The 57,671-nt window shown below is 44.8% G+C and carries 40 protein-coding genes, 1 other RNA gene and 1 pseudogene (1 of these 42 running past the window's edge); 18 read left to right on the top strand and 24 right to left on the bottom strand.

The annotated features are described in order from the left end of the window. From DW917_RS02965 to DW917_RS02895, 15 genes and pseudogenes are all read right to left on the bottom strand, one after another. Window positions 1-364 carry the beginning of a glutamine synthetase III gene (locus tag DW917_RS02965; RefSeq protein WP_118116350.1) on the bottom strand. The gene continues 1,826 nt to the left of window position 1, outside the view, so 364 of the gene's 2,190 nt are visible here — the first part of the coding sequence; its start codon is at window positions 362-364; its stop codon lies beyond the left edge, outside the window. Window positions 365-416: 52 nt separating this feature from the next. Next, the gene (locus tag DW917_RS02960; RefSeq protein ID WP_118116348.1) at window positions 417-1,649 is read right to left on the bottom strand and encodes an LL-diaminopimelate aminotransferase; all 1,233 of its coding nucleotides are present in this window, start codon (window positions 1,647-1,649) and stop codon (window positions 417-419) included. Between the two features lie 169 nt (window positions 1,650-1,818). Then, window positions 1,819-2,661: a diaminopimelate epimerase gene (dapF, locus tag DW917_RS02955; protein ID WP_118116346.1), complete on the bottom strand. Its 843-nt coding sequence runs from the start codon at window positions 2,659-2,661 to the stop codon at window positions 1,819-1,821. A 494-nt stretch (window positions 2,662-3,155) separates the two neighbouring features. After that, window positions 3,156-3,553: a transfer-messenger RNA gene (gene ssrA / locus DW917_RS02950) on the bottom strand. A gap of 168 nt (window positions 3,554-3,721) precedes the next feature. Then, complete coding sequence (locus DW917_RS02945; RefSeq protein ID WP_118116344.1) at window positions 3,722-5,695, bottom strand: OPT family oligopeptide transporter; 1,974 nt, start codon at window positions 5,693-5,695, stop codon at window positions 3,722-3,724. Between the two features lie 40 nt (window positions 5,696-5,735). Further along, window positions 5,736-6,608 (bottom strand): aldose 1-epimerase family protein, encoded by an 873-nt coding sequence (locus DW917_RS02940; protein ID WP_118116341.1) that lies wholly within the window; start codon window positions 6,606-6,608, stop codon window positions 5,736-5,738. A 241-nt stretch (window positions 6,609-6,849) separates the two neighbouring features. Further along, complete coding sequence (locus tag DW917_RS02935; RefSeq protein WP_118116339.1) at window positions 6,850-8,580, bottom strand: lipid A phosphoethanolamine transferase; 1,731 nt, start codon at window positions 8,578-8,580, stop codon at window positions 6,850-6,852. Window positions 8,581-8,590: 10 nt separating this feature from the next. Further along, window positions 8,591-9,688: a BamA/TamA family outer membrane protein gene (locus tag DW917_RS02930; RefSeq protein WP_233524620.1), complete on the bottom strand. Its 1,098-nt coding sequence runs from the start codon at window positions 9,686-9,688 to the stop codon at window positions 8,591-8,593. A 163-nt stretch (window positions 9,689-9,851) separates the two neighbouring features. Next, a complete protein-coding gene (locus tag DW917_RS02925) occupies window positions 9,852-10,814 on the bottom strand; it encodes a PCMD domain-containing protein (protein ID WP_118116335.1) in 963 nt (320 codons plus the stop codon). A 161-nt stretch (window positions 10,815-10,975) separates the two neighbouring features. After that, window positions 10,976-11,797: a 1,4-dihydroxy-2-naphthoyl-CoA synthase gene (gene menB / locus DW917_RS02920; protein ID WP_118116333.1), complete on the bottom strand. Its 822-nt coding sequence runs from the start codon at window positions 11,795-11,797 to the stop codon at window positions 10,976-10,978. A 53-nt stretch (window positions 11,798-11,850) separates the two neighbouring features. Beyond that, complete coding sequence (menD, locus tag DW917_RS02915; RefSeq protein WP_118116331.1) at window positions 11,851-13,689, bottom strand: 2-succinyl-5-enolpyruvyl-6-hydroxy-3-cyclohexene-1-carboxylic-acid synthase; 1,839 nt, start codon at window positions 13,687-13,689, stop codon at window positions 11,851-11,853. 24 nt (window positions 13,690-13,713) lie between these two features. Then, window positions 13,714-14,736 carry a chorismate-binding protein gene (locus DW917_RS02910; protein WP_118116329.1) on the bottom strand — a complete coding sequence of 341 codons (1,023 nt, stop codon included), beginning with the start codon at window positions 14,734-14,736 and terminating at the stop codon, window positions 13,714-13,716. Window positions 14,737-14,847: 111 nt separating this feature from the next. Continuing rightward, window positions 14,848-15,261, bottom strand: a pseudogene (locus tag DW917_RS02905) (PaaI family thioesterase); the annotation flags it as partial. A 466-nt stretch (window positions 15,262-15,727) separates the two neighbouring features. After that, window positions 15,728-17,125, bottom strand: coding sequence for a threonine/serine exporter ThrE family protein (locus DW917_RS02900; RefSeq protein WP_118116476.1), 1,398 nt, complete (start codon window positions 17,123-17,125; stop codon window positions 15,728-15,730). A 142-nt stretch (window positions 17,126-17,267) separates the two neighbouring features. Further along, a complete protein-coding gene (locus tag DW917_RS02895) occupies window positions 17,268-18,956 on the bottom strand; it encodes a putative transporter (protein ID WP_118116327.1) in 1,689 nt (562 codons plus the stop codon). A gap of 115 nt (window positions 18,957-19,071) precedes the next feature. On the opposite strand from DW917_RS02895, the gene mnmA reads away from it, so the two are divergent. The 3 genes from mnmA to DW917_RS02880 all read left to right on the top strand — a co-directional run bounded on the left by mnmA (window position 19,072) and on the right by DW917_RS02880 (window position 22,699). After that, on the top strand, window positions 19,072-20,148 hold the full coding sequence (mnmA, locus tag DW917_RS02890) for a tRNA 2-thiouridine(34) synthase MnmA (RefSeq protein WP_118116325.1): 1,077 nt from the start codon (window positions 19,072-19,074) through the stop codon (window positions 20,146-20,148). An 86-nt stretch (window positions 20,149-20,234) separates the two neighbouring features. Then, on the top strand, window positions 20,235-22,028 hold the full coding sequence (gene lepA, locus DW917_RS02885; RefSeq protein ID WP_118116323.1) for a translation elongation factor 4: 1,794 nt from the start codon (window positions 20,235-20,237) through the stop codon (window positions 22,026-22,028). 89 nt (window positions 22,029-22,117) lie between these two features. After that, the gene (locus DW917_RS02880) at window positions 22,118-22,699 is read left to right on the top strand and encodes a Crp/Fnr family transcriptional regulator (protein ID WP_370453506.1); all 582 of its coding nucleotides are present in this window, start codon (window positions 22,118-22,120) and stop codon (window positions 22,697-22,699) included. 129 nt (window positions 22,700-22,828) lie between these two features. Here DW917_RS02880 and DW917_RS02875 read toward each other — a convergent pair whose 3' ends face one another. The 4 genes from DW917_RS02875 to DW917_RS02860 form a co-directional block, all read right to left on the bottom strand. Next, window positions 22,829-24,493 carry an AMP-binding protein gene (locus DW917_RS02875; protein ID WP_118116319.1) on the bottom strand — a complete coding sequence of 555 codons (1,665 nt, stop codon included), beginning with the start codon at window positions 24,491-24,493 and terminating at the stop codon, window positions 22,829-22,831. Window positions 24,494-24,553: 60 nt separating this feature from the next. After that, a complete protein-coding gene (locus tag DW917_RS02870) occupies window positions 24,554-26,221 on the bottom strand; it encodes an AMP-binding protein (RefSeq protein ID WP_118116317.1) in 1,668 nt (555 codons plus the stop codon). Between the two features lie 175 nt (window positions 26,222-26,396). Next, window positions 26,397-27,644, bottom strand: a complete 1,248-nt coding sequence (locus DW917_RS02865) for an FtsX-like permease family protein (RefSeq protein WP_118116314.1) — start codon at window positions 27,642-27,644, stop codon at window positions 26,397-26,399. A 92-nt stretch (window positions 27,645-27,736) separates the two neighbouring features. Then, on the bottom strand, window positions 27,737-28,948 hold the full coding sequence (locus tag DW917_RS02860) for a pyridoxal phosphate-dependent aminotransferase (protein WP_022110017.1): 1,212 nt from the start codon (window positions 28,946-28,948) through the stop codon (window positions 27,737-27,739). Window positions 28,949-29,201: 253 nt separating this feature from the next. Between DW917_RS02860 and DW917_RS02855 the strand changes: the two genes are divergently transcribed. Both DW917_RS02855 and DW917_RS02850 read left to right on the top strand, forming a co-directional pair. Next, complete coding sequence (locus tag DW917_RS02855) at window positions 29,202-29,705, top strand: DUF4494 domain-containing protein (protein WP_118116312.1); 504 nt, start codon at window positions 29,202-29,204, stop codon at window positions 29,703-29,705. Beyond that, window positions 29,706-30,380 carry a YggS family pyridoxal phosphate-dependent enzyme gene (locus DW917_RS02850; RefSeq protein ID WP_118116310.1) on the top strand — a complete coding sequence of 225 codons (675 nt, stop codon included), beginning with the start codon at window positions 29,706-29,708 and terminating at the stop codon, window positions 30,378-30,380. It begins immediately after the preceding gene. A 207-nt stretch (window positions 30,381-30,587) separates the two neighbouring features. On the opposite strand, the gene DW917_RS02845 is transcribed toward DW917_RS02850, so the two are convergent. Beyond that, window positions 30,588-33,920, bottom strand: coding sequence for a TonB-dependent receptor domain-containing protein (locus tag DW917_RS02845; protein ID WP_118116308.1), 3,333 nt, complete (start codon window positions 33,918-33,920; stop codon window positions 30,588-30,590). 396 nt (window positions 33,921-34,316) lie between these two features. Here DW917_RS02845 and DW917_RS02840 point away from each other — a divergent pair, with 396 nt between their 5' ends. The 3 genes from DW917_RS02840 to DW917_RS02830 all read left to right on the top strand — a co-directional run bounded on the left by DW917_RS02840 (window position 34,317) and on the right by DW917_RS02830 (window position 39,493). Next, entirely contained in the window at window positions 34,317-36,575 is a 2,259-nt protein-coding gene (locus DW917_RS02840) for an aconitate hydratase (RefSeq protein ID WP_118116306.1), read from the top strand. 19 nt (window positions 36,576-36,594) lie between these two features. Next, window positions 36,595-37,941 carry a citrate/2-methylcitrate synthase gene (locus DW917_RS02835; protein ID WP_118116304.1) on the top strand — a complete coding sequence of 449 codons (1,347 nt, stop codon included), beginning with the start codon at window positions 36,595-36,597 and terminating at the stop codon, window positions 37,939-37,941. Window positions 37,942-38,053: 112 nt separating this feature from the next. Beyond that, window positions 38,054-39,493: an amidophosphoribosyltransferase gene (locus DW917_RS02830; protein ID WP_118116302.1), complete on the top strand. Its 1,440-nt coding sequence runs from the start codon at window positions 38,054-38,056 to the stop codon at window positions 39,491-39,493. 53 nt (window positions 39,494-39,546) lie between these two features. Here DW917_RS02830 and DW917_RS02825 read toward each other — a convergent pair whose 3' ends face one another. Next, on the bottom strand, window positions 39,547-40,425 hold the full coding sequence (locus DW917_RS02825) for a DMT family transporter (protein WP_118116300.1): 879 nt from the start codon (window positions 40,423-40,425) through the stop codon (window positions 39,547-39,549). A gap of 197 nt (window positions 40,426-40,622) precedes the next feature. Between DW917_RS02825 and DW917_RS02820 the strand changes: the two genes are divergently transcribed. The 10 genes from DW917_RS02820 to DW917_RS02780 all read left to right on the top strand — a co-directional run bounded on the left by DW917_RS02820 (window position 40,623) and on the right by DW917_RS02780 (window position 53,291). Then, entirely contained in the window at window positions 40,623-42,152 is a 1,530-nt protein-coding gene (locus DW917_RS02820) for a carbon-nitrogen hydrolase family protein (RefSeq protein WP_118116298.1), read from the top strand. Next, complete coding sequence (locus DW917_RS02815) at window positions 42,152-43,270, top strand: o-succinylbenzoate synthase (protein ID WP_118116296.1); 1,119 nt, start codon at window positions 42,152-42,154, stop codon at window positions 43,268-43,270. The genes DW917_RS02820 and DW917_RS02815 overlap by 1 nt, the downstream gene beginning before the upstream one ends. A gap of 40 nt (window positions 43,271-43,310) precedes the next feature. Beyond that, a complete protein-coding gene (locus DW917_RS02810; protein ID WP_118116294.1) occupies window positions 43,311-44,369 on the top strand; it encodes an AMP-binding protein in 1,059 nt (352 codons plus the stop codon). A 131-nt stretch (window positions 44,370-44,500) separates the two neighbouring features. Continuing rightward, window positions 44,501-46,867, top strand: a complete 2,367-nt coding sequence (locus DW917_RS02805) for a beta-galactosidase (protein WP_118116292.1) — start codon at window positions 44,501-44,503, stop codon at window positions 46,865-46,867. Between the two features lie 219 nt (window positions 46,868-47,086). After that, the gene (locus DW917_RS17150) at window positions 47,087-47,224 is read left to right on the top strand and encodes a hypothetical protein (RefSeq protein ID WP_158570061.1); all 138 of its coding nucleotides are present in this window, start codon (window positions 47,087-47,089) and stop codon (window positions 47,222-47,224) included. A 96-nt stretch (window positions 47,225-47,320) separates the two neighbouring features. Next, on the top strand, window positions 47,321-49,567 hold the full coding sequence (gene pflB / locus DW917_RS02800; protein ID WP_118116290.1) for a formate C-acetyltransferase: 2,247 nt from the start codon (window positions 47,321-47,323) through the stop codon (window positions 49,565-49,567). A gap of 161 nt (window positions 49,568-49,728) precedes the next feature. Continuing rightward, window positions 49,729-49,947 carry a DUF6722 family protein gene (locus DW917_RS02795; protein ID WP_118062908.1) on the top strand — a complete coding sequence of 73 codons (219 nt, stop codon included), beginning with the start codon at window positions 49,729-49,731 and terminating at the stop codon, window positions 49,945-49,947. Window positions 49,948-50,050: 103 nt separating this feature from the next. After that, on the top strand, window positions 50,051-50,782 hold the full coding sequence (gene pflA, locus DW917_RS02790; RefSeq protein ID WP_118116288.1) for a pyruvate formate-lyase-activating protein: 732 nt from the start codon (window positions 50,051-50,053) through the stop codon (window positions 50,780-50,782). A 214-nt stretch (window positions 50,783-50,996) separates the two neighbouring features. Continuing rightward, on the top strand, window positions 50,997-51,728 hold the full coding sequence (locus DW917_RS02785) for a GIN domain-containing protein (RefSeq protein WP_158570060.1): 732 nt from the start codon (window positions 50,997-50,999) through the stop codon (window positions 51,726-51,728). Between the two features lie 414 nt (window positions 51,729-52,142). Next, on the top strand, window positions 52,143-53,291 hold the full coding sequence (locus tag DW917_RS02780) for a hypothetical protein (RefSeq protein WP_147344105.1): 1,149 nt from the start codon (window positions 52,143-52,145) through the stop codon (window positions 53,289-53,291). A 1,224-nt stretch (window positions 53,292-54,515) separates the two neighbouring features. Here DW917_RS02780 and DW917_RS17505 read toward each other — a convergent pair. The 3 genes from DW917_RS17505 to DW917_RS02755 all read right to left on the bottom strand — a co-directional run bounded on the left by DW917_RS17505 (window position 54,516) and on the right by DW917_RS02755 (window position 57,487). Further along, entirely contained in the window at window positions 54,516-54,740 is a 225-nt protein-coding gene (locus DW917_RS17505) for an ORF6N domain-containing protein (protein WP_233524614.1), read from the bottom strand. 502 nt (window positions 54,741-55,242) lie between these two features. After that, window positions 55,243-55,968 carry a hypothetical protein gene (locus DW917_RS02760; RefSeq protein WP_147344104.1) on the bottom strand — a complete coding sequence of 242 codons (726 nt, stop codon included), beginning with the start codon at window positions 55,966-55,968 and terminating at the stop codon, window positions 55,243-55,245. A gap of 64 nt (window positions 55,969-56,032) precedes the next feature. Beyond that, window positions 56,033-57,487 carry a C10 family peptidase gene (locus DW917_RS02755; protein WP_118116277.1) on the bottom strand — a complete coding sequence of 485 codons (1,455 nt, stop codon included), beginning with the start codon at window positions 57,485-57,487 and terminating at the stop codon, window positions 56,033-56,035. Window positions 57,488-57,671: the final 184 nt, after the last annotated feature.

Genomic DNA, 57,671 nt, shown 5'->3' with positions numbered 1-57,671 from the left:
ACTTGCCTGAAAATTCCTCGATCATACCACCCTTGCCATCGTGCTCGATGAAGGCATCGTGCTTCTCGGCAGTACCTTCTGTCAATGGCTGGAACCAGTGGGTGTAGTGGGTTACGCCATTCTCGTCAGCCCACTGCTTGATGCCTTTGGCTACGGCGTTGGCGATGTTACGGTCGAGACGAGCTCCGTTGTCGATGACATCTACCAGTTTCTCATAGACATCTGCAGGGAGATACTTGTACATCTTCTGTCGGTTGAATACCTTCTTTCCGAAGAATTCACTTGGTCGCTCACTCGGAGCGGTTACCTCAACAGGCTTTCTCTTGGAAGCCTCTGAAACAGCTTCAAATCTTAAGTTGCTCATACCTTATATAATTTAAAATTTCTGATATTCAATTTTTTATCTGTTGGAATGTTTATTTTCCCAGCCACTTTGCTATTCTCTCCATGGCTTCCTTGCAATCCTCATGCTCGCCGAAGGCAGTAAGTCGGATGTAACCTTCACCTGAAGGACCGAAACCTACACCTGGTGTGCAGACTACGCTGGCACCATAGAGCATTTCCTCGAAGAATTTCCAACTTGGTGTATCGTTAGGAGTCTTTACCCAGAGATAAGGTGCATTTTCACCACCATAAACTTTCAATCCGAGTTCCTGAAGTTTCTCTCTCATATAGTGAGCATTCTCCATATAGTAGTTGATGGTAGCCTTTACCTGCTCTTTGCCCTCTGGGGTGTAGATAGCTTCAGCAGCTCGTTGTGAGATGTAGCTGGTACCATTGAACTTGGTACATTGGCGACGGTCCCAGATAGGATTCAATGCCACTTCCTCTCCAGATAGTGTTTTGGCTTTCAGGTCTTTTGGTACGATGGTGTAACCACAACGCACTCCTGTGAAACCTGCAGTCTTCGAATAGCTGTGGAATTCAATAGCTACCTTTCTTGCTCCACGTATTTCGTAGATAGAATGAGGAATCTCCGGATCTGTAATATATGCTTCGTAGGCAGCGTCATAGAGGATGATGCTTTCATTCTTGATGGCGTAGTTTACCCACTTGCGGAGTTCATCTTTCGTGATGACGGTTCCTGTAGGGTTGTTCGGATAACAGAGATAAATCATATCTACACGATGATCCGGTATTTGTGGAGTGAAATCATTTCCGTCGTTGCAAGGCATGTAAGTTACGTTACTCCATCTGCCATTCTCGAATACTCCTGCTCTGCCTATCATCACATTAGAGTCGATATATACAGGGTAAATCGGGTCTGTCACACCGATGTTGTTATCCCATCTCAAAATCTCCTGTATATTTCCGGTATCGCTTTTGGCTCCATCGTTTACGAAAACCTCATTTACGTCGAGATGAATGCCACGAGGTAAGAAATCGTTCTTGATAATGGCCTCACGGAGGAAATCATAACCTCTTTCCGGTCCATAACCTCTGAAAGACGCCTGTACTGCCATCTCATCCACCGCCTTGTGCATTGCCTTGATGACGGCAGGGCAGAGAGGTTGGGTTACGTCACCGATACCTAAGCTGATAACTTGCTGCTTAGGGTGAGCAATCTTGTAGGCTTTCACCTTCTTTGCGATGTCGGCAAAAAGATAATTGCTTGCCAACTTCAGGAAATGTTCATTTACTAATGCCATATTGTTGTTCTCCTTTTATTGCGATCTTTAAGAATAGTCTTTTCAGATATTTCTCTTAGACCATTATTATTTAAGTTTGCGTTCTTTTTATTTTAATGTTAAATGCTAAATGTTGAATGTTAACTTCGTGAATGCAGCTAAATTTCTCATTTCTCATTTTTAACATTTCTCATTCCACCTGAATCTCACCCTCGAATACGAAGGCTGCAGGACCAGTCATATATACGTGTTCGTCTTCCTCGTTATATTCGATTTGCAAAGTTCCTCCATCCATCACGATACTGCTTTTTCGTCCAGCACGCTTGGTAAGGAATGCGGCTACAGCTGTGGCACAAGCCCCTGTTCCACAAGCCATTGTTATTCCGCTTCCTCTTTCCCAAACTCGTGTTCTAATGATGTCTGTATCTGTCAATTGTGCAAATTCGATGTTACAGCGTTGAGGAAAGGCTTGGTCTCTTTCGAGGATTTTTCCATAGTGGGCGATGTCGATAGTATCGATGTCATCCACGAAAGTTACGAAATGTGGATTTCCCATACAAACGTAAGTGCCTTCAAAGATTCTTTCGTCTGCAGCAAGTACAGAAGGACCTATGAATTGCTCAGGATTTTCCAATTTGGGTTTCAGCATATCTACTGTTACCGAATCTACAATTTGATGATTATCCTGAATATGCAATTTCAATATCTTGACGCCTGATAGTGTTTCAAGCCGTATGGTGTCTTTTCGGGTCAATCCTTTTTCATAAAGATATTTTCCGATACAGCGACTTGCATTACCACACATCATGGCTTCAGAGCCATCAGCATTGAAGATGCGCATGGAGTAGTCTGCTCTTCTGCTATCCTTTGGTTTGCCGATAAGAACCAGTCCATCGCTTCCAATACCTGTGTGATAAGCACTCCAGGCTATAGCTGCCTTTTCTGGGTCGGGTATGTCGTACAACTGGGTATCTACATAAATGTAATCATTTCCAGCTCCATGCATCTTTGTGAAATGAACTGTTTCTTTCATATTGTGTTGTCCTTTAAGTTTGATACTTCTCGCATGAATCCTGGTTTCTCTTGCATGAGATCAGAACCTATATGCGATTGATAATCTCTTCATTCTCTTGTTTTATCCCTTTAAAGAAGTAAAATTCTTTTGCGGAAATTAACATAGTGATAGTCATTTTATTATTTTGATGACTATTTGCTTGTTTACGACTGCAAAGATACGACGTTTTGTCGAAAAACAAAGAAAAAATAATCTATTTTTATCAACTATTTTATGAGTTCTTTTGATTTGTAAGCAATAGGGTGTTTAATTCTTTCAGATTGAAAGTGATTTTGTTTTATATGTGATAAAATATCAATAGAATAATTGCTTGTAGTGTCTTTGTGCTCTTTTATATCGAGTTTTGCTTGCAAAATGTTGGCATTTTGTGGCTAATGTAGCTCAAAGTGTAAGGCCACTTCTACGAAAAAGAGGGTGTGCCATAAGTTCATGACACACCCTCTTTTTCGTAGAAGTGGAGCTGGAGGGAATCGAACCCTCGTCCGCACAAGGAAACCATACGCTTTCTACACGCTTATTCCAGCCTTTGATTTTCGAAGTATGACAAGACCTGGACCACCAATCATACCCTTATCCTCTAAAATTTCACCCGAGCATCGAGGCCTACCCGAGCTATTTCCGATTTACCTGCACCGCTTGACCAACAAGATTCGGAACTACATCCGTTGAGCGATGTCCCGTTCCATCACCTAGTGACGGAATAAAGCTAATCTACTGTACTTCGATTAGGCAGCGAGAGCGTAGTTATTTTCGCCAATTAATTTTTTGTTCACTAAGATTTAGGAGGTAGCCAACGAGCCTCCGCGTGCTTACGTACCATTTCATCTCGCCGTCAAATCCAGTCAACCCCGAATCTGTCTTTTCTCAATGATGATACCAAAACATCCCAATCCATAAGCCTGAAACGCTTGAATTGGGATGCAAAGATAAAGCGATTATTTGAAATCTCCAAATATTTTGGTACTTTTTTTGTCAGAAACCATAAAATATCGCTCTTTTATGGATTATAGTTCCTTGATTACTTCTTTGTAGCTCTGATAAAGAAACCTATCAAGAGGATATAAGCAATGAGCGAACAAACCTCTGACATAGGGTTGACCCACCAGCTTTCAGCGATGCTGGCTTCAATGCCGCCAAATTTGAGCAGCGCACTTACTACACCCATCAGGGCACCACCGGCAATAAAACCACTGGCGATGAGTGTACCCTTTTCGCCGCGTTCATTATTCACCTTGGCATCCTTAGAGCGGGAAGTCACATACCAGTTGATGGCACCACCTACCAACAGTGGGACATTCAGCTCCAATGGAATGAACATACCGAGCGCAAAAGCCAATGCTGGAATCTTGAAATAGGTGAGTACGATGGCGATGACTGCACCGATGCCGTAGAGTACCCAAGGAGCACCCACACCGTTCATCAATGGGTCGATGACTGCAGCCATGGCATTTGCCTGAGGAGCAGCGAGAGAACCGGATGCAAAACCGTAAGTTTCATTCAGAAGCATCATCACACCGCCTACTGTTGCAGCACTTACCAGAGTACCGAGAAATTTCCAACCCTCCTGTTTCTTAGGAGTGGTACCGAGCCAGTAACCTATCTTGAGGTCGGTGATAAATGAACCTGCCACCGATAATGCGGTACAAACCACACCACCCATGATCAGCGCTGCCAACATACCGCCTGGGCCTTTCAATCCTACAGCCACCATCACTACAGAAGCGAAGATGAGTGTCATCAGGGTCATACCTGATACAGGATTAGAACCTACGATGGCAATAGCATTGGCAGCCACGGTAGTAAAGAGGAAAGCGATAACAGCTACCAGCAGGATGGCGATGACGGCGAAGAGGAGATTGCCCTCCATCACACCAAACCAGAAGAAGAGGAAGGTGATGAGGATGGTTACAATTGAACCGATAGCGATAATCTTGAAAGAAATGTCACGCTGAGTACGCTTCACATTTTCGTCCACATCGCTCTTGCCCTTCAGTTCTTGTGCTGCCAAACCTACAGCGCTCTTGATGATACCCCAACTCTTGATGATACCGATGATACCTGCCATGGCAATGCCACCGATACCGATACTGCGGGCGTATGCTCTGAAGATTTCTTCAGGACTCATAGCCCCTACGGTCTTCACGATACTTGGATCCCAGGCACTCAGCACACTGTCGTGGAAAGCAATGCTCATACCTGGTACGATCAACCACCATACGACGAGTGAACCCAAGCAGGTGTAGAAGGCATATTTCAAACCGATGATGTAACCCAGACCGAGTACGGCAGCTCCAGTATTCACCTTGAATACGAGTTTTGCCTTGTCAGCAAGGTCGCAACCCCAACCGACTACACGGGAAGTAAAGTTTTCGTTCCACCATCCCAAACTGGCAACGATGAAGTCATAGAGACCACCTACCAGACCAGCGATAAGCAAAGGTTTAGCCTGATCGCCGCCCTTGGCACCGCTTACCAGTACCTGTGTGGTAGCAGTCGCTTCAGGGAAAGGATACTTGCCGTGCATATCGCTTACGAAATACTTGCGGAAAGGTATCAGAAACAAGATGCCGAGCACACCACCGAGAGCCGAAGCCATGAAGATCTTCATAAATGAAGTTGTCATGTCTGGATACTTAGCCTGCAGGATATAGATGGCAGGCAAGGTGAAGATAGCACCTGCTACCACTGCTCCCGAACAGGCACCGATACTCTGGATGATGACATTCTCGCCAAGAGCCTTGCTGCGCTTGGTAGCGGTGCTGACACCTACTGCGATGATAGCGATAGGGATGGCTGCCTCAAAAACCTGACCAACCTTCAGACCCAGATAGGCTGCGGCGGCAGAGAAGATGATTGCCATCATGATACCCCAAGTCACTGACCATCCGTTCACCTCAGGATAAACCTTGTCGGGCGACATCAGCGGCTTGTACTCTTCCCCGTCTTTCAGCTCTCTGAAAGCGTTTTCGGGGAGGTTCATTTCTTCTTTCATTTTTTGTAATGTTTAATGTTGAATATTAAGTTGTTGTATGTTATTTTTCGATTCTAATAATATACTCACTCATGAAACTTGCTCCTGGCTGGAGGCGGTTCATCAGATATTTGTCCTTAAATTCGCCGTCAAATTCTGCCCAGTCGCTCAATCCATACCATGGTTCGATGCAGACGAATGGAGCATGCTTGCCTGTTGGATTCCAGATACCTACGGCAGGAGTCTTGAATTCTAATGTTACGTGAGGTTCACCCTGTTCGTTGAGAATGCTCACCTGCTTTACCTGGCTCTTGTCGAAGATTACCGCATCCTCTGCAAAGGTCTCCTCGTTTACTTCCCAGATACCCTTCTCAGTTTCCACGGTCTCCTTAGCCTGGCGGTCGATGCAGCCGCCCACATTACCATACAGGCGAACAGGTGCTTCGTTGTCGAGTTTCAGAGTAGCCTTCATTTCCTCGCCCTTCTTGCAACCTGGAACCAGGAATGCAGGGTGACCGCCAATCTGGAACATGATTTCCTTGTCATCGGTGTTTTCTACATGCCAGATAACGTGAATCTCGTTGCCTTCCAGACGGTAAGAGATGGCAAGATTGAAATGATAAGGATAATTCTTCTGCGTTTCCTCATTATCGATGAGGGCGAAGGTGAGACGGTCAGCAGTTTTGCCAACCAACTTGAACTCTGTATCACGGGCGAAGCCATGACGTGGGAGTGTATATTCCTTGCCGTCAATGCGATAGGTGTCCTTCCACAAACCGCATACGATAGGGAAGAGGATTGGTGAGTGGCGATTCCAGTACTTCTCGTCACCATCCCAAAGATATTCATTACCATTGGCATCCTTGATACTCTGAAGTTCTGCGCCGAGAGATGAAATCTCCAATGTGAGCTGATCGTTTTTAATCTGTTCCATTTTCTTTTGTTTTTTAGTCTTTAATGTATGTTTAAACTTTATTGTTTAATTCTTTGTTGTTTATATTTTAGATTCATCTATATGAATGCATTTGCCCTTGAAAGTATCCTTATGACACTTTCAAGGGCAAAGATACTACTTTTTTTCGTAAAAGAGATAAAAAATGAATTATTTTTCATTTTATCTATCATTCTTCTTTCTATTTGCCATTTATCTTTCTTGTTTTCTTTTATCTGGTTTTCTATTTGTCAAATCCACAGTCGGCTTGCGGAATTGCTTCATCATGGTCGTTGAGATACAGCAGAGGCTCTGGATGATAGCCCGAATTTGCTACGGAATATCTGTCTATACGGTATCGGGTGGCAATGCCGCCGAGCTGTAGCATCGTGTGGAAGGCAGAACGGCTGCTTTGTATCTCCTTATGTTTATTCTGGGAGAGAGCCGCATCTACTCTTGGTTCCTGATGCTCATAACTCCTTGATGTCCAAATCAGGAAAGGTACGTCCAGTTCATAATGCGAAGCACGTGGTGCGGCATGTAGGAAGAGTTTCCTGTTGTCATCGAAGATATTCTCTCCGTGGTCGCTTGTATAGAGCATGGCACTCATGCCGCCTTTCTTCTGCAGACGTTCGATGATGCTGTGCAATACGTAGTCGGTATAGCGGATGGTATTGTCGTAAGCGTTCAACAGGTCGCGGCGGTTTTCTGCTTTGGCATCACTCTGGCTGTCTGGCTGGAAATGCGCCATGTTTCTCGGATAGCGTTCCATATAGTTGAAATGTGAACCGTATGTATGGAGTACGATGAAGAGTTTCTGATGTTTTCTGCTCAGTATCTGGTCGAGAATTGGCAGCAGGTCTGCATCATAGACATTGCCTTTTTCGTCCATCTTGGCCAGTTTTCCCTGCCCGTACATTTTGTCGAATGTTTGACCATACGTCTTGTCGAAAGCCTCGTTTCTGTCTCCGGTTTTGATGAAAGCCCATTCGTCAGCCTGTTCACCCAGGAAGTCGATGAAGGAATGGTTGGGGAGTTGATTGCTCAGGAAAACGGTATGAAAACCGGCTTCCCTGAAGGCTGCCAGGATTCCCTTCTCGTGGAACAGACGCTCGAAGTCGCTGGCTGAGGCTGCCGAAAGGAGCATCGGCACGCTCTTGTGGGTTGTGTTCGACTGGGTTGTCACCTTGTCGAATGCCACGAGTCCTGCTGTCTTGCCGAGCAATGGATTGGTATCACGTTGGTAACCATAGAGACTGAAATTGTGTGCTCTGGCTGTTTCGCCCACTACCATCACATATACTTCACTGGAATCGGCTGGATGGGTAGAAGTGGCATTGAATCGGAAATTCTGGGAGGCTTCCTGATAATTTACTGAGGCGTTGTTGCGCTGCACGGCTAAGCCGAGATTGTAGAACACATTGGCAGGGTAGAGCTGATCCTGTAACTTGTAATCATCTGAAAACCAGTATGTAAAGCCCAGGAAGAGCAGACCTGTTATCGTTGTTGAGGCTCCCCATTTATGCATTCTTCTCTGCCAGTTGCTTGATAGTGGAGCCCACCGTTTGCTTCTGATGGATATGATTCCTAAGATGAGCAGCGGTAGATATACGATGAATACTCCGGCCACGGCTGGTACCAGATTGTCGAGCAGTTCCATAGCCTCACCAGGATTGGTGGTCACGAGGTTGAGGAACATATCCACGGCTATCACTCCTTTACCGAAGAGGTAGAGGAGTACCAGCTGGAATGCTGCAAAGAAGATCATGATGAAGCATATCCATATCATCTTGCCCGTTTTCTTGCAGAGTGACATCAGTAGCATATAGATGCCCAATGGCAGTATGATATTGGTGGCACTCGCCCAGAGTGACAGGCGCTCCGTGATACAGAGAACGATGTTGGGCAACAGTAGTGCCAACGTCGCATAGATATAGAGTAGCTTATTGAAATTGTCTTTATTGATAAAGTTCATTATTTTTTGATTAAAATGCCTCGTTGATACTAAACAGGAATCCAGATTGTCCTGCTTTTCCGAATCCGTAGTCAAGGCGTACATTTACATTCTTCTTGAATTCCCAGCGGTATCCCAATCCGTAGTTAGGCAGGATGTGTCGGGAACGGATGTTGCTGAACTTGCTGAATATGGTTCCGGCACCTACCCAGACGGTCAGACTGTTGCGCTTCCATATATGTTGGCGAAGTTCCACCTGCGCCTCTATCTTATGTTTGTCCCTATACCGTCCTTCGTAGTATCCGCGCATGGAGTTGCTGTTGCCCAAGAGAGCCATCATGCCCCAAGACGGGTTACCGAAATTGAGCATTGTACGGAAATCCTCTGCCAGGATGGCGCCCTTCCATACTTTCTGATAGGCATCTACTTGCAGTTCGGTGGTACTGAAAGCATAATCGTTGCCCATGAAGCGTGGTCGGAAACATTGGGTCAGGTTGATGTAGAGACCTTGATGTGGATAGGTAAGCACATCTCTTGAATCATAGACGGCAGAGAAACCGGCACCTAAATTCCAGGTATGTCTGTCCATGCCGTTGAGCAGTTCTGGTCGTTCTACGTTTTTACCTATCACATAGTCATAGCTCACCATGGAACCGATGTAGAAGTTGCTTCCCAGGTGGAAGAGAAAACTACCCTTGATGCGGGCTTGCCATCGCTTCATCTCACTCTTGTTACTGTCGTCATTTCCCATGTCGTATCCCATGCCCCAGTAGTCGCAGGGAAAGGAGTAGAAATAGACGGTATAGTCGGCACGGTATTTATCCTGTGGAAAAATGTGGGTACCCCTGATGCCTAACATGTAGAATCCTACAGTGCTCACATCACCGAAGAGTGATACGTTGGAAGGAGGCAGAATCGTATCATTGGGGTTGGTACGATAGAGTCCTGCAGCCACAAGTCCTAACCCCAGTTTTGTGTCGGTGCTGTAGTGTGGACCGCCGATGATGCTGAAGTCGAATTTCTTATGCTTCTTGTTTTTGTTGGCATCATTGAAATAGTCGAGAAATCTCGTTATGAGAGATTTCTTTTTCGCAGGAGTGTTGAGGGTATCAGACTCCTCGGCAGTCATTACATGGATGCTGTCTACTGGAAGATAATCAGTTCGCGCTTTGGCACAAGAAGGTTCTGACAAAGCAAGCCAGATGAGACACATGAGTAGATGCTTCATGATACTATTTTTCCTAAATAAGATATTGTTGCTTCTTATATATATAATAAGGTGTGGGACGCGATTAATAAACGAGTCCCACATTGTCTATCCAAAATGTGTTTCCTGGAGTTCCGATATATGCTCCGCCATGAGAGGAAGAGAACTGTAATACGAGATGAGTTGGAGTTTCATTGGCAGCTGCCCATCCTACTTCCTTTACAGGTACGCTCTTGCCCTTGCTGTTGCGTGCATAGTCGGTAGTACGAAGTCCCATAAGAGATGCATTATATCCTGCCATGTGGCGGATATCGCCATAATGTATCTCGTAAGTGGCATTTTCCACCCATCCACTGGTACTCTTGCCATATTTCACCACTACGGTACCTACGCGCTTGGCGGTAATATTGCCTCTGGCATCCTCATGACGTTTCTGAAGATAAAGAAGAGTTACGGCATAGTCATGCCCCGCTACGGTAGAGGCACTGCTGAACCCCGTCTGCTTGATGCGGGTAGGACTGGTGCTGAGGTGAGTCTTGTAGTCGTATCTCAAAGCCTTTGGACGGGCGGTGAAAGGAATACCCCAGTTGATAGCCTTCGGACCATCCTTGGTACCCGTGATAGGTTCACGTACATCGCCCAGAAAGAGAGAACCGGCTGCCAGTACCTTGATGTTGATAAGGCCGAGCACCTTCACCTTCTCGATATGGGTGACGAGTTTGGCACAATGGCCATGACCGGCATGGGTATCACGATATACAGAACAGTTGGTCTTGTAGATACCGGATACATGAGCCAGGACATTGGATGTTCCCCAAGGAGAGCCGCCTTTGTTGGTATATGGGTTGTTGCCAGAGAGCGACATGTTGGGACCTACTTCATAGAGCGTCTTTTGGTTGCCACCAATAATTCCTGATTCCTTAATACTTCTTGTTACCCATTGATCCATGTTTCCATACTTAAATGGAACAAATTTACCCGCACCCTGTGCTCCCATTGTTATGGTTGAACAGAGTGCCATAGCTAAGATTAATCCTTTAATTTTCATTACTGTAACTTTTATTACTTTTGTATTTCGGCTGCAAAGTTAGAAAAATATTTTGGTATTATGAGTTTTTTTATAGAAAAAAATGCCGAAAAGAATGAATCTGTAGCCAAAAAGGTAAATTCCTGTGGATATATGTTTCCTTGATGTGAAATGATAGGAAATTATGGGAACATCGGGTAGTCGTCAAAGTTTGGTTTGCGCTTCTCTAAGAATGCCTTACCACCTTCCTGCGCTTCATCCATCGTGTAATAAAGCATGGTGGCATCTCCAGCCAGTTCCTGAATACCAGCCTGTCCGTCAAGTTCTGCATTCAGACCTGCCTTGATCATGCGGAGGGCGAGAGGAGAACGTTCCATCATGATTTCTGCCCATTCCACACAGGTATCTTCCAGTTGGTCGAAAGGCACAACCTTGTTCACCATGCCCATTTCTTCTGCTTCCTTGGCAGTATATTGCTTGCAGAGGAACCAGATTTCGCGTGCCTTCTTCTGACCTACCATGCGGGCAAGGTATGAAGCACCGAAACCGGCATCGAAACTGCCTACTTTTGGACCAGTCTGTCCGAAGATGGCATTCTCTGATGCAATAGTCAGGTCGCACATGACATGGAGCACATGACCGCCACCGATGGCATAACCGTTTACCATGGCGATGACTGGTTTGGGCAAGCGGCGTATCTGCATCTGCACGTCGAGTACGTTGAGACGTGGTACTCCATCGGAACCCACATAGCCACCACGGCCTTTCACGTGCATATCGCCTCCCGAACAGAATGCCTTGTCGCCTGCTCCTGTCAGAATCACGACACGGATGCCCTGACACTCACGGCAATAGCTGAAGGCTTGTGACATTTCCCAGGTGGTGAGTGGGGTGAAAGCATTGCGGTAACGCTCACGGTTGATGGTTATCTTTGCGATGTGATTGTATTCTTCGAAGATGATTTCCTTGAAATCAAATCCTTCTATTTTTTTCCAATTTCTCATATGTTATGAATGTTTGTTCTAATTCTCATGGATGGGATTGAATGTATCCCGTTTTATAAACTTTTGAAGTAATCTTCCAGTGCCCGGTTGTCTGCATCGATGTCGGTGAATACTTCGAGAAGCATCGGTCTCTCTGAGTCAGAATGGATGAGTTGGTCAATACCATACTTCATCGTTTTCATATTGTCTGCTCCCAGATAGGTGATATCGTTTGCCTGACAGATGTTGACAGCTGAAGTCTGGTGTTCTGCCATCACGAGGTTTTCTCTGGCTGCACTTTCCTTCAGTCCTTTGAACTTGCCGAAGATGGCACCACCGCCATTATTGAGTACGATGATGCGGAGACTGCCGTTGAGGTTCTGGTTCCAGAGGGCATTCTGGTCGTAGAAGAAACTGAGATCGCCCAGGATGCAGAATACCTTCTGTTGTTTTTTGGCATCTGGATGATGATATTCCGAGAGATAGATGGATAGTCCTGCTGCTGCGGAGAGTGTTCCCTCGATACCATTCACGCCTCTATTGCAGAATGCGTATTGATGCGCATAGATACAACCCAGGCGTATTGCCATACTGTTGCCATAGAATACGCGGCATTCTCTGCTGTCCTTCTTGGAGTTGGCATGAAATTCCTGTTCAAAATACCTGACGGTAGCCATGCTGCTGTATTCCGGTTCATAATCGTAGGCGTGCCGTTTGGCATGTCGTAAGGCTGTTGTCCAGAGGTCCCGGTAATCATTCACCTCATCTGGATATTTCTGCTCGTAGGAGGTCATGGCATCTGCCAGCTGATGCACATTTGCCTGGAAAATCCGGTCGGTTCGCATGAAGGTGTCGATATAGTCTCCGTCCTTGCTCACTCGCCATACCTGAGCCTTTTGGGCTGCTTTTCTCAGAAACTGCTTGAGTCGCTTGCTGACGATGTTGCCGCCTGTATAGAGAATGAAGTCTGGCAGGTAGGCTTCTTCATCGAAATCCGGGTCTTCTGCTTTTTTGACTTCTATCTGATAGAGTACTTCTTCAAAGTTAGTCATCAGTTGGGATGTCGAAAATTTCCTGTCAGCAGGATCCTTACTGTCGAGTCCCAAAGCGGTTGGTTCACAGAGTATGACTGCCCAGTTCTGAATATTCTTGATTCCATAGAGTATGGAGGCAGGATAGTCTTGTCCGATGATTATCATCGGCTTTTTGGCTTCCAGAAAGTCAAGCAGATCGCCATAGTGGAAATCTCCGCTCCACATTCCCGAACGGATGTAATCCACTTTATGGGCTTGTGGCAGTTGACGGCATGTAAACTCATAGAGGGGTTCCGGTATCGGAATATTGATGTGTACCGGTCCTATCTTGCGGTGTTTGCAGTCGATAAGGGCTTCGTTGACCAATCGCTCGCAATGCCATGCCTGTTCATCGTGCATGCTGTTGATAGCTTCGGCATTTGCAGGCAGGCATCCTTCTTCGCTATGAATGCGAGGAGTGATAATAGGCAGGTTCACGCTCTTGTTGACCATTGTTCCGAAAACATCCGGTTGTGGAAGGGTCTGCCCATCTTGTTGCCCGATCCATGCGCCCGGCCGGTCTGCTGAGATAAAGACAACCGGCAGTTTCTGATAGTATGCTTCTGCTACTGCTGGATATAGGTTGAGTAATGCAGAACCAGAAGTGACGCATACCGCTACTGGGGATGGACAAGGTGAAGGGTCACCCAAGGCCATTCCTAATGCTACGAATCCTGCACTTCTCTCATCCGTTACGGGATAACAGGTGATGCCGTCTATCTCATTGAGGTTATGTACCAGTGGTGCGTTGCGACTGCCTGGACATACCACAACTCTCCTGACTCCATGTCTTTTCAGTACATTGGTCAGTATATTTACATTCTCAATATTGCTAAACACGAATCTGCTTTTTTTAATGTATGATTACTTGCTGATAACAGCTCTCATGGTTCCTAATTTTGCCTCTGTTTCTTCCCATTCCTTCTGCATTTCACTTTCTGCAAGCAGTCCTCCGCCTGCATACAGTTGGAAGTTGCCACCCTGGTGTATATTCATGCATCTGAGTGAAACATAGAGTTGGGTTTCTCCCGAAGGCATGAGGGGACCCACGAATCCGCTGTAGTATTTGCGGTTGATACTTTCATGATCCAGGATGTATTGGCGGGTTTCTTCCTTGGGAATACCGCAGATAGCTGGGGTAGGAAAGAGTGCATCCAGTACATCGCCTAAGCAGTCGGTATCTTCCAGTCGGAAGAGGAAATCGGTACGAAGATGGTAGAGGTTGGCTGCCATTGTGGTGAAGGGACCTTCCTTGCTGTATTCATCCGTAAATTCTGAGATGACATCCTCGATATAGTCGGTTACATACTGCTGTTCTTCCTGTTCCTTCTTCGTCCAGTCTGTTTCTTCTCCGGCATGTGTTCCAGCCAGGGCCATAGTCTTGAATTCGCATCCGTTTCCACTGAGCAGTATTTCCGGCGTAGCCATGAGCCATGTGCCCGATTGGGTCGTGGAGACGAGCGCGATAAAGAGGCGTGGGTACATCTGGCAGGCCTTCTTGAAGAGTTCTTCAGCCTTCAGTCCTTTTGCTTCAGGTGATTTCTGGTGTGAGCAGCGAGCCAATACGATTTTGTCGAATATTCCCTTGGTCAGTTGCTGATGGAAATCTTCGAAATCTTTCTGGTATGCTTCTTTCTCGCTGACAGATTCTGGAAAATGAATCTTCTTATTGTCTGTAGTTACTGCCTGGATAGGGAAGTGTTTGACCACATCGGGGCGCATCAGGAGAATAGGACATTCTTCCGAAGGCATGAAAGGGGCGATGACGAAGCCATGTTTCCCATTCAGTTCATTGACGGAATTGAGTTTTTCGGGATCATCATCATGCTGCATCACCAACGTATAGTGATCTTTATAGGGGAGTCGATAAAATGCAAATGCTGACATGCCGTTTTAGTCCTCCTGATTGGTTGATGGGTTTTCTGTTGCTTGCATAGGGGTATCATCTTCCTGTAGCGGTTTATCCTCAGCATCCTGCAGGTTTACCTTCTTTCCGCTGTCTTTTTTAGGAGTGAAGACGTAGTTGGTTACCTGTACAGTACAGATGATGTCTCCAGCTGAGTTCTTGATATCTATTTTCCATGTATGTAGGGTTCTTCCCTTATGGATGAGCTTACCGAATGCAGTAACGGTATCGCCCTCAGAAACTGCCAGAACATGGGTACCGCTCACGTTGATGCCCACGGCTATTTGGCCCGGACAAAGTGCCAACGAACCTACACCTGCCAGATTTTCTGCCAGTGCAAGTGAGGCACCCCCACTGAGGAATCCGAAAGGTTGCTTGTTTCTTTCATCCACTTTCATGGTGGCTTGGAGCGTGTCAGGCTCTGGAGTTGATATAAAATGCATTCCGAGGGTCTGGGAAAGACCATCTGTTTTTTCTATTCTATCAATAAAATGTTCTATATTCATAGTCTTAATTCCTTTTTGGTTCTGTTTAAAGGCAAAGATACAACAAATAATTGAAATAGGGAGAGAAAAAGAAGAAAAAATCATTAATAAAACAAAATATGCCATCAAAAATGAGAAAAGATATTTACATCCTTGTAAAGGACAGGACATTTATCAGAAGCGCTTCTTTTCCGAGAGTCATGACCCACTTTTATTTTTCCCTGCCCAGGGAAAAATTTCTCCTTGCCCAGCCGTAATTTTTTCCTTGCCCAGAGAATCAATTTTCATGATATCATTTTATTCATCTTTCTTTATCAGTTTTCTTTATAGTTTTTCTTCATCTGATTTATTCATTGTTTTTTTCATCCGATAACTCCGCGTAATCCGATGAATAAAAATAATGAAGAAAAAAGAGGGCGTGTCACAGACTTATGACACACCCTCTATTATAATAATTGAGTCTTGTTCTTTTTGATGAAATAAGGCTCTATTTGATTTCTACTTCATGCAAATCCACAAATTCGCCGTTCTTCTTCTTTCTTTCCACGAGCATATTGAAGAGCTTGCGCTTGCGGTTGTCTGCAATAAAGCGGCGGAAGAAGACATTCGGAATAGCTACACCCAGAGCGATGCAGATGATAGCAAGCGATGCCTTGATGGCATTGTTCATACCTACCGTAACCTCACCTACCACACCGTGCATATCAATGAAAGCAAAGAGTGCACGATACATCAATACACCCGGTACCATAGGGATTACACTTGGAATCGTGATACACTGGTGAGGAGTGTGGAACCAGTGACGGGCCTTGATGACAATGATACTGATGAGGGCTGAACCTGCCAAGGAACCGATGCTCAAACCCATATCCAGACCGATATTGCCATTGCTTGGACCGAGGTTCACAAAGTTACGGAAACATACGGCGATGATACCTCCTACGGCTACTGCTGGCAACAGTCTTCTCGGAATACTGAAAATGGTAGAGAAACCCATAGCTGATACGGCTGCTGCGATGGCAAATTCCCAATATTCGTGGTGAGGAGTCATGGTGAGATCCGTCACAAAGTTGTCGATGTGACATACCTGGATGGCAAATGCAATACCGAATGCCATAGACAGAACCATCAGCAACGTGTTGAGTGCTCTTACCATACCCACCTCGATATATCCGTCGAGCATATCACTCACAAAGTTGATCAGCGGTACACCCGGTACGATAAAGAGGGCACATGCCATCAGTGGATGCCAAGGAGTAGCAGAATGCATGAAATCAGGCAGACTGTTAGCAATGCTTGGATTGAGCGAAAGGAAAGAGGTGAGCCATGCGATAAGAGTAGCAACAAATGCTGAGATACCGATAGCCACATAGTTATTGCAACCTTTGGAAGGCAAGAACATACGAAGGCGGAAACCGAGGATGGCTGCCAATGAACAATAGAAGAATGCTGGCCAGTCACAACCGAACTGAATGCAGAATCCGCCGCAGGCAAATCCACCGCCGATGGCTACCTGCCAAGGGGTGAAACTGCGTGGAGTTGCCTTTACCTCGTTGAGTGCTGCCTCATATTGGTCGAGCGAATAGTCTTCCTTGATGGCACGCCAGGTCAACTTACTGATCATTGAAATGGATGTCAGGTTGATGCCGTGCTTTTCGCAGCGCTGGAACTTAGAGAACGAGTGCTGCTCGTCACTATAGTTCACCATCAGGACGTTCCAGTTGATGTAGAGATGCAGGTATTTCTCGTCGAGTCCTAAGAAAGCAGCAGCTCGTTTCATTGTTCGCATGATGCGTGAGGTGTCGGCTGCGCTCTCTATGAGGATGCTTCCTGTACGGAGCAGAAGGTCGAGTTTTCTACGAAGTTCGGCCTCGGAAATCTCCATACACTTGCAGTTGTCTTTCTCGTTACCACACTTGCATGTCTTGTTTTCTTCTGAATTGGCTAAGATTGCCCCTAATTCATTCTCCTTTTCCATGAATGTCTTTTTTTATCCTTAATAATCTTTTTATAAAGTGGGTCCGTTTTTATCCGAACACGAAAATAATAATCTGTATAGTTACAATGCGCAGGAACATGGCAAATGGATATACATTCGCATAGCCTACGGTTGGTGAATCGGCTGAGGTCTGTTCTCTTACGTATGCCAAAGCCGATGGGTTCGTGTTGGCGCCAGCCAATACGCCAAGCAGGGTGAAGTAATTGATGTGGAATAGGTAACGGCCGATGATACCGCCCAACAGGATTGGAATCATGGTGATGCCGATGCCATAGAGAATCCAGATCATACCCTTCTCGGTAGCCACCGTCTCAATGAACTGTTCTCCTGTACCGAGTCCAACACATGCCAGGAAGATACAGATACCTATCTCTCGCAACATGAGGTTGGCGGATATCGTATTGTAAGTCACGAGGTTGTACTTCGGACCGAAATAACCTATCAGGATGGCTACTACCAATGGTCCACCGGTCAGTCCAAGACGCAGGTTCTCGTTGATGCCTGGGATGAAGAAAGGAATATTGGCAACGATACAACCGAGCATGATACCCAAGAAGATAGGAATCAGGTTAGGGTAGTTGAGTCGTTTCATCTGGTTACCCAATACTTTCTCTGTATGACTGATGGCGAGTTCTGTACCTACTACGGTAACACGGTCGCCCAATTGAAGTTTCAAATTTGGTGTGGCTATCAGATCGACGCCTGCACGGTTTACACGAGTGATGTTGGTACCTAAGTTAGAGCGAATCTGCATCTGTGAGATGGTCTTTCCGTTGATGCCTGGCTTGGTAATACGAATACGGCGGGTAATCAACTCATTACCAAACTCCTCCCATGCCATATCTATTTTTTCACCGCAGAGTGCGATGAGAGGCTCCTGTACAGTAGGGTGAGCCACTACATAGATGATGTCGCCCTCGTTGAGTACAGTCTGTCCGTTGACCATTTCCTTGTTGCTGTTGTTGTCAGGACGGTGTATCTGCGAAATCATGAAGTCACGGTCCAAGATATGGCGTACCTCTTTCACGGTTTTACCAAAAATCATTTTATTGGTAATCTTCACAGAGAATGTGTTGAGGGTCATAGCTTCCAGATGTCCGAATCCGCGCTTAGCCTGTGCATCTTCTTCATTCTTGTCGATGCGGAGCGCAAATCGCAAGATGATGAAAGAGAGGATGACACCCAGTACACCCATCGGATAGGCGATGGCATAGCCGGCAGCGATGGATGGAGCATCGATATGGCGCAAATCGCTGAATGCCTGTTGTGCCGCACCGAGACCTGGCGTATTGGTTACTGCTCCAGAGAGGATACCTGCCATCGAAGTGATAGAGGTGTTGGAGATAGAGTAGATGCCGAGCGTGGTAATGATGCTCAGGGCAATGACGATGATGCTGAGCAAGTTGAGACTCTTGCCACCGTTCTTGAAGGAAGAGAAGAAACTTGGTCCCACTTCCAGACCGATGGAATAAACGAAGAGTATCAGACCGAACTCTTTGAGGAAGTGGAGCAGGTGCTCATCCAGATTGAGCGAGAAATGCCCAAAGATAAGACCGATGAATAGAATCCACGCCAAGCCAAGGGAAACACCTTTCACCTTAATCTTGCCGAGACTCAAGCCCAGTGTGATGACCAATGCAAGTATCATGACAGAATGGGCTACACCGCCTCCCCAAAGGTCAGGGAAGCCGTAAAATAGATTTCTTAAGATATCCATAACTACTTGTAAAATTGAAAATTCGAGTGCAAAGGTACTAATTTTTATTTATTTATAGTTAGGTATCGCACTTTTTTTGTAATTTTGCACGCAATTAATTCATAAAAAAGAAGAAATGACTGAAAATATCATAGACAAGCGTATTGCGGTGCTGCTTTCGGGCGGAGTAGATAGCTCAGTGGTAGTATGGGAACTTGCCCGATTGGGTTTGCATCCCGACTGTTTCTATATCAAGATCGGTCCGGAAGAAAAGGAAGAGTGGGACTGCTCTTCTGAGGAGGACCTGGAAATGGCTACTGCCGTGGCTCGCAAATATGGTTGTAAACTCGAAGTGGTGGATTGTCATCAGGAATACTGGAATGAGGTTACCCGATATACAATGGAGAAGGTGAAGGCTGGATATACGCCTAACCCGGATGTGATGTGCAACAGACTCATCAAGTTCGGTGCGTTTGATCGGAAGATGGGACACAATTATGACCTCATCGCTACGGGACATTATGCCCAGACCGAAATAGATGAGAATGGGGATAAGTGGCTCGTTACCAGTCCTGACCCGGTGAAAGACCAGACCGACTTCCTGGCCCAGATAGAGAGTTGGCAACTCAAGAAGGCTATCTTCCCAATCGGTCATCATATCAAGAATGAGGTGCGTGAAATCGCAGAAAGAGAACATCTCATCAATGCCAAGCGTAAGGACAGTCAAGGTATCTGCTTCCTCGGACAAATCAACTATAATGACTACATTCGCCGCTATTTAGGTGACCTGCCGGGAGATGTCATCGAACTGGAAACGGGTAAGCGTATCGGTGAGCACAAGGGACTGTGGTATCATACCATTGGACAGCGTAAGGGACTGGGCTTCGGCGGCGGTCCTTGGTTTGTCATCAAGAAAGACGTAGAGAAGAATATCCTCTATGTGAGCCATGGCTATGACCCTCAGACGGCCTATAAACAGGAGTTCCCGCTGCACGATTTCCATTTCCTGACTCGCGAAGTGCCGATGTCACGGGTCACATTCAAGATCCGTCATACCCCGGAATATCATCCTGCTACCATCGAAAAACTGGAGGATGGCAGATGGATGATCCACTCGGATGAGGCTATTCATGGAGTGGCTCCAGGACAGTTCTGTGTGGTTTATGATGAGAATCACCATCGCTGTTATGGTTCGGGAGAAATCACGGTTTAGGACGATAAAACAAAAAATGTACGGGAAAAATTTGGTTTTCTCCTAAAAATAAGGTAATTTTGCAAACTAAAGAGAGAAAAATATATATGGAGAATATAAATAAGATAAGAAATTTCTGCATTATTGCACATATTGACCATGGTAAAAGTACCTTGGCAGACCGTTTGTTGGAGAAGACCCAGACGATTAAGATCACAGAGGGTCAGATGCTGGACGATATGGATTTGGAAAGAGAGCGCGGTATCACGATTAAGAGCCACGCCATCCAGATGGAGTATCAGGCAAAAGATGGACAATCATACATCCTCAACCTCATTGATACTCCGGGACACGTCGATTTCTCCTACGAGGTTTCTCGTTCCATCGCTGCTTGCGAGGGAGCGCTCTTGGTCGTAGATGCCACACAGGGTGTGCAGGCACAGACCATTTCCAATCTATATATGGCTATAGATCATGACCTGGAAATTATTCCGGTCATCAACAAGATAGATATGCCTTCGGCTATGCCGGAGGAGGTAGAAGATGAAATCATTGATCTCATTGGTTGCGAGCGTGAAGACATTCTTCGTGCGTCGGGTAAAACGGGCGAGGGTGTAGAAGATGTTCTTGAGGCTGTTGTCAATCGTGTTCCTCATCCAGAGGGTGATGACAAGGCACCGCTTCAGGCTTTGATCTTCGACTCCGTGTTCAATTCCTTCCGTGGTATCATCGCCTACTTCAAAATCGAGAATGGTGTCATCCGCAAGGGTGATAAGGTGAAGTTCTTCAATACGGGCATGGAATATGATGCTGATGAGATTGGAGTACTCAAGATGGACATGATTCCTCGCAAGGAATTGGGTACCGGTGAGGTGGGTTACATCATCTCTGGTATCAAGAATGCGACCGAGGTTAAGGTGGGTGATACCATTACCCATATCGCACGTCCATGCGAAAAGGCTATTGCTGGTTTCCAGGAAGTGAAGCCGATGGTCTTTGCGGGTGTTTATCCGATAGACCCAAGCGATTATGAGAACCTTCGTGCTTCGCTGGAGAAATTGCAGCTCAATGATGCTTCCCTTACCTTCTCGCCAGAGAGTTCGGTGGCATTAGGCTTCGGTTTCCGATGCGGATTCCTCGGTCTGCTCCACATGGAAATCGTGCAGGAACGATTAGACCGCGAGTTTAATATGGATGTCATCACCACGGTGCCTAACGTTTCCTATATGGTATATGACAAACAGGGCGGTGAGAAAGAGGTTCACAATCCTTCGGGATTGCCTGATCCTACGATGATAGACCATATTGAGGAACCCTATATTCGTGCCACTATCATCACGGCATGCGACTATATCGGTCCTATCATGAAATTATGTCTGGATAAGCGAGGCGAACTCATCAATCAGGAATATGTGAGTGGCAACCGTGTGGAACTGCACTTCATGCTGCCTCTCGGTGAGATTGTCATCGACTTCTATGATAAACTGAAGAGTATCTCGAAGGGTTACGCTTCCTTCGACTACCATATCGACTGCTTCCGCCACTCTGATCTGGTGAAGCTCGACATCTTGCTCAATGGTGAACCAGTGGATGCCCTGAGTACGCTGACCCACCGTGACAATGCAGTGGCTTTCGGTCGCAGAATGTGCGAGAAACTGAAAGACCTGATTCCACGCCAGCAATTTGATATTGCCATTCAGGCAGCTATCGGAGCGAAGATTGTGGCGCGTGAAACCATCAAGCAGGTACGTAAAGACGTTACAGCCAAGTGTTATGGTGGTGACGTGAGCCGTAAGCGCAAATTGTTGGAGAAGCAGAAGAAGGGTAAAAAGCGTATGAAACAGATTGGTAATGTAGAGGTGCCTCAGAAGGCTTTCCTCGCAGTACTTAAGTTAGACTAACCATACAATATTATAAATTTCCCTCATCTGTAGAGCACATATGGGGGACCAAAATAAGGAGGATTGTAGAAATGCAAGAATTTAAGAACATGCCCCTGACGCGAGATATCGCAAGAGAGCTTGCCCGTAAGTACAGTACCATGACTTACGATGAATTAGATGTGCTGGAGAGTCTGCTCGTTCCTATCAAATATGGTAAGGGAGAAAAGATTCTTCAAGAGGGTGAGGTGTGTCGAAACATTTCATATATAGAGAAAGGATTAGTACGCCAGTTCTATTTTAAGAATGGTAAGGAGGTGACCGAGCACTTGGGTGTTGATCACTCCATATTTATGTGTATCGAGAGCTTGTTTAAGGAGGAACCTACCCGTTTGCAGGTGGAGGCACTGGAACCTACATTGGTCTATGCTTTGCCGAAGGCGAAACTGGAGGCTGCTGCCATGCGCAATGTCAATATCCAGATGCTTTATCGTAAGATTCTGGAGGAGAGCTTGATTCAGTCACAGATTCATGCCGATTTGGTTCGCTTCGAGTCTGCGCCTAATCGCTACAAGCGACTTTGCGATCTGAGTCCGCAGGTGGTGCTCCGTGCTCCGCTTACCTACATCGCTAATTATCTTCAGATGACACCGGAAACGTTGTCACGTATCCGTTCTGGTGTCCTTTTATAAGATATGTCATATGAATATGATGTGTTTTATTCCGCGTAATCCGATGAAGGAAAAAATAAACATCAAAAAAGAGGGTGTGTCAATAAGTACATGACACACCCTCTTTTTTGATGTTTATTTCTTGATGTTTTATTCTGCAGTATAGAGGAAGCGCTTGATACTCTTCTTAGGAGTCTTCTCAAACTCTTCATCGTGGATGCGAATCTCGCTGATCTTGCTGTAGGCAGGAATCATGGCGTTGAGCTCCTGACGGTTCTGTTCCATAATCTCCTCCAACTCGTTTCTACCCAAGTTCAAAGACTGCGCTTCGTCGAAATCTGGATGAACCAGACCGATGAGCTTATTACCCTTCTGAACCACTACGCTTTCGCTGACGAGTGCCAGGGAGTTGAGCTTATCTTCGATTTCTTCAGGATAGATGTTCTGGCCAGATGCACCCAAGAGCATGTTCTTGCTGCGGCCTTTGATGAATACATTGCCATCTCCGTCCATCGTGCCGAGGTCGCCTGTATGATACCAGCCTTCCTTGTCGAGGGTAGTAGCAGTAGCTTCCTCGTTCTTGTAATAGCCGAGCATCACGTTAGGACCCTTTGCCAAAATCTCGCCAGGTACATTCTCTGGGTCTGGACTGTCTATCTTCACCATCATATTTCTTGCAGCTTTACCGCATGAACCTGGTACGAAGTGCTTGTAGTCCTCATAACAGATGATAGGAGCACACTCTGTAGCGCCATAACCTACGGTATATCTGAAGCCGATGCTATGCAGGAAATTCTCCACTTCCTTGTTGAAAGCTGCACCGCCGATGATAATCTCATAGAAGTTGCCTCCAAATGCCTGAGTCACCTGGTCGCATATCTTTTCGCGTACCTTCTTGTTGATGACAGGCATGTGAAGAAGCATGCGCATGCGGTTGTTCTGTATCTTAGGGAAAACTTTCTTGCGGATAATCTTCTCGATAATCAGAGGCACAGCAATGATAACGGCTGGCTTGATGCGGCTGAATGCCTCGGCGATAATAGCCGGACTTGGGATGCGGGTGAGGAAGAATACGTGGCAACCGGTGATAAACTCAAACAGGAACTCAAATGCCATACCATACATGTGAGCCATCGGAAGGATGCTGATGATAGAGTCGCCAGACTTGACCTCCTTCGGCAATACATGCTGGGCGAAGTCGATGTTGCTCCAGAGCGCACGGTAAGGTACCATCACACCCTTGGAGAAACCGGTGGTTCCGCTGGTATAATTGATGAGCGCCATCTCCTCAGGATTCTCATCTATATAATAATGTACGTGTTCCTTACGGAAATACTTAGGGAATTTGATACCGAACATCTCGTTGAGGTGTTCACGGGCATAGGTCAACTTGTCTGTGCGGGATACCACCAGTGAATAGTCTGGAATGTAGATGATACCCTCCAAACCTGGCATCTTGGTAGCATCTACCTGAGTAGCCACTACATCACCTACAAAGAGCAACTTGGCATCGCTGTGGTTTACGATGTTGTGAATCTGGTCTGGCATGAACTCATGCAGGATAGGTACTGCAGTAGCACCATAGGTGAGGGTAGCAAGAAATGCTACAGCCCAGTTGGCACTATTGCGACCGCAGAGGGCAATCTTGTCACCCTTTACCACGCCTGAGTTTTCAAACATGATGTGTAATTTCTCGATTTTGCGAGCTACATCGTGATACTGCAAGGTTGCTCCCTTGTAGTCTGTTAGTGCATCCATATCCCAATGGTCTATGATGCTTTTCTGGATAAGTGCGTTAAAGCTAGGTATTTCCATACTCTTCTTGCTTTTACTATATCTATTTCAGCATGCTCCGTGGCTCCTTTCGCAAAGGGATTAGATAGCATCCTGGTATAGATATCGTTTAATTGATTTCTTTGCTGTTTTCTCGAATTCCTGGTCGTGCAACTGAATGCGCGACAACTTGGCAAATGTTGGTATTTGTTCGTTCAGTTCCTTGCGGTTCTGTTCCATAATGTTCTCTAAATCTTCCTGGGTGAATCCCAACGTGTTGGCTTCGTCCATGTCTGGATGTACAAGACCTACAAGTTTGTCTCCCTTCTGGAGCACGATGCTTTCGTTCACCATTGCCATCGAGTTGAGTTTGTCCTCTATCTCTTCTGGATAAATGTTCTGTCCGTTAGGACCTAAAAGCATGTTCTTGCTGCGGCCCTTAACGTAGAAATGTCCGTCCTCGCTCATCGTGGCAAGGTCGCCGGTATGAAACCATTCGTCCTGGTCGATTACAGCATCTGTTGCCTCCTGGTTCTTGTAGTATCCCTGCATCACACAGATTCCCTTGCATACCAGTTCGCCCGGTACATTTTGCGGATCTTTGCTGAGTACCTTTACATCCAGGTGGTTCACGCTCACACCACAACTGCCCGGCACATATTCTTCTGCATTGGCAAAGGTGATGAATGGAGCGGTCTCGGTGGTTCCGTAAGCCATGGCGATAGGGAAGCCGATGTTGGTGAGGAAACTCTCAATTTCCTTATTGAGCGGTGCTCCGCCCACGACCACCTGACAAGCTTTGCCACCAAACTCAGACAATACAAAATCGCGGATTTTCTCCTTGATGCGCTTGTTGATTACTGGCATATTCATCAGCAATCTCACACGGTTGGTCTGTATCAATGGGAATATGTGCTTTCTGATAATCTTGTCAATCACCAATGGTACGGCGAAGATGATCTCCGGCTTCACTTCCTTGAAAGCCTCTGCGATGAGGGTAGGACTTGGCACACGGGTAAGGAAATAAATATGATGACCTTCTACCATGCTGAAGATAACGTCTGCCATCAGTCCGTACATGTGTGCCATTGGCAGTGATACCAGAAAGTTGCAGTTTTTGCTGAGTCTTGGTGCAATGGACTTCAACATATAGTCCAGGTTGCCCCAGAGTGCACGATAAGGAATCATCACACCCTTCGAAAAGCCAGTAGTACCGCTGGTATAGTTGATCATCGCCAATTCCTCTGGCTCATCTACGTGGTATTTCACGTGCTCAGGACGGAAATACTTCGGATATTTATGACCAAAAATGGCATTGAGATTCTCGCGGGCATAGGTCAGTTTCTCTGAACGTGAAAGGACGAGCGAGAAATCGGGTAGGTAGATGACACCTTCAAGAGAAGGCATCTCATCTGTATTGATCTCCGTTGCTACAACATCGCCTACGAAAAGCAACTTACTCTCGCTGTGATTGACGATATTGTGAATCTGCTCTGGTTTAAATTCGTTTTGAATAGGTACGACTACTGCGCCGTAGGTAACAATCGCCAGGAAAGCTGCTGCCCACTGACTGCTGTTTCTACCGCAGACGGCTATTTTGTCGCCTTTCTTCACACCGCTGTTCTCAAACAGGATGTGGAGCTTCTCTATCTTTCTTGCAACATCATGATATTGTAATGTAGTGCCCTTGTAATCAGTCAGTGCGTCCAATTGCCAATTCTTGATGATGCTCTTCTCTATGTACGAGTTAAAACTAGGTATTGCATTCATTGCACAATTATCAAAATTTTGTGCAAAGATACCATAATTTCTGCACAGTACAAAAAAAAATGTGCACAAATTTCCAAAACGGATAAAAAAAGTGTAGTTTTATTCCATAATTGCCCTCATTTTAATAAATAATACAAGCAAATGAGAGTAATTATGGAATATCTGATGTTTTTTCTTACTCATATCTCATGCTCTTGGCTGGATGGATATGGGAAATCAAATAGCTTGGAGCTACCAGCATGAAGACGCAGATCAGGAGGGTAGCGGCATTGAGTGCTACGATGAACAGCCAGTTGAATTCCACTGGTACCGTACTGACATAGTAGGTCTGGGCATCCAACTTGATGAGTCCGGTATGTTTCTGGATGGCCAAAATAGACAATGCTATTAGGTTTCCGAAAACAAGGCCCTTGCTGATGATAAACACGGCAAACCAGAGGAAGGTATGGCGGATCGTTTTGTTGCGGGCGCCCAATGCCTTCATCACGCCTATCATGGAAGTGCGCTCTAAGATGATAATCAGCAATCCACTGATCATTGTGACACCTGCTACGGCTAACATCAGACCTAAGATTACCCATACATTCAGATCCATCAGGTCGAGCCACTGGAATATCTGTGGGTTCAGATCCTTGATGGTTCCGCTACTGTAGGTTTCTCCATAACGGTCCACGGTGCGGTTGACGTTCTTCACATAGTAGTCTTCTGTTGTCTGTAACTGGTTGAAGTCTTTGACGGTAATCTCGGCGCCACTTGCCTGGTCTTCTTCCCATCCGTTGAGTTTCACGGCAGTATAGAGGTCAGTATAGACCATGATTTCGTCAAACTTCTTCAGATTGGTCTGATAAATGCCTGAGATGGTAAACCGTCTGGTTCTCACGCCGTTATTGTCGATGAAATAGGCGAAGATGCGCTGTCCGGTCTTCAGTCCCAACTTATCTGCCATCAACTGGGAGACGAGAATCTGGTTGTGGCTTGCTTTGTCATCAAACTTAGGAATGCTTCCTTCCACCATGTTCTGGTGAATGAACGTAGAGTCGAATTCCGGTCCTACACCTTTGAATCCAACGCCTAAGAAGTCATTGTCAGTTTTCAGAATACCCTCTTTCATGGCAAATCGCTGTATGTGTTTCACGCCCGGTGCCTTCTTGAGGACTGTCATCATCGGGTCGTCCATCACCACAGGGTATTGGTTCATCTGCTGAAGGGTCATGAAGTCAGCCACCTGGATATGGCTGCCGAAACCGATCACCTTGTCGCGGATGGTATGTTTGAAGCCTAATACCACACATACAGAGACAATCATCACAGCCAACCCGATGGCAACACCAGCTGTGGCAATATGAATAGCAGGGCGAGAAACTTTACGTTTGTCGCCCTGTTCACTATATAATCTCTTTGCTATAAATAGAGGAAAATTCATCTATATTTTGTACTTTTATATTTTGTACTTTGAATTTTATGATTAGTAAAGCTATTGAATTCTTCACACTTCACTCTTCATTCTTCACTTTCTTAAAGTCCTTCATCTTCTACTCTTCCTGGATAAGCCTCCAAAGCTTTTGCCAAGACGAGGAGAGCACGCTCCAAGTCGTGCTTCTTCAGCACATAAGCCATACGTACCTGATTGCGACCTGCTCCCGGAGTGGTATAGAAACCAGAGGCTGGGGCCATCATCACGGTCTCGCCCTCGTATTCAAATTCCTCAAGACACCAGCGACAGAACTTGTCAGAATCATCGATAGGCAACTTGGCTACGGTATAGAAGGCTCCCATTGGGATAGGAGAATAGACACCAGGAATGCGGTTGAGTCCATCAATCAGGCACTTACGGCGCTCTACGTACTCATCATAGACATCGCGATAATACTCCTCTGGTGCATCAAGAGATGCTTCTGCCACAATCTGACCAATCAGTGGAGGAGAGAGACGGGCCTGACAGAATTTCATCACGGCCTTGCGAATCTCTGCATTCTTGGTAATCAAGGCACCAACACGGATACCACACTCGCTGTAACGCTTGGATACGGAGTCGATGAGCACGGTATTCTGTTCGATACCCTCCAAGTGCATGGCACTGATGTAAGGACTACCGGTATAGATGTATTCGCGGTAAACCTCATCAGAGAAGAGATAGAGATCATACTTCTTTACGAGGTCGCGAATCTGGTTCATCTCACGTCGGGTATAGAGGTAACCGGTTGGGTTGTTTGGGTTGCAAATCAGAATGGCACGGGTGCGCTCATTGATGAGTTCCTCAAACTTCTCCACCTTAGGCAAGGAGAAACCTTCCTCGATGGTGGTGGCGATGGTGCGAATCTTGGCACCCGCAGAGATGGCAAATGCCATATAGTTGGCGTAAGCTGGTTCTGGCACGATAATCTCGTCGCCAGGGTTCAGGCAGCTCATGAATGAGAAGAGCACAGCCTCAGAACCTCCCGATGTAATGATGATATCATCGGCAGTTACGTTGATATTGAATTTCTTGTAGTAATCCACTAACTTCTCTCTATAGCTCAGGTAACCCTGGCTTGGAGAATATTCCAGGATGGTACGGTCTATGTGCTTCAATGCATCCAGACCGCATTGAGGTGTAGGAAGGTCAGGCTGACCGATGTTGAGGTGATACACCTTAACCCCACGTTTTTTTGCTGCGGCAGCCAAAGGAGCCAACTTTCTGATTGGTGACTCTGGCATTTCGATACCGCGTACTGAAATTTCAGGCATCTTATTTCTTTCTTTTATGAACTTTTGATATGTGAAATTCGCCTTATCTTCCATCGGATGATGTTGGCATTTCTACATTTGGATGCAAAGGTAATCAATTTCGGCGAAAATGGAGAAAGATAGCTAAAGATTTTTAGTTTTTTCATAAAAAACGCTTATGAATCTTGCTTATTTGTTTTCTTTTTTATAACTTTGCATTGTTTTTTCCGTATTAACGGGATTTATAATGTTATATAAATAGTTAAGGTATATTATGAGATCAAGAACAGGTACTTGGTTTACTACCAAGGTAAAATATCAGAAGACTCAGGAAGATGGTACCGAGAAAGTGGTATCTGAAACTTATGTAGTGGATGCGTTGAGTTTTACAGAGGCTGAGAGCAGTATCATCGATGAGATGTCTGTCTATGTGAGCGGTGAATTCCACGTTTCCGGCATCACCAAGTCTGCCTTCGGTGAGATTTTCTTCAGCGATGTGGATGATGATGACAAATGGTATAGAGCCAAACTCCAGTTTATCACCATTGATGATAAGAGTGATAAGGAAAAGCGTACCAACGTGGTTTACCTCGTACAGGCTAAGTCGCTTGCTCGTGCCTTGAGATACATCGATGAGGTGATGGGCAAGACGATGATTGATTACGATACAATCGGTATCAACGAGACTCCTATCATGGATGTCTTTGAACATCAGGCTGCTTCTGAGAAAAAAGAGGAGAAGAATGATGTTCCTGAATACGAACAGGAGAATAAGTAAATGGAATATGACGTAAAGGGAAATCTCCGGGAAGTTCTCGGACACTTGCCTGAAGGTGTTCGCCTCGTTGCCATCAGCAAGTTTCATCCCAACGAATATATCGAGGCTGCTTATGAAGAGGGACAGCGTGTCTTTGGTGAAAGCCATGAACAGGAACTGGCTCGTAAGGTGGAGTCGCTGCCTAAGGATATTGAGTGGCATTTCATCGGTCATCTTCAAACCAATAAGGTGAAGTACATTGCTCCTTACATCGCTATGATTGAGGCTGTGGATAGCCTGAAACTGCTGAAGGAAATCAACAAGCAGGCTGCCAAGCACGATCGGGTGATAAAGGTGTTGCTTGAACTGCATATCGCTGCGGAAGAAACCAAGTATGGCTTAACGCTCGATGCCTGCCGTCAACTCTTGGAGGAAGGTGAGTGGAAAGAGATGAAGAACGTGCAGATTTGTGGTCTGATGATGATGGCATCTCATGTCGATGACCAGCATCAGATTGCCAGCGAGTTTGATACGGCTGCTCGTTTCTTTGATGAGGTGAAGGCTAAGTACTTCGCTGACTGTCCTGCTTTCTGCGAGCGAAGCTGGGGAATGAGCCACGACTACCAGTTGGCTGTCCAGCATGGCTCTACGATGGCTCGCGTCGGAACTACAATCTTTGGCCCGAGAGTATATTAGGCTTATATCATGGGTTTCCCCTAAAGCTGGAATGCTACGGCATTAGCCAATGGCCGTAAGGCCAAATCCGTGAAAATCCGTGAGTAATCCGTGGAGCAAGAATGTTCCGATAACTCTGCGTTATCCGATGAAAAAAACTGATGAAAAGAATATGAAGAAACGAAAAAGAGGGTGTGTCATAATCTATAACACACCCTCTTTTTTGTATTAGTTGAATATGTATCTTACAGAGAACTGGATAGAATAGGTAGAACTGAAACTTGTCTTATTGGTATAAGTCTTGTCCAAGATGTTCTTTCCATTCTTCTGGAAGTTGAATGCTTTTGTCTTTGAGTCGTACTTCAACAACTGCGTGTTGTTTACGCTCTTGTAGAGACCCCAACTGCTGTGGAGCAGGTTAGCCAGGTTCTTGATATCAACACCAAACTGCAGGGTGTTCTTCTGACCGGCTACCTTGAGGTAGAAGTTCTGGTTGAACTTGAAATCCAACTGATGGTGCCATGGCATGATAGCGCCACCACGCTCTGTATATCTGCCCTTGCGATCCTTCAGGTAAGAATCCTGGTTGATGTAAGCCCAGAAATCATCACGCTGGTCATCTGCACTGTAGGTCACGTTACCATTTTTATCCTTTACATCTGCAAAGTTCCAGTCGTCGAGGTCGCGACGTGAAGCAGGAACGTACAACAAGCCGTTTGAACCATAGTCGTTTACTACGTTTGAAGATAGAACGTAAGAGTAGCGTGCGCTATTATAAATACCAGCATATCCCAAGTTCATACCTTCATAGATAAGACCTACCTCTGTACCGAAGTGCTTAGCGTAGTCTTTCTTGTAAGAAGCAGAAACGATCACACGATGAGGAGCTACGTATGTACCCAAACCAGTTTCCTTATCATTATTGCCGTTGATAGAATAACGGTTGTTGTAGTATGCAGAAGAAACCTGGTCGCCTATACCGTCACCGTAAGAGCGGGCTCTTGAATGGGTATAGGATGCAGAAATATTAAGACCGAAGTCAAATCTCTTGGCAAGCGATGTGGTGATAGAGTAGTAATATGCCTTATGACCTGCATTGGTAATCATGTAAGGATTGTTACCATTTCCGCTGGCTGTGTAGTAGCGGCGGGTATCACCAGGAGCCAAAGTGATGGTTGATTCTCCATCCCAAGAGTAGTTCAGGTTGGTTACAATTGCTGGGTTGAATTCACGGCTGTAGATACCTTCTACAGAGAAATCAATACCGCCAGGCAACTTCGCGTCAATAGCCAAAGAACTCTTCCATGTTGCATTCATCTTCAAATCCTTGTCGATGATGGTAGGAGTAGAAGGAGCTGCTGCGTTCTCACGACTTGCAGGAATCGTGAGGTCCTTCAACTGGTCAGCACGGTTTACATGGAAATTAGGCTGACCGTATGCTGCTTCGTTGGTCTTATTATAATAATAGGTGTATTGACCACAACCGGCATTACCCACTGCAGATACGAGCCATACGAATGGCAAACGACCTACGAAGTAACCTGTACCACCACGGAGCACGAGCTTTTGGTCGCCAAGAATATCCCAATTGAAACCTACACGAGGGGAAACGGTTATATTTGCGTCTGGCAACTGGTCTGTATTGTAGCTATAATACTTGCCATCGTTGGCTCTGTACTTCAAAGCACCGAAAGCTGCATTGTAGTTGTTCTTCAACTCAGGATAGATAGGCAACTCGAAACGCAAACCTGCGGTGAGGCGGAAACGGTCAGAGAAATTGATCTGGTCCTGAACGTAAGCAGAGAACTGGTTGTATTTCATCTTAGCCAAGAACTGGTCGCTGCCATCCATAGGGAAGGTGATACCGTATGCAGCTGGCTTTCCACCTGCCATGAAGTCTTCTGGAGAAGAATATACATAGTAACCTGCTGAAGCGGCACCGAATCCATTGGTAGCCTCGTTGGTCTCATACTGCACACCGGCGATGAAATTCTGGATGCCTACTGCCCATGTTGCTTCATCGGTAGCCACGAATGTCTTCACCTGACGGAGGTTACCCTCTGTGAATGGGTCTGGACCCAAGCCCATGTAGTATGCACCATCCTTCAGAATATCCACTGTTGGGAAAATACCTCCCAGATAGGTACGAGGCTCATCTTGATAAGAGTATGTCAAGCGAAGGGTGTTGTTCCATCCACCCCATTTAGAGTTCCATTCACCTGCTACAGAGGTAAAGTTCTTTTCCTGATAGTAACGGGCACTTTCGAAATAAAGACCTGAGTTGGCTGTACGGCCAGACTGTGACTTTCCGTTTGTCATAGTGATGCCATCAGTTGTTCCACCAGGATAAATCTCTGTATCCTTGAATGGAGTGGTAGAACTGGAAGGACTGTTGGAATCCTTGTCATGGCTTCTGGAGAAGCGGAGGTTCACCTTGTTAAACTTGTTGATATTCCAGTCTAAACGAGCCAGGAACTTGTAAGAAGGTGTGTCGAGAGAATAACCCTGGTAGCGACCTGGGTTGTAACCATACTTGCTCTGGAGGAACTGGAGCATATTCTCCATGTCGCTCTGCAAAGGACGGTGTACGGTACCTGAGTTTGGCTTCCAAGCGTCGGTAGCACTCATTCGGGCAGTACCTGAAGGACCGGCAGAGATGTTTGCCTGATACTCACCATTCGCAAAGAAGAAGAGTTTGTCCTTAATGATAGGACCTCCCAAACTGGCTCCCCATGTGGTAGAGTGAGACTGGAGACGGTTCAACTGGTAGTCGGAAACCTTGTCGCCACGGAGATGAGAGTTGGTGGTGTACATATAGGCTGTACCCTTAAATTGATTGGTACCTCGCTTGGTAACAGCACTGATGGCACCTCCTGTAAATCCGCTCAGACGTACATCGTATGGAGAGGAAGATACGGATACCTGATCCAATGCATCCAAAGAGATAGGTGAACCGTTACCAGGAAGGTTGCCGCCGAGCCCGAAAGCATTGTTGAATGCAGCACCATCGACAGTCACGTAACTCTGGCGGTAATTACCACCACCCACAGCAAAACCATTGCCAATGTGGGCTCCCTGTGGAGTCAACTTCAAGATGTCGTTCATGCTACGGCTCACGGTAGGGATGCTCTCAATCTGTCCGGCGTTGATACTGGTAGTAGCACCAGCGCGGTCTGTACGCATGTTGTTGTTGCGGGAAGCAGATACAACAACTTCTTCGAGCAACTCGGCATTCTCTTTGAGCGTTTCATCCAATACGGTGTTTTGTCCCAAAGGCAAGTTTACACCCTTCAAAACCTTAGAAGAGTAACCGATGTAGGAAACTTCCACTTTGTAAGGACCACCAGGTTGCAAACCCTGGATAGAGTAACGGCCATTGGCATTGGTGGTTGCTCCATAAACAGTACCGGAAGGCTCGTGGGTTACTTTGATGGTAGCACCAATGACGTCCTCATTGTTGGCAGTAATCTTACCACTCAGACTTGATGTGGTAATCTGAGCCATTGCCTGTGATACAAAGAAAATCAGCAAGGCAAAGAGTAAATGCAATTTTTTTTGCATACCTTATAAATAATTAGTTAATAATGTTTTGGGGCTAAAATTTCTGTCGATTTTAACCTCCATTTTCAAATATGCTGCAAATTTATATAATTTTTTCCGTATTCTTGTTAAGAAAATGTGAAAAAATTGCCTCAATTCCTAAAATACACACTTTTGTCACCATTTTGCGACATTTTTATGGTTCTTGTCTCTTTCGCCTTTTTTCTTTTACGATCCCTTTTTCCGGCATATTTAGCATAATTATGCAACAAATTCATATAAAAAATCAAAAATTACTGGCAAAATGATAAATAATTCAAGAAAAATGCTACGATATGAAAAATATTTCGTATTTTTGCAAATAGTTTAGTTCAAATAGTGAATAAATTGCATAGTTTAATTTAAATAGTGAATAAGATGATACTGGACATTGACATGCTGAGAAGCTTCTATGCTTCGTATTCTGAAAGTGTAGCTCAGGCTAAAGCTACGGTAAAACGACCTCTTACTTATGCCGAGAAGGTGCTTTTTGCTCACCTTTTCGACCCCACACAATTGCGCCCTTATAAAAGAGGTGTGGAATATGTTGATTTCCGACCTAATCGTGTGGCAATGCAGGATGCAACGGCTCAGATGGCTCTTCTTCAGTTCATGAATGCGGGTAAGGACAAAGTGGCCGTACCTGCCTCTGTTCATTGTGATCACTTGATTCGTGCGGATGTGGGTGTTGCACAAGACCTTCCTGAGGCTTGCAAGACCAATAAGGAGGTTTATGACTTCTTGAAATCTGTTTCTCAGAAATACCATATCGGTTTTTGGGGTCCGGGTGCTGGTATCATCCATCAGGTGGTACTCGAAAACTATGCCTTCCCTGGTGGTATGATGGTGGGTACTGATTCGCACACGCCTAATGCCGGTGGACTCGGAATGGTGGCAGTTGGTGTTGGTGGTGCTGATGCGGTAGATGTTCTTACCGGTCAGCCTTGGGAACTCAAGATGCCTCGTCTCATCGGTGTTCATCTTACTGGTAAACTTTCGGGCTGGGCTACTCCTAAGGATGTGATCCTCGAAATTCTCGGTATTCTTACCGTAAAGGGTGGTACTAATGCTATTCTCGAATACTTCGGTGATGGTCTTGACAGTATTTCTACGACAGGTAAGGCTACGATCTGTAATATGGGTGCAGAACTGGGTGCTACCTGTTCTATCTTCCCATTCGATGGAAATGCGGATGAGTATCTCCGTAAGACAGGTAGAGAGGAGATTGCTTCTCTTGCCCAGCAGAATGCGGCTGAACTCCGTGCTGATGATGAGGTGCTTGCCAATCCGTCTGCTTTCTATGATCAGATTGTGGAAATCGACCTCTCTAAGGTGGAACCTCATCTCAATGGTCCGTTTACGCCAGATGCGCCTACTCCTATCTCTCACATGAAGGCGAAAGGTCCTGCCAATGACTATCCGATGGTGGTTGAAGTGGGATTGGTGGGCAGTTGTACCAACTCTTCTTACCAGGATCTCGCCCGTGCTGCCAGTGTGGCTCGTCAGGCTTACGAGAAGGGTATTCAGGTGAAAGGTCAGTTGATTATCAACCCGGGTTCTGAACAGATACGCTATACCGCTGAGCGTGACGGTATCCTCGATGATTTCAAGAAGATCGGTGCACTGATCATGACCAATGCCTGTGGTCCATGTATCGGACAGTGGAAGCGCCATACGGATGACAATACGCGCAAGAATGCCATCGTTACTTCTTTCAATAGAAACTTCCGCCGTCGTGCTGATGGCAACCCTAATACTTACGCCTTTATCGGTAGCCCTGAATTGACGGTGGCACTTACCATCGCCGGGCGTCTCGACTTTAATCCTGCTACGGATACCTTATTAGATAAGAATGGCAACAGCGTGATGCTCGATGCTCCTACCGGTTTTACTTTCCCTCCTAAGGGATTTGCCGTAGAAGATAAGGGCTTTATCGCACCGAGCGAAGAAAATGCCAACGTTGAGGTGGTGATTGCTCCGGATAGCAACCGACTTCAGAAACTCGCTCCGTTTGCAGCCTGGGATGGGAAGGATCTGATTGACATGCCGCTGCTGATCAAGACAGAGGGTAAGTGTACAACAGACCATATCTCTATGGCAGGTCCTTGGTTGAAGTTCCGTGGTCATCTGCAGAATATCTCCGACAACCTCCTGATGGGTGCCGTGAATGCTTTCAATGGTGAGAGCAACAAGGTGAAAAACCAGTTGGATGGCAAATACGTGGAGGTTTCTACTGCTGCCAAGGCTTATAAAGCGCAGAATATCAGCAGCATCGTAGTGGCAGAAGACAACTATGGTGAGGGTTCTTCTCGTGAACATGCAGCGATGGAACCTCGATTCCTCAATGTGAAGGTGATTCTCGCCAAGAGTTTCGCCCGTATCCACGAGACCAATCTGAAAAAGCAGGGTATGCTTGCGCTTACTTTCTGCAATAAGGATGATTATAATAAGGTACAGGAAGACGACCGTATCTCTTTGACTGGTCTTAAGGAGTTTGCACCAGGCAGTCACCTTACCGTCACCCTTAAGCACAAGGATGGTTCTGAGGATAGCTTCGAGGTAGAACATACCTATAATGATACGCAAATCGCATGGTTTAAGGCTGGTAGTGCCTTGAATTTTGCAGCGCAGAAATAACATTCTAATTTGGATAATTATGAACAAGGAATATTTGATATATAAATTAAGTGATGAGGTTAAAAACTCATGCAAGATTGACAAGGAGGCATTCACCAAATTCAATGTGAAGCGTGGTCTTCGCAATGAGGATGGTTCGGGTGTGCTCGTCGGTTTGACTAATATCGGTAATGTAGTGGGTTATGAGCGTGATGAGCAAGGTAAATTGAAACCTACCGAGGGTAAACTCTACTATCGTGGCTACGAATTGGACGACCTTGTAACTCCTCTTCTCAAGGAGAAGCGATTCGGTTTTGAGGAGGTGGCTTTCCTCTTGCTCTCCGGTCAGTTGCCTGACAAGGAGGAACTGGAGGCTTTCAGGGAACTCATCAATGATAATATGCCGCTCGATCACCGTACGATTACCCATATCATTGAGTTGGAGGGTAGCAATATCATGAATATCCTGGCTCGTTGTGTGCTCGAAATGTACACCTTCGATCCAAATCCGGATGATATCAGTCGTGACAACCTGATGCGCCAGAGTATAGAGTTGATTGCCAAGTTCCCTACCATCATCGCATACGCATACAATATCTATCGTCACTCTGTGCAGGGCAGAAGTCTGCATATCCGTCATCCACGTGAGAACCTCTCTATTGCAGAGAATTTCCTCTATATGATGAAGCATGAGAATTATTCTGAACTGGATGCGCGTATGCTCGACTTGCTCCTGATTATCCAGGCTGAGCATGGTGGTGGTAACAACTCTACCTTCACCGTACGTGTTACTTCTTCTACCCGTACAGATACCTACAGCTCTATTGCTGCCGGTATCGGTAGTTTGAAGGGTCCTCTTCATGGTGGTGCCAATATCAAGGTTATCAATATGTTCCATCATCTGAAGGAAGCGATCAAGGATTGGACGAATGTTAGTGAACTTGATATTTACTTGAAACGTATGCTCAATAAGGAGGCTTATGACAAGACCGGTCTGATCTATGGTATCGGTCATGCCGTCTATACCTTGAGCGACCCACGTGCTGTGGAACTGAAACGCCTGGCAGGTGAGTTGGCTAAGGAAAAGGGTAGAGAGGATGAATATAACTTCCTGAAACTCATCGAACAGGAAGGTATCAAGTGCTTGCAGGAACATCGTGGTGGTAGCAAGCCGGCTTGTGCCAACCTCGACTTCTATAGCGGTTTCATCTATGAGATGATTGGTTTACCACAGGAAATCTATACACCAATCTTCGCCATGGCACGTATCGTGGGTTGGACAGCCCATCGTATTGAGGAACTGAACTTCGAAGGTCGCCGTATCATCCGTCCTGCTTATAAGAATATTTTGGGAGAGTTGGATTATACGCCGCTCATGGACAGATAAAACAATTATTTATCTCGCAAGAAAAGTTTTTGCACGCTTTTCTTGCGAGATTTCTTCATTTTTAGTACCTTTGCACCCATATTTCAAACATTAATATAGAATTTATACTCTTATGGGAGGCATATTCGGAACGATTTCCAAGAAAAGTTGTGTCGCAGACCTTTTCTACGGCACTGATTACAACTCACATCTCGGCACACGCCGAGGCGGTTTGGCAACCTACAGTCAGGATAAAGGCTTCGTGCGCTCTATCCACAACCTCGAAAGCTCTTATTTCAGAACCAAGTTTGAAACTTCATTAGATAAGTTTGAAGGGGCTACCTCTGGTATTGGAGTCATCAGCGATACGGATGCACAGCCGCTCATCATGAACTCTCATCTTGGCCGATTTGCCATCTGTACAGTGGCAAAGATTGCCAACAAGGATGAACTTACCCAACATTTGCTGGAGAAGAACATGCACTTTGCTGAGATGTCTTCCGGCAGTACCAATCCTACCGAACTTGTAGCTTTGCTCATCATTCAGGGCAAGACTTTCAAAGAGGGTATCGAGAATGTATATCATCACATCAAGGGCTCTTGTACGATGATGATTCTCACCGAGGATGGTATCATCTGTGCCCGTGACAGTTGGGGACGCACGCCACTCATTATCGGCAAGAAGGATGGTGCCCATGCTGCTTCCAGCGAATCTACCTCTTTCCCTAATCTCGACTATGAGACTGAGTATGAGGTGGGTCCGGGAGAGATTGTGAAGATGACTGCTGATGGACTTGAGCAGCTGAGACCTGCCAATAAGAAGATGCAGATCTGTTCTTTCCTGTGGGTTTATTATGGTTTCCCAACTTCTACCTACGAGGGACGTAATGTGGAGGATGTGCGCTTTACCAATGGTTGCAACCTCGCCAAGACCGACGATGTGGAGGTGGATTGCTGTAGTGGTATTCCTGATTCGGGTACGGGTATGGCTATGGGTTATGCTGCTGGTAAGGGTGTGCCTTACCAGCGTTGTATTGCTAAATATACGCCTACTTGGCCTCGTTCGTTTACTCCAAGCAACCAGAGTATGCGCTCTTTGGTAGCTAAGATGAAACTGATACCTAACAAGGCGATGCTCAAAGGCAAGCGAGTTCTTTTCTGTGATGACAGTATCGTAAGAGGTACCCAGTTGCGTGATAATGTGAAGGTTCTTTTCGATCAGGCTGGTTTGAAGGAATGTCACATGCGAATCGCCTGTCCTCCATTGGTTTACGGTTGTCCATTTATCAATTTCACTTCTTCCAAGAGCGACATGGAATTGATTACTCGTCGTATCATCGAGAAGTTTGAAGGTGATGCCAATAAGAATCTCGATAAATATGCTACTACGGGTTCTCCTGAATATCAGAGAATGGTGGACGAGATTGCGCGTCAACTCGGTTTGACTACTTTGAAGTTCAATACCATCGAACAGTTGATTGAGGCGATCGGCTTACCGAAATGCCAGGTCTGCACTCATTGCTTTGATGGCAGTAGCGACTATACGCTGCATGAATTTGCAGATGAGGAATAAAAAAATGAGGGTGTGTCATAGTCTTATGCACACCCTCATTTTTTGATAGGGGGTTATTTCTGTTTCCGTAGAATAATCAGGGTTACACCGGCAAGAATAGCAACAATACCGAGCGCAAGCTGTAGGGTAAAGGATTCTCCAAAAATGCAGACGCCAATAACGACTGCGGTAACAGGTTCCAAGGCTCCCATGATGGCAGCAGGGGTACTGCCGATGAGATTGATGGAAATCGTCATGAAGAAGAGCGAGAGTACCGTTGGTAAAAGAGCGAGTTGGGCTGCACAGAGCCACTGCTTCGGTGTTTCCAACATTTGGAAACTTTCCCCCGATATCCACGTGAAGAGGGCAACGGTTATCAGACCGAATACCAATATCCAGAAGGTGAATTTGACATTCGACATGGTGTTGTTCTTCCACTGGTTGATGGAGATGATATAAACGGCATAGAGCAGGGAGGAGGCCATCACAAGGGCAAAACCCGCTGTGCTCAACTTGACGTTTCCATCTCCCTGATAAAGGAGCCCGACGCCTGAAACGGCGAGAAGAATGGCGATGGTACTGGTCCAGGTGACCTTCTCATGGAAGAAGGCGGTCATCAGGATTGCAGTCATAATGGGATAGACAAAAAGCAGGGTACTCGCGATTCCTGCTGCCATATAATGGAAACTGACATAGAGCGTGGTGGAAGAGAGGGCGAAGAAACTGCCTAAGCATGCCAGACGGATGGCATGACCCCACTTGATGGCGAAACTTTCACGGCGTACCAGTAAGACGATGGCAAACATGACTACTGCTAAAAGGTAGCGATAGGTCAGGACGGAACCGGAAGAGAATCCGTCATGGTAGAGCTCTAAGGTACCCAATGGGTTGGTACCATAACAAACAGCGGCAATGATGCCCGCCAGAAAACCTTTAACTTGATTACTGTTCACTTTTTTGTTTTTTATATTGTTGGTTCATTTTGGGCTGCAAAGGTACTCATTATTTTGATAAAAAACGCTTTTATTCCAGCATTTTTCCTTTTTTTGTATTTTTCTCTTTGTGCTTCGGGTGAAAAGTTGTATTTTTGCCCCCAAATATCGGTTCTTTCATTGAAACCGATGATGGTTTAAAGATAAAAAGTTGTATTATGGAACCCATTCGTAAAATCGAAAAGGTGAGCCTGAGAAATCTCCACATGGAGGATTATGACCAGCTCGCTAAATCTTTCAAGCGTATCTACGCTGATTCTGACGTGTTCTGGACACGCCAGCAAATCAAGAAACTCATTACTATATTTCCTGAAGGTCAGGTTGTCATCATCGTGGATGATAAGATTGTAGGATGTGCCCTGTCTATCATCGTCAATTATAATATGGTGAAGGGTGATCATACCTATGCGCAGGTGACTGGTAACGAGACTTTCAATACACACGATCCTAATGGTAATATACTCTATGGTATTGAGGTGTTTATCCACCCTGATTACCGTGGCTTGCGATTGGCACGCCGTATGTACGAGTATCGCAAGGAATTGTGCGAAAAGTTGAATCTGAAGGCAATCATGTTTGGTGGTCGTATTCCTAACTATCATAAGTATGCGGACCAGATGCGTCCGAAGGAGTATATCGAGAAGGTGCGCTCCCGTGAAATCTACGACCCGGTACTCACGTTCCAGTTGAGCAATGATTTCCACGTCCGTCGTGTCATCCGCAATTATCTGCCAAGTGATGAGGAGAGTGAACACTGCGCCACACTGTTGCAGTGGGATAATATCTATTACCAGCCACCAACGGATAGTTTTGTAGATAGAAAACCTACGGTGCGCATCGGGTTGGTTCAGTGGCAGATGCGTCCTTATGCTTCTGTGGATGATCTCTTTGAACAGGTGGAGTTCTTCGTGGATTCCGTGTCTGACTATAAGAGTGATTTCATCCTTTTCCCAGAATACTTTAATGCTCCGCTGATGGCGAAGTTTAATGACATGGGTGAAGCGCAGAGTATTCGTGAAATGGCTCAATATACGGAACAGATTCGTGACCGTTTCCGTGAATTGGCTATCAGCTATAACATCAATATCATCACGGGTTCCATGCCACTGGTAAAGGAAGACGGGGCACTTTATAATGTGGGTTTCCTCTGCCGCAGAGATGGTAGCGTGGATATGTATGAGAAGATTCACGTGACTCCTGATGAACAGAAATGCTGGGGATTGACAGGCGGTAGCAATATCCAGACTTTTGATACCGACTGTGGCAAGATTGGTATTGTCATCTGCTATGATGTGGAGTTCCCTGAACTCTCTCGTCTGATGGCACAGGATGGTATGCAGATTCTCTTTGTACCATTTATGACCGATACGCAGAATGCCTACTCTCGTGTGAGAGTCTGTGCACAGGCGCGTGCTATCGAGAATGAGTGTTATGTGGCGATTGCAGGTAGTGTGGGCAACTTGCCTCGTGTGCATAATATGGATATCCAGTATGCGCAGAGTGCCGTATTTACACCATGTGATTTTGCCTTCCCTAATGATGGTAAGCGCTCGGAGGCGACACCGAATACGGAAATGATCCTGATTTCGGATGTGGATTTGAATCTTCTCAATGAGTTGCATACGTATGGTGCTGTTCGCAATATGCGCGACAGACGCAAGGATCTTTATGAATTGAAAAAGAAATAATGTACAAGATAGAGATATCGGAGCGGACGCTCCATTTCAAGGTGCCGGCAGGAACATCAAGAGGCGTTTATACCACCCGGCATAGTTTCTTCCTCACGCTATCCTCGGATGAAGTACCGGGCGTGAAAGGTGTGGGCGAATGTGCTACGCTCCCGGATTTGAGCTGTGATGCAAAGCCGGAATATGAAGCGACGCTGCGACAGGTCTGTCAACTGGTGGAACAGATGGGGCGTATTCCGTATGATATGATTCGTGCCTATCCGAGCATCACTTTTGGATTGGAATCGGCATTTGCAGACTTCTTCCATCAGGTAAAGGTGGCTGCAACTGCTGATCCTTCTTCTGTCGCCTTGCAGACATTTGCAGTACCGGCTTGGGCAAATGGCTTGGGAAAATTGTATGATACGCCTTTTGCACGCGGGGAAGCGGGGATTACCATCAACGGACTGGTGTGGATGGGCTCTTACGATGAAATGTTAGGAAGACTGGAGGAGAAACTGAAAGAGGGTTTCCATTGCGTGAAACTGAAAATTGGTGCCATCGACTTCCTGAAAGAACTGGATCTGGTCAAGTGTATCAGAGAGCGCTATTCCAAGGAGGAGGTGCAACTGCGTGTGGATGCCAATGGTGGTTTCTCTCCGGAGGATGCGATGAGTCGCCTGGAAACATTGGCAAGATACGATATTCATTCCATTGAACAGCCTATCAAACAGCATCAGTGGTCTAAGTTGGCTGAACTCTGCCGGGAAACTCCGTTGCCGATTGCGCTTGATGAGGAATTGATCGGTGTCAATGTCCGTTCGATGAAGCAGGCGCTGTTGGATACCATCCGGCCGCAATATATTGTTTTGAAACCTTCACTCCATGGAGGTATGTATGGATGTGAGGAATGGATTTCCCTTGCCCGGGAAAGAGGAATTGGGAGTTGGATTACATCCGCTTTGGAAAGCAATGTAGGACTGAATGCGATTGCCCATTTCTGTGCTAAGGTCTATGGAGAGGAAGCGTATGGCGCTGAGGCTCCTATGGCACAAGGGCTTGGAACCGGAAAATTGTTTGAGGATAATTTGCCGAGCCAATTAGAGATTCGGGGAGAAAAATTGTTTTTTCTTCCCTAAGTCTCCTGTTTTTCTTTTTGAAAACAATAAAAGGAATACGATGGACTTGAAAGATTTTTTAGAGATATGGGGAAATGAGAAGGACAGGGTGCTGGTACATACCAGTGGCTCTACCGGTAAACCGAAGGAGATGTGGGTCGAGAAGAATAAGATGAGAAACTCGGCTCGCATTACCTGTGATTTCTTGGGAATTCAGCCCGGTGACTCTGCATTTCTTTGTTTGCCTCTCGATTATATTGCAGGCAAAATGATGACGGTGAGAAGCATCGAGAGAGAACTTCGGCTCGTTTGTGTCGAACCCTGTGGTCATCCACTCTCCAATGAAGCTTTTCAGCAGGCTACAGCTGTTGATTTCCATACATCATCTTCCTGTTCTGCTGCTACGATTTTAGCGAAAGGTATCGATTTTGCTGCCATGGTACCGATGCAGGTATTCAATTCGCTCATCGTGCCAGAAGAAAGGAAAAGGTTGGGGAGGATTAAAAACCTGATCATTGGGGGTGGAGCTATTGATGAGGCACTCGCTGCTGAATTGATGACTTTGCCGGAAGAAGTTGCTATTTGGAGTACTTATGGCATGACGGAAACACTGTCGCATATTGCCTTGAGACGACTGAACGGACCGGATGCGAGTGAATGGTATCATCCCTTTGATAGCGTAAAGGTGGAAGTGAACCGGGAAGGATGTCTTGTGATTGATGCCCCCTTGGTTTGTGCAGAAAAGTTAGTGACCAATGATATAGCCGAACTGAAAGTGATGGATGCTTCCGAGTCATGTGGTAGCCATCGGGTTGCCTTTCGTATCAAGGGCAGGAAAGATTTTGTAATCTGTTCCGGCGGTGTGAAAATTCAGATAGAGGAGGTGGAGGATAAACTCCGTCCATTTCTACAGTCTCCGTTTATGATAACGAAGAAGAAGGATGAAAAGTTTGGGGAAATGGCTGTACTCGTCTCTGAGGATGTGGATTTGGATGAAGTAGAACGGGTTTGTAAGGAGCAACTTCCTAAATTCTGGGTGCCGAAACTGTTCATCCATGTTGACAAGATACCGATGACGGAAACGGGAAAAGTAAAAAGAGGAGGCTTTTTCGAAAAATAATTGTGAAAAAGATACTTATTGTAGCGCTGATTGCTTGCAATTAAGATATTTTTTTGTATTTTTGCAAGCGGAACGAGAATTTATGATGGAAATCGAAATCTAATAATAATAATATATCAAAAACTAACAAGATGAAATTGACAAAAACTATTCAGACTGTAGCTTTAGCCTCTTTGTTGGCATTATCGCCTGCGGAGATGATGGCTGCTCAGAAAGGGGGCACCTTTACAACGGGTGACAAGACATTTCTTTTGAATGGCAAGCCTTTTGTCGTGAAGGCGGCTGAGTTGCATTATCCTCGTATTCCTCGTGCTTACTGGGAGCATCGCATCAAAATGTGTAAGGCTCTTGGCATGAATACGGTTTGTCTCTATGTGTTCTGGAATATTCATGAACAGAAGGAGGGACAGTTTGATTTTACTGGCAATAATGACGTGGCTGCTTTCTGTCGCCTCTGTCAGAAGAATGGTATGTACGTCATTGTACGTCCGGGTCCATACGTTTGTGCGGAGTGGGAGATGGGCGGTCTGCCTTGGTGGCTCCTGAAGAAGAAGGATATCCGTTTGCGTGAGCAGGATCCTTATTTCATGCAGCGTGTGGAAATCTTTGAGAAAGAGGTGGGCAAGCAACTGGCTCCTCTGACCATCCAGAATGGGGGCCCTATCATCATGGTGCAGGTTGAGAATGAATATGGTTCTTATGGTAAGGACAAACCTTACGTGAGCGCTATTCGTGATATTGTGAAGAAGAGCGGTTTTGATAAGGTAAGTCTCTTCCAGTGCGACTGGTCTTCTAACTTCCTCAACAATGGTCTTGATGATCTGACTTGGACCATGAACTTCGGTACGGGTGCTAATATCGACAACCAGTTTAAGCGACTGGGCGAGGTGCGTCCGAATGCGCCTAAGATGTGTTCTGAGTTCTGGAGCGGTTGGTTTGATAAATGGGGAGCCCGTCATGAAACCCGTCCTGCCAAGGATATGGTGGAGGGTATGGATGAGATGCTTTCCAAGGGCATCAGCTTCTCACTCTATATGACCCATGGTGGAACCAGTTTCGGTCATTGGGCAGGTGCCAATTCTCCGGGTTTCCAACCAGATGTGACTTCTTACGATTATGATGCGCCTATCAACGAATGGGGTTTGGCTACTCCTAAGTATTTCGAACTTCGTAAGATGATGTCGAAATATACGGATGGCAAGAAATTACCTGCTGTTCCTAAGGCTCCGATGTCCCTCATCAGCGTGCCAACCTTCCAGTTGAATGAATACAGACCATTGAGCAATGGTATCACCGGTGAGAAGGAAAGCAATAAGCCTTTGTCATTTGAGGATATGGACATGGGTTGGGGTACGATGGTTTATACCACCACACTGCCGGAAATCAAGGCTGGTGCTACCCTGACAGGTGAATTCCACGATTTTGCTCAGGTATATGTCAATGGTAAGTATGTGGGCAAGATAGACCGTGTGAAGAATGAGAAATCACTCGATCTGCCTGCCGCTGCTGCGGGTAGCGAGATGACCATCGTAGTGGAAGGTATGGGCCGTATCAACTTCGGTCGTGCCATCAAGGACTATAAGGGTATTATTGGCAACGTAACCATCTCAACAGCCGATGAACTTTGCGACATCACTTTAAGTCCAAAGCAGTGGAACAACCAGATTATTCCTGATGATTACAAGAATGCCATTGATGCGCTCAATGCACCGATGAACAGAATGGCAGGTTTGAAGACCAAGGCGGGTTACTATCGCGGTTATTTCAACATCAGCAAGGTGGGCGATACCTTTATTAATATGGAGGCATTCGGCAAAGGACAGGTTTATGTCAATGGTCACGCACTTGGAAGATTCTGGCAAATCGGTCCTCAGCAGACTTTGTACTTACCAGGCTGCTGGTTGAAGAAGGGCAAGAACGAGGTGGTAGTACTCGATGTCGTTGGTCCGAAGGGTGAGGCTGGCAAACCAGGTTCTTCAGTAGCTCCAACAGCTTTCTGCCAGAATAAACCAGAGTTGGATAAGTTGAACCTTGAGAAGAGCAACAAGCATAATGATCCAGGTCATCGCATGGATTTGAATTCTGATGTTCCAGTGCTGAAGGCAGATTTGAAGGCAGGCAATGGTTGGCAGACACTCAAACTTGACAAGCCTGTAACCGGTCGTTACTTTGCCATCGAGTGCACCAGCAGTCAGAGCGGTGACTCACAGATTGCCATTGCTGAGGTATATCTCCAGGATGCGCAGGGTAACCGGATTGACCGTAACAACTGGGTAGCTTATTATGCAGATAGCGAGAAGGGTAACTCGACGCTCGACAAGATGTTTGACTTGCAGGAAAGTACTTATTGGCAGACAGAGAAGGGTGCTAACTTCCCTCATCTTTGTATTGTAGATATGGGCAAGGAGGTAACCGTATCGGCCTTCGAATATCTGCCAAGAGCCGAAGAGGGTGCTCCAGGTAGTGTGAAGAGTTTCAAACTCTTTATCAAGAAGTAAAATGGGGCGCAATCCAGCTCCTACTACCCATAAATGATGATTTTTGAGGGGAAAGTGGATGTTTTAACACAAATCCTTCTCTTAATACGAAATAAATTTGTAATTTTGCAGTCCCATTCCTAACAAGGGGAATCGGGACTGCATTTTTTATGTAGTTTCTGATGGGTCCCACAAGCAGGAATCAGGCTTAATTCATCAACAAAAATAAGGAAAAGGTACATGATAAAGAAAGAGAAAATCGCTATCGTCGCTGGTATTGGTGCAGTTATTGGTATCGGAATTACATTCTTGGCAGCTGTAGGGCTTGGCAAGAAGAAAGGCGCGGCGTATCTAAAAAAGTGCCCTTTTAAGAAATAAACCCAGTCACAATTCTGTGATTGGGCTTTTTTGTTTCTGAAAAATTGTATTCATTATTATAATTATTAACTATTTAAATATAAAGGAACATTGATTATGAGAACAGAATGGAGAGGTTTCAAAGGAAACAAGTGGCAATCTGAGGTCAATCTTCGTGACTTCATTCAGAACAACTACACCAGCTACGACGGCGATGAGACGTTCTTGGCAGAACCTACCCAAGCTACTGATACCCTTTGGGGTATGTTGAAGGAACTCCAGAAACAGGAGCGTGCCAAGGGTGGTGTGCTTGATATGGAGACAGAGGTAGTATCAGGATTGACAGCATACGGTGCAGCCTACATCGGTGAGGGCACCAAGGACTTGGAGAAGGTAGTGGGTCTTCAGACTGATAAGCCATTGAAGCGTGCTTTCATGCCATACGGTGGTATCAAGATGGCAGAGCAGGCTTGTACAACATACGGCTATGAGCCATCTGAGAAGCTCCACGAGATTTTCCACAAGTATTGCAAGACTCACAATGATGGTGTATTCGATGCTTATACTCCAGAGATGAAGCTCGTTCGCCACAATCATATTCTTACAGGTCTTCCTGATACTTACGGTCGTGGCCGTATCGTAGGTGACTATCGTCGTGTTGCTCTTTATGGTATTGATTTCCTGATTGCTGAAAAGCAGAAGGATTTGAATCAGATGGGCGACCGTGAGATGATTGACGAGGTCATCCGCCTGCGTGAGGAGGTTGCTATGCAGATCAAGGCGCTCAAGGGCTTGAAGGAAATGGCTGCAAGCTATGGCTTTGATATCAGTCAGCCAGCTCAGAATGCGCGTGAGGCTGTACAGTGGTTGTACTTTGGTTACCTCGGTGCAGTAAAGACACAGAACGGTGCTGCGATGTCTGTAGGTCGTATCTCTACTTTCCTCGATATCTATTTTGAGCGTGACTTCCAGGAGGGTACTTTGACTGAGGCTGATGCACAGGAGTTGATCGACCACTTGGTCATGAAGTTCCGTATGGTGAAGTTCGCACGTATCCCTTCTTACAACCAGCTCTTCTCTGGTGACCCAGTATGGGCAACACTTGAGGTAGGTGGTATGGGTCAGGATGGCCGTTCTATGGTTACAAAGAACGACTTCCGTTTCCTCCACACATTGGAGAACATGGGTCCTTCACCAGAGCCAAACCTGACTGTATTGTACAGCGCTCGTTTGCCTAAGGGATTCAAGCACTATGCTTCTTTGATTTCTGTGAAGACAAGTTCTATCCAGTACGAAAATGACGATGTAATGCGCCCTGTATGGGGTGATGACTATAGCATCTGCTGCTGTGTATCTGCTACACAGACAGGTAAGGAAATGCAGTTCTTCGGTGCTCGTGCCAACTTGGCTAAGTGCTTGACCTATGCAGTTTCTGGTGGTGTAGATTCTAAGACCCGTGAGCAGTGTGGTCCTAAGTATCGTGCTGTAGAGGGTGATGTATTGACATACGAGGAGTTCATGCCACGTTTCATGGATATGATGGACTGGTTGGCAAGTGTTTATGTGAAGACATTGAACTTGATTCACTATATGCACGACAAGTACTTCTATGAGGCAGCAGAGATGGCACTCATCGATACCGATGTACGTCGTACCTTTGCAACAGGTATTGCAGGTTTCAGCCACGTAGTAGATTCTATCTCAGCTATCAAGTATGCGAAGGTAAATATCATCCGTGATGAGACCGGTTTCCCATTGAGTTTCAAGACAGAGGGTGACTTCCCACGTTATGGTAATGATGATGTGCGTGCTGATGAGATTGCAGTATGGTTGCTCAAGACCTTCATGTCTCTCATCAAGAAGTATCACACTTACCGTGATTCAGAGCCTACAACCTCTATCCTTACGATTACATCCAATGTAGTATATGGTAAGTACACCAGCAATATGCCTGATGGTCGTCCAGCCGGTGCTCCTTTGGCTCCAGGTGCCAACCCATCATACGGTGCAGAGAAGAATGGTCTCTTGGCTTCATTGAACTCAGTAGCTAAGTTGCCTTACGAGTATGCGCTCGATGGTATTTCTAATACACAGACCATCAGTCCAGGTGCTCTCGGTCATGATGACGAGGAGCGTGCCCAGACTTTGGTAGGTGTAATGGATGGTTACTTCAGTCAGGGTGCTCACCACTTGAATGTGAACGTATTTGGTGTAGATAAGCTCAAGGACGCTATGGAGCATCCAGAGAAGGAAGAATACCAGAACTTCACAATCCGTGTCAGTGGATATGCAGTTAAGTTCATCGACTTGACCCGTGAGCAGCAGCTCGACGTAATCGCTCGTCAGGCTCACGAGAGACTCTAAGGAAGTGAAGAATGAAGAGGGAAGAGTGAAGAATTCTCTTGTCTCTTTGTAACATATAGATTGCCCGCTATATTTTCTTTTCGAAGATATTTAGCGGGCAATTTTAGCTTATTTAACTGCAAATTTAAACTTGGTATTGAAAAAAGTGCTATATTTGCAGTATGAAACTAAATAATGAACAAAAGAAAGCCCTTTATGAAGAGGGTTACAAATTCTGTTTTGATGTTGTCAAGCTCATTCTTGGTGGTGTCATTTTTGCAGGAATTATGCAAGATAATATAGATAGAACTAGGTTGTATGCTTGGGGCGTTTTCTTTATGGTCTTGATAGTTGCATTAGGAATGTATTTTATAATAAAGTCTAAAAATAAAAAGAAATAATTATGGATTTAGTTGATTTTTTGGGTCTCGTCACTGCTCTTATAGTCGTTCCTGGGCTTGCTTTTATTCTTTGGGATAATTACCAAGAGAAGAAAGCTGGCGTATGAAAGGATTTGTTCACAGCATAGAAAGCTTTGGTTCGGTAGATGGACCAGGCATACGTTTCCTGATATTTCTACAGGGATGTCCGATGCGTTGTCAGTTCTGCCATAATCCTGATTCCTGGAAAGTGGGAGTGGGAGAGGAATGGACTGCAGATGACTTGCTCGACAAGGCGGAACGGTTCCGTACTTACTGGGGTGACAAAGGTGGCATCACGGTGAGCGGTGGCGAGGCATTGTTGCAAATCGACTTCCTGCTGGAATTGTTTGAGAAAGCGCACCGTCGTGGTATCAATACCTGTCTCGATACTTCTGCACAGTTGTTTACCCGTCAGGGGACTTTCTTTGAGAAGTTTGAGCGACTGATGGAGGTAACAGACACGATACTCCTGGACATCAAACATATTGATGATGAGGAGCATCGTAAACTGACCAAGCATTCTAACAGGAATATCCTGGATTGTGCTCGTTATCTGAGCGATATCCGGAAACCAGTTTGGATTCGCCATGTACTCATCCCTAGTATTACAGATAAAGATGAGTATCTGGAGCAGTTGAGTGATTTCCTTCAGACATTGGATAATGTGGAACGCGTAGATGTCCTTCCTTATCATACCTTAGGAATCTATAAGTATGAGAAGTTAGGCATTGACTATCCGCTCAAGGATGTCAATCCTCCTACTGCAGAAAGAATAGAGAATGCTAAGAAGATCTTAAGCAAAAAAGTTTTTTAAAATAAAATGAGTGAGGGGCGCAACTTAAGTAGCGCCCCTTTCGCCTATATGGAAAATGAGTTTAAAAAATGGGTCGTTTCTGCAACGGCTTACTTTACGAATCATATTTAAATTTTAGAAAATGATGAGAAGATTGAAAAAAGGCGGCATACTTGTTATGCTGGCAGTTCTGATGGGAACTGCAACGATATCTTGTTCCTATTCAAATGGGATTATGAGTAATGGAACGATAGACACCGGAAACCTTCATTTTGTAGAGGCGGATCTGACAGAGAAGCCATTTGTCAAAATAGAGGTAGAAACAGTAGCGGATGTCTATTATGTACAGAATAATGGAGATCAGCAGAGTGTGCGTTTCGACTTTACTCACATCAAGGATGATAAGCTTCGGAAGCAATTTGAGGATAAAACCGTGGCAATCTATCGAGAAGGAAAGTTGAAGATTGGCTTAAAGAGCAAGATAACAGGTGTCAGTAAACTCGATTCCGGCAGTCGTATGCGAGTATATATCACGTCACCAGATTTAGTGAAGATCACCTTAGAAGGAATCGGATCCTTCCATTCAGACGCCATCAATTCAGATGTATTTGACATCGACAATGAAGGAGTAGGAAATATAGAGATCAAGAATCTCCTGGCGAATCGAGTAGGGATTGATAATGAGGGAGTAGGAAGTGTCACAGTAGTTCGTCTTCAGTCAGACGATGTGAACATCGACAATGAAGGAGTCGGCAATGTAAAAATCGGTCATTTCAAAGGTGGTAGGTTGAAGATAGACAATGAAGGTGTAGGTAAGGTAGAAGCCCAAGTAGATTGTGAATCGATTCATGCGATGATAGAAGGCGTCGGCAATATCAAGCTATCAGGAGTAACCAACAGCTTGACAAAAGAAAAAGATGGTGTCGGCCGCTATCAAATATCCGATTTAAAAATCAGAAACAACTAACCCCTCCTTCCCCTCCGTTTCCTTTAGCAAGCAGCAAATACAGAAAGGCGGTCCCATCCCGCACAACCACCTGGCGAGGGCTTTGATGCCCCGCCAACCTTAGAGCGCAGCGGTTAAGAGCGACGAGTAGGAGCGGTTTCCTCTTCTTCCCTGAGGGGAGAAGACCGAGAAGAGAGGTGGAGCCTTCCTTAACGGTAAGGAAGGACGGGTAGGTTTTCGAAAAACGGTAAGGAAGTCTTGTTAGCTTTTTGAAAAACGATAAAAACAAAGACTGCAAGAGAAACGGTTTGGCTATGTTAAACTTGGGTTATCTTTACAGTTTTTTTTAGGAGCTTGGCTTTTTTTTACAAAAAAAATCGTAAATTTGCAGCGAGAAATAAAAACTTGAAGAATAAACAACATAAAAATGAACTTATGAAGAAAATCTCGTTGATAGTGATGAGCTGCATAATAGCTTGCGGACTGCTCGCCAATCACGGCATCGTGAAGGGCGGAGAAATGTCGCCTAAGGTAGAGGACACGGTATCGATTGACAAGAAAATCACTGATAGTCAATGGCTATCGAACAACTCCGACACGTTGGAAGTGGACACAGCTGTCGAAGACTCGGTGGTGAATGTGGTGGCCTACTTCTGCAAGGGCGACACCTGCGAATACTGGATAAATGAGAATGAATGGAAGGTGAACGGCAAGGACACGGTGAAGACGCTCGACGTATCCACCCAGGTGCGCCTCGTGGTAAACGATTCCACCAGCAAGGGCTATAAGATGAGCTACACCTTCCTGGACGTAAAGGCCGATTCGGTGGGCGACAACTTCCGGGACAAGATGATGGCCATGATAGCGGAGCGCACCGCCAAGAGCGTGATAGGCAGCACCATCAACTTTGAGACCGATGAATACGGTCGCATTACCAAGATTACCAATCTCTCGCAAATCAAGAAGCAGGCAAAGGCTCTCTTCAAGGCGAACATGGAGGACATCGCCGCCATGCCCATCATGCAGGCAATGAAGAAGGCGATAGGTCTTGACTTCATGAAGATAGGCAACCAGGCTAACACCGACGAGTTGGTGGAGGGCTACCTGGAGGAACTGAAACTGCTCTTCGCCTGCCACGGAAACCAATATGCCGTGGGCGAGCATCACGAGCACGAGGATGCCACCAAGGATAGCTACGCCAACGACACTTATATCAATGCCAGCCTAGAGAAGGATGGCAACTACACAATCTCCTGCGAGGTGGTCAGCGTGATACCAAAGGAGACCGTGAAGGAGGTGATGGGCGGACTGATGGGTGCCATCACGGAAGGACTGAAGGGCAAGAAGATCGAGGACGGCAAGGATCATGATGGCGACATCAAGGACTTGGACGACGAGTTTAAGAAGGAGATAGACAAGGCAGTTGACCAAGATGCCCAGACCTCGGAGTATCTCAGTGTGACCTGCTTCGAGGATGGCTGGCCTAGCAGCGTATTGAAGCAAAATAAAACTGTGATGGCTGGCCGTGGCAAGCTGAAGCAGAAACTCATCGAGGTTTGCCGATTCGCACAGCGCGAGAAATGATGAACTATTTCGACCTGTACAGATTGAATACAAGGTGAAGGATTATAGCAGCATTATTCTGATAGATTCATCCAAAAATGAGCCGAAAAGAAAGGAAGCTAAACACTTTGTACTGAGGAAGAAAGCATAGGGTACTGTACAATTCCATGAAAACGTAAATTCGTTTCCACGGAATTGTACTTTTGTTATTTTATCGTATCTCCATAATCAGTTACCTCTTCTTCCTGTAAATATAAGCATATTACATTAAGATAATCTACAATTTCCTTGTGTGTTAAATTTAACTTTTTAATACAAGAGCAGAATTCCATAATAACACCTTCTGGATTATAGTCCCCTCGGCTATTAAAGATGAAAATTTTCTCTCTCTTATAGACAAAAATTTGTCTTGGAAAATGTGGTCCCATGCCTTTTGAAAGCATATATTCCATCCACAAAATTATAATTATTAGGAGAGATGAGGTTTACAACATTTTTACTTGCATTTGTATATTTATCTTTATAGTTATTTTCTATTTGTTCCGCTATACTATCAGGTAAACACACGCTTTTAAGTGAATCTAAGCATTGTCCCTTAGATATGTAAGGAACAATGCTACAGATAAAAAATACTAGGATTTTTTTATTATCATGATTTCTATTTTTTGATTGTTCTATAATAATATTTTCCACTTGTCTCGCTTTCACCTCCTTATCCTATAAGTCTGTGACGCACCCTCCTATTTTAGATGATGATTATCATAGACTTTTCCATTTTATTAGATAAAGCTCTGATAGCCAACAATTGATGTGGATTGATATACAAATAACTGCAATCGCAAACATCCCAAAAACTATTTTGGACAACAAACTATCTTTTTGAAATTTTTGTTCAATATTTTCGTATGCAGGAAAATAATAATGATATGTCAACCAGTATAAACCACTCCATATAATTATGCAAATTATTGTTGCAGTATTCACAGGAATATCAAGATCCATCCAGCATAGAAATAGCAATCTAATTATGCTAATTAGTGGAAGTGCTACTAAAAGCGATATAATTCCCGCTATGCTGATTATGGGATTCCATGAATGACTTACTTTAAAAATTCCTTCTATTATAACATAAAAAGCGTAATAAAGACTATGTAGTCCTTTCTTAATATATTGTGATACCAAGTCTGTCATATTCTTGAAGAGTTTTTTCGATTGGTGTAAAATCCTTTGTGTATGGATTTATTCTTATTCTAAAATCAGGAGTTCTATATTACGTTTTACAGCCTCGTTTAATCTTTTAGTTTCCACTCCGTAAAGTTCAGCCAAGTCTCTATCTATCATAATTTGATTTCCACGAATAGACATTATTCGACTTTCTACAGGAGTGGTAACTACGACTTCATCATTTTGTAACCGGTCGTAATTTGCGACCAGTTCTCCTTTATCTTGATGTTCTATATTATCTGCCATATTTCTATCTTTATTTTTGAGGTCACAAATTGTGACCTTAAACGTGTTGTTACTTATTATTGCATGCAAAGGTAGTGCTTTTAGCCTTTAAACTACTATCACACAAACCCTTTTTTGGGAAAGAACGTAAAACTAATAATTTTAACTCGCTCTAAATTGGACTTTGATTGAAAATCAAGAAGTTGGGCGTTTGCCTATATTATATAGGTAACAATATGGAAACGAGCGGACTTCTGCTCGTTTCTGTATTTTGCAATATGCAAAGAACGCATCAATTCGGGGACAAAGATACGATATTTTTCTTAATATCCCATAATTTACAAGAAGAGAAATATGGAAATTAGGACTTTTTTACATAGAAATTTAACTTCATTTTTTCGTAAAAGCAACCAAACATAATCACTCAGTGATAGCTACATACATAATAGTTTTGCTTTTCCCACTACATATTCAAAATAGCATCAACAGAAAGGTGTTGTATATTGCTAATTGCTGTTGTGTTTTAATTTAATATCCCGTAAGGAAATTCGGTAGAATCAACATTAAAATAGTAAACGTTATTTGTGTCTAAATCAAAAGCAGTCATAACGACAGGTGATACATCTCGTGCATTAGTAGTTGTAAGACCTTCATTCGTCCATAAAAACTCTAAATAAGTAGGAATGGCTCCCCATAAAAAATCATGTGAACTGTTTGAAATATTATAAAAACAAACCTTATCTGAAAAGACTAAAGAAAGAAAATAATTTGAGTTTTTCACAAACAGTTTGTAATTGCCAGTAGCTTTTAAATTAAAAGATTTATCATATAAATAAAATGATTTACTTTTATTATTTACTAAATAAAGCCTGTCATCTTCGTTATAAACAGAATTGTTCGGAATTGGTTTGCCTAATTGCAAACCTAAGTAACTATCCACGACCTTAACCCTAATAGTAACGCTAGTATTCTCCGTCTTATCCTTTACAACAAGATAAACAATCCCATTCTTTTTTGTCTTTATTTTTATTTTTCCAGCACCAATAGTGGCTTCCAAAACATTATCATCTGACACTTCGACTGAAAGATTGTTGCTTCCACCACTAAACATAATTTCCGATGGGTTTTCTAATAATGGCTTTTCGTAATACTCTTTTTCAAAACACAATGATGAAACATCAGTACCATTACTACAGCCATATACTATAGAAAACAATAAAAAAAGAAAAAAGGATTGAATTATTTTCATATTTGCCAATAGAATAAAGCATTTGATGTACATAACTTTGTACACCAAATGCAATTAAAACTAATTATTTCTTATGAATTTCTGTTATTTCCCAAAAATTTATATTATAAGTGCCTAATGTTGTCTCAAAATCAGTCGAAGCATCTGCATTTACCTTATAAAAGCCATTGTCAATTCCATCCCATCCCATATTAGCATGAAAGTACAAATCGTTATTTCGTAAAATTTCTCTGCTTGTCTTAGTGCAAATTGCATATCCATCTATAACCCAAGCATGAGAACCTTTTTCAGCCTGTTCATTTGCAGTATGTGTTCCACCCATTATTGCAACGCAAGGCATCTGGCGGTTTGCATTTATCGTATTTAACAGTGGATCTGGGGCATATTTATTATAATAAGTGCCACAAGAAACATACTTCTTTAAATAATCCAATAATTTAGAAACTGAAGTTGTACTACTTTTTACACAAGGTATATTCGGATCATCATAAGGCCCATACTTAAAATCCTCATCAATATTTGGTGTTGTATTTGTTCCTTCATACATATGCTTAACTACTTTGGAAATCATCATAGCCTCCTCATAATCTCCGCCAAAATACGAATCATAGTTCAATTTCGGTTTTTTAGTAACAAATGCCCAGTCTATGACTGTTCCATCAATCGTCATGCTCGGAGCGATAGCTGCTAAAGTTTGAACTCCTGCTGTAATAGCACACCCCATAGGGTAATTTCTTTCCGTATGATACTTTGCATTATAAGATTTAGGCAACAACAAGTTATAAGGATTGTCTTGGCCCCACTCGGTCTTTAAAACAGCTCCACCATTTTGAGGCATTAACGATATAATCTGGCTCAAAGGTTTGTCATAAGCTGTAGAACGGGAAGTTGTTTCATGGCTTTTTACACCATTAACCTCAATCAAATCTTTTATTTCTTCATATGTTACTGTAGATTTACCCAAACAAGAAGCTACTTTCTTCAAGGTTTTCTCTCGTAACTCAACTTTGAGCCTTTCTATTTTATTTATCTCTGAAACAGTTGAAGCTTCAGCCAATTTTAACATCAAACATGCCCCAGTACTATCTTTTTTCTCAAAAATACCATTTTCTATATATGCCAAAACACCAGCACTTCGAGAGTCGGCAGAAACTAAAGCATACCCACTCTTTTCTCCAGACTGTAAACACACCTCATAAACAGGAATACTATCAGTCGTAGTCCCTCTTGTTGTCTTGCTTGATATAATTCCGCCTATGCGATATGAGCCCACAATAGACATTCTTGGATTGGCAGCACTTCTTGTTTTTGAGCCCAACGAAGTGGAAAAATCATTTACCATTGCCAGAATCTCATCCTCTGATAAATTTGTAGGATTATCATTTGCAATACTCATTGCCTCATCCATAGACAAATTAACATTCACGTTCTCAATAACAGGATTACTGTCATTAAGAATTTCATCTTGGCACGATGATATAATCACTGCCAATAATATTAAAACTAAATACTTTTTCATATTTATACTGTACTACTGGTTAAATGATGCAAATTTACGAAATTTATTTTAAATCGATATATAACGAATGCGTTATTTATGTATTATTAACGGTTTTTATTGTTAAGGCGTTAAAATATATTGCATTTGGGCATTTTTTTACTTTATCCTCAAATCCGCAACCGCCCTCATAAGATGACACAGA

The organism is Prevotella sp. AM42-24 (assembly GCF_003461825.1).
In the GTDB taxonomy this organism is placed as follows: domain Bacteria; phylum Bacteroidota; class Bacteroidia; order Bacteroidales; family Bacteroidaceae; genus Prevotella; species Prevotella hominis.
Note: the sequence above shows the minus strand (reverse complement) of the source record. Positions and strands in the feature narration are given on the sequence as shown.

Bases quoted from the DNA above. Each gene is read 5' to 3' on its own strand.
- DW917_RS02830 (WP_118116302.1), top strand. From the start codon at position 38,054: ATGGGAGGCATATTCGGAACGATTTCCAAGAAAAGTTGTGTCGCAGAC.
- DW917_RS02935 (WP_118116339.1), bottom strand. From the start codon at position 8,580: ATGAACTTTATCAATAAAGACAATTTCAATAAGCTACTCTATATCTAT.
- DW917_RS02795 (WP_118062908.1), top strand. From the start codon at position 49,729: ATGAAACTAAATAATGAACAAAAGAAAGCCCTTTATGAAGAGGGTTAC.
- DW917_RS02785 (WP_158570060.1), top strand. From the start codon at position 50,997: ATGAGTAATGGAACGATAGACACCGGAAACCTTCATTTTGTAGAGGCG.
- DW917_RS02945 (WP_118116344.1), bottom strand. From the start codon at position 5,695: ATGAAAGAAGAAATGAACCTCCCCGAAAACGCTTTCAGAGAGCTGAAA.
- DW917_RS02960 (WP_118116348.1), bottom strand. From the start codon at position 1,649: ATGGCATTAGTAAATGAACATTTCCTGAAGTTGGCAAGCAATTATCTT.
- DW917_RS02870 (WP_118116317.1), bottom strand. From the start codon at position 26,221: ATGAATGCAATACCTAGTTTTAACTCGTACATAGAGAAGAGCATCATC.
- DW917_RS02840 (WP_118116306.1), top strand. From the start codon at position 34,317: ATGATACTGGACATTGACATGCTGAGAAGCTTCTATGCTTCGTATTCT.
- DW917_RS02930 (WP_233524620.1), bottom strand. From the start codon at position 9,688: ATGACTGCCGAGGAGTCTGATACCCTCAACACTCCTGCGAAAAAGAAA.
- mnmA (WP_118116325.1), top strand. From the start codon at position 19,072: ATGACTGAAAATATCATAGACAAGCGTATTGCGGTGCTGCTTTCGGGC.
- pflA (WP_118116288.1), top strand. From the start codon at position 50,051: ATGAAAGGATTTGTTCACAGCATAGAAAGCTTTGGTTCGGTAGATGGA.
- DW917_RS02875 (WP_118116319.1), bottom strand. From the start codon at position 24,493: ATGGAAATACCTAGCTTTAACGCACTTATCCAGAAAAGCATCATAGAC.
- DW917_RS02810 (WP_118116294.1), top strand. From the start codon at position 43,311: ATGGACTTGAAAGATTTTTTAGAGATATGGGGAAATGAGAAGGACAGG.
- lepA (WP_118116323.1), top strand. From the start codon at position 20,235: ATGGAGAATATAAATAAGATAAGAAATTTCTGCATTATTGCACATATT.
- DW917_RS17505 (WP_233524614.1), bottom strand. From the start codon at position 54,740: ATGGCAGATAATATAGAACATCAAGATAAAGGAGAACTGGTCGCAAAT.
- DW917_RS02895 (WP_118116327.1), bottom strand. From the start codon at position 18,956: ATGGATATCTTAAGAAATCTATTTTACGGCTTCCCTGACCTTTGGGGA.
- DW917_RS02835 (WP_118116304.1), top strand. From the start codon at position 36,595: ATGAACAAGGAATATTTGATATATAAATTAAGTGATGAGGTTAAAAAC.
- DW917_RS02755 (WP_118116277.1), bottom strand. From the start codon at position 57,487: ATGAAAAAGTATTTAGTTTTAATATTATTGGCAGTGATTATATCATCG.
- DW917_RS02815 (WP_118116296.1), top strand. From the start codon at position 42,152: ATGTACAAGATAGAGATATCGGAGCGGACGCTCCATTTCAAGGTGCCG.
- DW917_RS02940 (WP_118116341.1), bottom strand. From the start codon at position 6,608: ATGGAACAGATTAAAAACGATCAGCTCACATTGGAGATTTCATCTCTC.
- pflB (WP_118116290.1), top strand. From the start codon at position 47,321: ATGAGAACAGAATGGAGAGGTTTCAAAGGAAACAAGTGGCAATCTGAG.
- DW917_RS17150 (WP_158570061.1), top strand. From the start codon at position 47,087: ATGATAAAGAAAGAGAAAATCGCTATCGTCGCTGGTATTGGTGCAGTT.
- DW917_RS02880 (WP_370453506.1), top strand. From the start codon at position 22,118: ATGCCCCTGACGCGAGATATCGCAAGAGAGCTTGCCCGTAAGTACAGT.
- DW917_RS02760 (WP_147344104.1), bottom strand. From the start codon at position 55,968: ATGAAAATAATTCAATCCTTTTTTCTTTTTTTATTGTTTTCTATAGTA.
- DW917_RS02820 (WP_118116298.1), top strand. From the start codon at position 40,623: ATGGAACCCATTCGTAAAATCGAAAAGGTGAGCCTGAGAAATCTCCAC.
- DW917_RS02910 (WP_118116329.1), bottom strand. From the start codon at position 14,736: ATGTCAGCATTTGCATTTTATCGACTCCCCTATAAAGATCACTATACG.
- DW917_RS02850 (WP_118116310.1), top strand. From the start codon at position 29,706: ATGGAATATGACGTAAAGGGAAATCTCCGGGAAGTTCTCGGACACTTG.
- dapF (WP_118116346.1), bottom strand. From the start codon at position 2,661: ATGAAAGAAACAGTTCATTTCACAAAGATGCATGGAGCTGGAAATGAT.
- DW917_RS02855 (WP_118116312.1), top strand. From the start codon at position 29,202: ATGAGATCAAGAACAGGTACTTGGTTTACTACCAAGGTAAAATATCAG.
- DW917_RS02780 (WP_147344105.1), top strand. From the start codon at position 52,143: ATGAAGAAAATCTCGTTGATAGTGATGAGCTGCATAATAGCTTGCGGA.
- DW917_RS02805 (WP_118116292.1), top strand. From the start codon at position 44,501: ATGAAATTGACAAAAACTATTCAGACTGTAGCTTTAGCCTCTTTGTTG.
- DW917_RS02860 (WP_022110017.1), bottom strand. From the start codon at position 28,948: ATGCCTGAAATTTCAGTACGCGGTATCGAAATGCCAGAGTCACCAATC.
- DW917_RS02845 (WP_118116308.1), bottom strand. From the start codon at position 33,920: ATGCAAAAAAAATTGCATTTACTCTTTGCCTTGCTGATTTTCTTTGTA.
- menB (WP_118116333.1), bottom strand. From the start codon at position 11,797: ATGAGAAATTGGAAAAAAATAGAAGGATTTGATTTCAAGGAAATCATC.
- DW917_RS02925 (WP_118116335.1), bottom strand. From the start codon at position 10,814: ATGAAAATTAAAGGATTAATCTTAGCTATGGCACTCTGTTCAACCATA.
- DW917_RS02900 (WP_118116476.1), bottom strand. From the start codon at position 17,125: ATGGAGATTTCCGAGGCCGAACTTCGTAGAAAACTCGACCTTCTGCTC.
- DW917_RS02865 (WP_118116314.1), bottom strand. From the start codon at position 27,644: ATGAATTTTCCTCTATTTATAGCAAAGAGATTATATAGTGAACAGGGC.